Genomic DNA, 55267 nt, shown 5'->3' on the forward strand with positions numbered 1-55267 from the left:
CTAGCAGTAAATCGGAATGCACTGTTTTTTCATTTGTTGTTTTCAGTTTGGCAATGCAGAAACTGTCCTTAAAGTGATTGATTTTCAACATTTGCCCTGATCTTATATATTTCATCCCATTCTTTAGAACCTTGTCCTACTCCGGGATAGGCTCTGAGATTCTTTTCGGGATAAACATAAATCATTCTACCGCAGGAAGAAGTTGTACAAGGATTGTCACAACGACAGACACGCCGTTTGGACTTGTCTTGTCGGTTGTATTCCCATTTCATTTTTGGACAAACGAACTTCACTGGAGACAGCTTGCACCTTAAATGGGATTTACTTCCTTCATGTTTCATTGGAAGCGAAGAATCATGGGGGCAACAAGGAATACCATTTTAATTGAATGTATATTTAAGATTATCCATTGAGAGCTTAACTTTTAAAGGAATAAATGCTTTTTGGAAATTGAAATCTTTAAAAAGTGATTTGTAAATTTCAATGGTATCAAAGGCTGCATCACCAAGGAATATAGATGGTTTAATACCTGGATGTCTTGTTTTAAAGTCCTTTAAGGTAGGAAGTAAAGCTTTGGAATCAGCAAGCGATTTGTCTTCATCCGGGGACTTTGCTTTCTTTTCAACTACAATGTCAGGATGGGAAGCAAGATAATCCTTATTATAGAAATAAATGGAACGAACAATTCCAAGTCCATTGGTAATAATACCGAACTTGTAAGCGTAGCAGAAATGTCCGCTAATGTACTGCTGTTTAACCTCATGGTTTGATAAAGTTGATGTGGGCATAGAAGCGTATGCTACCTTATAAGGGTCATAAGAACTATCAAAATTCATAGATTTTGCATAGGATTTGAGTTGCTTGATAATGCGGTTGGCATATTTAGGATTATTTTCGGTTACATAAGCTTCAATTCCTGAAGTGTCAAACAAAAGCATAGAAGCAAGGTTGCTATCAATAGCTTGGCATATCGGTTCAATTATATCAACAAGCTTATTAAAAACAGATTGTAAGTCTAATAAAAAAAACTGTTTAAAACGAGTTATTTTAGAGGCATCAGGAACTTTGGTAAAACCGCAGAATTCTCTAAGATGTCCGGAATAATGACGGAAGACCGGTAAAAGAGAATCAGTAGGAATAGAAAACAGGCGTTGAATGATCAAAGCCCAAAGCATAGCAGTCAAAGGATATTTTCGATTTCTACCTGTGGCTGCATAATAATGATTGTAAAAAGAAAACGGAATAATTTCATCAAGGTCAATGTGATTTTTGAGCAGAGTAAGAAACTGAGGTTTGTCAGATTCAAAAATATTTTTACAATCTTCAAAAATATCTGCCAAAGAGAGTTGTTTTTGTGATATCATGGTAATGTCTTCTTTAGGGATGTGATTTATGTTTGTTGTAACTCCATTATATCACAAGTCTAGAGGAGATTTTTATATTCAGTAACAAAAAAGTGTCGTATTTATAAGGCTTTTGGTGTTTCACAATCACCTAATAAAATTATCAAATAGACAGGAGGTTCTATTAATGAACGTGAATACTGAGAATTCAGTTTCCATCAGGGAAGCAAACCGGAACTTTTCTCGTGTAGCTCGAATGGTCGATGAGAAAGGCTCAATTGTGATTCTAAAAAACAATTCTCCGCGGTACCTTTTGATTGAGTATAATCAGGTACTGAGAGAACAGACTGCATCTGATGAAGATATTCTTGCGCTGTCAAGGCGTCTCATTGAAAAGAACCGCGAGGTGTATGAGGCGCTTGCCAAATGATCACTCTCTCCAAAAAACAGGTTATTCTTTTTTACGCTCATTTATCCTGCTTCTAACTTTTCCAAAGACCTTGGAAGCGGAATAACGGACGTCGGATTTATTTGCGACCTCATCTGCTTCATTCAGTTTATGCTCGATGTCGTCTATGATTGCAGAGTATTGTTCAATATTATTTCTGAGATTGGACACGGGGCGAATATTAATCATAATGCCACCTCCTTATATCGTTGTTTTATCATAATTTTATCATAAAAACAATGTGGAGCGGTCGAAATTGATATAACTTATTCGGGAGGTATCATGAAAGTAATTATTATGCGACATTCAAGAGTAAAATATATATGGAAAAAATGGTATACCTCAGACGAATTTGATAAAGCCTGCAAAGAATACGATAGCTCTTTTGTCGAATACACTGAGCAAGATTTCCCGTATTTTAATCATAAAAATATTTATATAAGTACATTATCAAGAAGTAGAGAGACTGCTATAAGTATATTCGGACAAACCCACCTTAGACAAACTGAGTTGATAGATGAAGTGACTTTAAGGTCCGCTTTTGATTCAAAAATTAAATTACCTCTGTGGTTTTGGAACTTTGCAGGACGGATTCAGTGGCTTTTTAATATTAAAAGGCAGAGTGAAGGCATATTTAATACTAAAAAACGTGCAAAAAATTTTGTAAATATACTTTGTAGGGATGGAGAGGATGCTATAGTCATAACACATGGATTTTTTATGCATACTCTATTGAATGCTTTTAAGGATGAGGGTTTTAGATATGATAAATCAAATGTACATTATAAAACCGGAAGTTATGTTGTGGTGGAGAAATAATTATTATAATAGTATTATAAGAAAAAAGCTTTTGAACTAAAATTTATACCAACAAAAAGGAGACCACATGCCCCCGATAACTGTTTTAATTAAGCCTGCATCAGGTCTTTGCAATATGTCTTGTGAATATTGTTTTTACCATGATGAGGCAAGTAAGCGTTTGCAACATTCCTATGGATTTATGTCTGAGAAGACTTTGAAAAATACAATCAGAAAAACAATGCTTAGGGCGGAGGGGAGTATACATTATGCTTTCCAGGGAGGTGAGCCGACCTTATGTGGTATTGATTTTTTCAAAAAAGCATTGGCTTACCAAAAACAGTACAATAAAAATAATATAGAAGTAAGTAACGCCGTTCAAACCAATGGTTTTATACTGACGGATGAATGGTGTTCTTTTTTTAAGGAAAACAATTTTTTAATAGGATTGTCGGTAGACGGTACAAAAGAAATACACGATTCTTATAGACATTCAAAAAACGGAGACAATACTTTTGACAGAATAATAAATTCGGCAAAACTGCTTGATAAGCATAAGGTGGATTATAATATTCTTACCGTTGTTACATCTAAGGTGGCAAAGAATATTTCAGATATATACAGATTTTATAATAAGCAGGGATGGAAGTACCAACAGTACATAGCATGTCTTGATCCGATAAATGAAGTGCGTGGAGCTAAGCTTTATTCCTTAACACCAAAAGTTTATGGAAAGTTTTTAATTGATTTATTTGATCTGTGGTACAAAGATTATAAAAATGGAAAAGATCCATACAACAGGCAGTTTATAAATTATATAAATCTCGCAGGAGGATATATGGCGGAATCCTGTGAGCAACGTGGAGTATGTGGTATTCAGACAGTAGTGGAAGCTGACGGAAGTGTTTATCCATGTGATTTTTATGCTATGGATGAATATTGTCTTGGAAATTTCAATGAAAACAATATGGATGATATCAATAAAAAGAGGTCGGAAATCGGCTTTATAGAAAAGTCATTTAAGTTGGATAATGCTTGCAAAGATTGTAAATATTACAAGGTATGCAGAGGCGGATGTCAGCGCAATAGAGATTTAAATCCTGATACAGGATTATACAGTAATTATTTCTGTGAAGCATATAAGATATTTTTTGATGCCCATTATGATAAAATACTTGGAATATCCGATAGTTTAAGATAAATATGACTATATTCCGGATGCAAATTAGGCATATTTTAAAGTAAAAATCATTTTATACAATATAAATAAAAATATTGACAATAAAGCGATTTGGGTATATACTTACCACATAAGTAAACGGTTACGCAAACGATAATTTAACTTAGCATCCGGCTTTGATTTTAAAAGATTGGAGAAAGATTATTTATGAAAAAAGCTTCAGAAAAGGTAACCATAAAGGATATATCAAAAGAATTGGGTATATCGGCTGTTTCGGTTCACAGAGCACTTAGAGGAAAAGAAGGGATAAGCAACGAACTTCGTTCTAAGATTTTGGAAACAGCAGAAGAAATGGGGTATGTAGAAAATTATGCTGCAGCCTCAATAAAGAGAAAAACAAGTAAAGTTGCTGTAGTGCTTCCAAAGGACAAATGGGAGAAAAAGATTTATTTTGATTATTTATGGCTTGGCATTAACAAAGGTGCACAGGAGCTTAAAGGACTGAATATAGAAATAAGTCCTTTTGTATGTGATAACGAAGAAGAGCAACTTGCGCAGTTAAAAGAGATTGCCGATAAGGGACCAGATGAATATGGCGGCGTTATTACAATTTCTTTTACAAGAGCATCTGAGGTACTCATGCAGTTTCAAAGGATGTTGGCAAAGGATATGAGAGTGCTTGTTATAGACGATCACATCGAAATTCCTGAAGGTCTTATCAGCATTCCGCCAAGAGAAATACAGGTGGGTAAAGTGGCAGCCGAGCTTGCAGGGCTTATTACTCAAGGTAACGGAAGAATACTTGTTTCCTGTGGACGTAAAGATTCAAAGATTCATGAGGGACGTTTGGAAAGCTTTTGTAATTATATAAAAGAAAATAAACCGGAGTTGATAATAGAACTTGTAACAGGATATACAAGAAATATGGATCATAGAGGCGAACTTTATAAAAATGCCTGTGAGGCGCTTGATAAGTACAGTGATATATGTCTTATATATGCACTTACCTCTCATGATAACAGGGCGTTTGTTGAAGCACTTGAAAAACATGGTAAGAATAAAAAAGTACCTATAATCGGTACCGACTTAAATGAAGAAACTTTAGAATTTCTAAAGCAGAAGAGAATGTCGGCGGTTATAGACCAAAATCCTTATGATAAGGGCTATATGGCCTTTAAGATTATGGTAGATTGCTTAATAAAAAACATGTCTGTACCTGATGTTATACCATGCAGAATTGATATCGCTCTTGAAAATAATGCGGATCTCTGTACGGATTGATTTTTTTAGAACTATATTTGCTGTTTTCCGAAGGGGAATACAGTTTAATAAAATATGTGAATATACATACTCAAGGAGGATTATATGAAGAGAAAGTTTTTACAAAAGGTTGGAGTTGCAGTAATTTCCGGCGCAATGATTATGTCGGTACTGGCAGGTTGTGGTAACAATTCAGCCAAGGAAAGTACTACAGCAGCTCAAGCATCAAGCGAGGGCACAAGCGGTGAGTCAAAGGATGGTGAAGCTAAAGGACCTGATTACAGCGGAGTTAAGCTCGTATACTGGTCAAACTGGGAAGCTACAGAGCCGCAGGGAATTGTTATTGCCGAGGCCATAAAAGCTTATGAAAAAGAAACCGGTGTAGAAATTGAGGTAGAGTTTAAAGGACGTAAGGGAATTAAAGAAGGTTTGATTCCGGCACTTGATGCAAAACAGCAGGTTGACTTCTTTGACGGACAGGGAAATAAGAGCAATTATGGTGATCGTATTATAAGTCTTGAGGATCTGGTTAAAGAAAGTGATTATGAGTCACGTTCAAACCCTACAATGATGAAGCTTTTCAGAAGCTATAATGAAGGTGTGCTTAAAGAGATTCCATATCAGTTCAAGGCAAACGCTTATTTTTACAATAAAAAGCTGTTCAAAGAGGCAGGTATTGAGAAGGTACCTACAAACTGGGATGAGTTCCTTGCAGTATGTCAAAAGCTTAAAGATGCCGGAATAACTCCGATTACAACCGATGATGCATATGTACCACAGGCTTTCGGTATGCATCTTGGAAGACTTGTAGGAAGTGAAGGCTTAAAGGAAACAATTAACAACAATGAGTGGGACAGACCTGAAGTTTTACAAACAGCTAATGACTTGGCAGAGCTTGCCTCAAAGGGTTATTTCTCAGAACTTGTGGCTTCAAATGTATTCCCTACAGGACAGAATACTGAATTTGCTACAGGTAAGGTTGCAATGTATGCTGTAGGAACATATGTTGTGAATGAAGTTAAAAATATTACAGGACCTGATTTTGAATGGGGATTTTTCGGATATCCTGAAGTTAATAACGGAATTAACGGCACAGAAGCTATGATGATTGGTGGACAGAGCTTTGCTATTACTTCAGTATGTAAGAATAAAGAAGCTGCATTCGGATTTATTGAGAAGATGACAAGAGGCGAATATGACGAGAAGCTCGCTAAAGAGAGTATAAGCCTTCCGGCAGATTCACAGAATCCTTCATGGCCTGAGCAGTTGGCTGATGTAAAGCCATACTTTGATAACTGCACAGAGATCATGGGTGGTGCGGAAAGCAATCCGGAGATCACACCGGCATTAAAGGAGAACTTAATTAAGCTTTACTCAGGTAAGATTACAGGTGCTGAATTTGTTGAAAATATGAAAAAGGCGGCAGGAAAATAAATTCTAAATGAACGAAAGAGGGCAGGTGGGTAACGAGGTCGTTATTTGACCTGCCTTTTTAAACAGTTGATGAATTTAAGATAATAAGCTAAAAGCCGGGCTCTTGCCTGTTTCAGAAGGGAAAATATTTATGAAACGCAATAAAAGTATGATTTGGGCATTTACTATTCCCGGAACAATATTGTTTCTTGGAGTATTTATTTACCCGATAATAAGAACCGTAATTATGAGCTTTTTTAAGATAGTGGAAATTACGGATCCGATAAATAAATGGGAATTTAGAGGCTTAGGAAATTACGTAGATCTGTTTAATGCTCCACTGTTTATACAGTCGCTTATCAATATAGCAAAGATATGGACAATCGGAGGTATAGTTACACTTTCAATCTCTTTATTGATAGCTATCATTTTGACAAGCGGGATAAGAGGAAAGGGATTTTTTCAGGCGGCAATATATTTGCCGAATGTAATCAGTGCGGTAGCTATGGCTACAATGTGGATTCAATATGCTTTTAATTCCTCCTATGGATTTTTTACAACATTTTTTAGAATGATCGGTTTGGAGAGCTTGGCAAAAATACAGTGGCTGGATGCAGAGCATAAATTCTATGCACTTTTATTTTCTTACTGCTTCGGAATGATAGGACATCATATGCTTATATGGATTAGCGGTATTGAAAGAATAAGTAAGGAATACTATGAAGCATCAGGTATAGACGGTGCAAATAAGGTCCAACAGTTTTTTCATATAACACTGCCTCTTTTAAGAGGAATTTTAAGAACAAATATTATTATGTGGTCAATAAGTATTGCAGGCTTCTTTATATGGTCACAGCTTTTCTCACCTTTAACTGCAGATACATCAACAGTAGTTCCTATGGTTTATATGTATACAAAAGTATTCGGAGCTGAAACTGCCGATATGATTTCTCGTGATGCAGGTGCAGGTGCGGCAATAGGTATAATTCTTTGCGCTTTGGTAATAATTATATTTAGAGTTGCCAATAGAGTTCTTAAAGATGATGATTTGGAATTTTAATTAACATTTTATGAAAGGTTAGATTATGAAAATGCTGAAAAACAAAGAAAAATCCGCACCTTTTAACTTGTCAAAAGAGATTAAACTGTTACCCGGATATATAATACTGATACTTTGGGTTGCTTTTACTGCGGTGCTTTTAGGTTGGGTAGTGGCTGCAAGTTTGTCTACTACTGCAGATATATTTTCAGGAGATATTTTAGGATTTAAAACAGGACTTCATTTTGAGAACTATGTTAAAGCATGGGTATCATCAAATGTTTCCGTATTTTTTGTAAACTCGCTCATTTATGCGGTTTTATCCTGTGTATTTATTATTCTTGTATGTGCTCCATATGCCTATGTTTTGCAAAGATTTGAATTCAAGGGAAGAAAATTTCTTACCTCCGCACTGGCGGGAACTATGGGTGTTCCTCTTATAATGGTAATAATACCTTTGTATACATTGGTGGCAGGAGCAGGTTTACTTGGTAATGCTTTTTCAAACAGAATTGTACTTATAGTTTTGTTTGTAGCTATAAAGGTACCTTATACAACTACATTTCTTATGGCATACTTTGCCAATATTTCAAGTGCCTATGAAGAGGCGGCGGCTATAGACGGATGTCATCCTATAAAAGCTTTTTGGATGATTGTGTTCCCACTGGCTCAGGGTGGAGTTGTAACGGTAACAATTTTTAATTTCATAGCTATATGGAATGAATATTTCCTTTCACTTTTATTTGTAAATTCAGAGAAACTAAGACCGGTAGCACTTGGATTATTCTCAATGATAAACGGAATGAAATACAGCGGTGACTGGTCAGGCTTATTTGCTTCCGTAATAATTGTATTTATTCCGACATTTATACTCTACATCGGACTTTCAAAGAAGATTATCGGTGGAATAACCGGAGGCGTGAAGGGATAGGAAGGATAGCAATATGAATTTATTGTTTGTTTTTGCAGATCAATGGAGAGCCGGAGCGATGGGATATGCAAAGGAAGATCCGGTTAAAACTCCGAATATGGATAATTTTTGCAAAGAGTCAACCTATTGCGACCATACTTTCAGCACTTTTCCGGTTTGCTCTCCTCATAGAGCCAGTCTTATGACCGGAAAATATCCGCTGTCATCGGGATTTTTTACAAACTGTAAGAAGGGATTATCTTTAAGATTAAAAGATGAAGAGATTTGTGTAGGTCAGGTACTGAAAAAAGCCGGTTATGAAACCGCATATATAGGGAAATGGCATTTAGATGAACCTGAGCAAAATATCTGTGAATTTCCAAAGTCAGGTGCAAGAGATTGGGACGCATATACTCCTCCGGGAGTAAGAAGGCATGGGTTTGATTATTGGTATTCATACGGTACTTATGACATGCATTTATCACCACATTATTGGCATGACAGTGATGAGATGATTAAGGTAAACAAATGGTCACCTGAGCATGAAACTGATAAGGCGATAGAATATCTGTCAAAAATAAGAGACAAATCAAAACCTTTTGCCATGTATATATCTTGGAATCCTCCACATAGTGTATACAGTGAAGTTCCGGATGAATACTTAAAACTGTACGATGATGTGGAGTTAAAGGGAAATGTTATCTTTGAAAATATTCATCATCATACCGGTGAAAATGCCGCAATGAGTGAAGAAGAATTAAGGCTTACTACAAAGCAGTATTATGCTGCTATAAGCGGTCTTGACAAGCAGTTTGGAAGATTGATTGACTATCTGAAAGAAAATAATCTGTACGAAGATACTCTTGTAATCTTGTCGGCGGATCATGGGGATATGATGGGCTCACATGGACTGATGGGCAAGCATGTCTGGTACGAGGAATCAATAAAAATTCCTTTTGTAGTACATGTACCGGGAAACAATAATAAGAGATGTTCTACCTGTATGGGAAGTCAGGATATGATGCCTACGGTTTTGGGACTTTTAGGTTGCGATATACCGGAAACAGTTGAAGGCGAGGACTGTGCCAAATTTATTAAAGGTGATGAGAATGAGGATAGGGTAAGCTTTATTATGGCATGCCCCGGCAGAGCGGATTTTGTGGAAAAATTTAAAAAAGCGGGTAAGAATCCTGCCGAGTATGGATGGCGTGGAGTTAGAACAAGAAAATATACCTATGTTATGGAACTTGGTTATGATGTTATCTCTAATCCTAGAAGATATCTTTATGATATACAAAATGATCCGCTTCAAAAAACAACTATTGATTTAGAATTGGAAGAAAATAAACAGCCGGCAGGAAACCTGGAAGAAGAAGTTATTAAATGGCTGAAGCGTCAAAATGACGGTTTTTATAAAAACTGGAACAGTGAACTATGAATAATATAGATTTGTTGTGGGATGATTTTAAAGAACATTTTGCATTAAAAAAAGATGAGTATAAAAAAATTGCGGATTTTTGTAACAGTAACTGCAAAGATATGAGGGATATTGTTCTTCAAACCGCAGATGAACTTACAGAGAATACATTTCTTTTCAGATTACCTTGGGATATGGAAGCTACAAATGAACCGGTAAATTTTGGCGAAAAAATAAAGTGGAATTACTCCTTTAATGAAGATGAAGAATTTCTTTTTCAATTAAACAGACACAGGTATTGGATATGTCTGGGCCAGGCGTTTTGGATTAAACAAAATGATATATATGTAAAAACTTTTCTAAATCAGCTGCTTGATTGGATAAATGAAAATATCGATATTGAAAATACCGACCCAAAAGTTTGGAGAACTCTTGAAACAGGTCTTCGTGCAGATTACTGGGTAAGGGCAATGTCCTTTTTCACATCTCATCCTCTTATTACGGATGAAATAAAAGAAAAGTTTTTCTTTGCATTATCCATACATGCAAATCATTTGGCCACAAATCCTAAAGAGGGTTTTTCCATAAAAAGTAACTGGGGAGTTATGGAATATGCAGGTTTATATGTACTTTCTCATGTGCTCAAAAACGATGATTATAAAAAGAAAGCAATTTATTTTCTAAAGATGGCGCTTCATACACAGATACATGATGACGGAATGCAATGGGAAGCATCTCCAATGTATCATAATGAAGTATTGGATGCATATTTTGAAGTTTTAAGAGTGGCTAAGCTTTATAATGATGAATTTTTTTCAGAAGATGAAAAAAATATTATAAAAAATATGGCCTTTGCTACTTTACAACATACTTATCCAAATCATCATCAAATCTTGACCGGAGATTCAGATGATACCGATGTAAGAGATCTACTAAGTAGGGCGGCATTATTGTTTAAAGACAGTTCACTTAAATTTGCAGGCTATAAGGAGCTTGACTTTGAAAGTGTATGGCTTTTTGGTACTGAGGGAACATTATCCTATGAAAAATTAGAAACTAAAAGACTCTCCGGAGGGCTTATTACAGCCAAAGAAAGCGGTGAAGCAATATGGAGAGACTCCTATAATGAGAATTCGGACTTTATTTATTTTAGAAATACAAGCCTTGGTGGAGGGCATGGACATCAGGATAAACTTCATATGGAACTTTGGTTTGACGGTGAGGCAATCCTTAGGGACAGCGGACGTTTTACATATAAAGACGTAGAGGAAAGATACAGACTTAAGGGTAGTAAGGTTCACAACGTACCCATTATAAATAACAGTGAATATGCAGAGTGCAAGGATTCGTGGATTTATAAAAGTTTACCTCCTTCCATGGGAAATACTTTTGTTTTTAAGGAAAACCATCTGTTATTTGAAGGCTTTCACTGCGGATATATGGACTTGAATGTGCTTCTTAGAAGGCGTATTGTAGCACCGACATCCGATATCATTATTATAAGCGATGAAATTATAGGAAATAAAGAAAATGACTTATCACAGCATTTTGCATTCGGAAATAATATCAGTTTAAAAGCAGAAAATAATGTGATAATAGGGCAAGGGGAAAAGTGTGAATTTACATTAATGTGCTTTGATGAAAGAGGTGAAGTATTACCTGAAATTACTACTTCTCCACTTTCAAGACATTATAATCAAATAGAAGAAACCGCTGCTCTTAAAGTAAATACAAGAGGTTCATACTTTTTAACTACAGTGATTGTAAAAAGCGTGGAAAATAAAAAAATAGAGATCGTAAAAGAAGATGTATACAATTTTGCCTATGAACTTATGCTTTCAAATGATACAGCCCAAGGATATGTGATTACAAGAAATGAAGAAAAATACGGGGTAGTTCTTATTAAAAATGATGTCGGAAATCATAGTGACTTAAACGGTATAAGAGGAGTATATGGACTCGGACAAACTATGGTTGCCGAATTACATAAAAATCCCGAATATATGACAGTACTCAAATGGTAGTATTTAAAGGAGATTAATTAAGTGGATAAATGGATTGATATTAATTTATTGGAAAAATACCCGGAAGCCACAGACAGTATGATTAATGAGGCTCTGGATATGTGTATGGAACAGGTGAAGAACAATTTACCTGCATTTGAAGAGCATTTTCCGGCTGCAAACAGTGAGGGAAATTTTTATACACCGGGTATTAATACCGACTGGACAAGCGGATTTTGGACAGGTGAAGTATGGCTTTCATATGAAAATGCCAAAACTGAGAAGGATAAAAAAATTTTTGAAACAGCAGGGAAAAAACAGGTAGATTCTTTTTTGGAGAGAATAAATATAAGACATTATATAGACCATCATGATATGGGATTTCTTTATATACCGTCCTGTGTGGCGGCTTACAGCCTGATTTCCTATGAAAATGCAAAGGAGGCGGCAATAAAGGCGGCAGATCAGCTTTGCAGCAGGTATCGTCCTGAAGGTAAGTATATACAGGCGTGGGGAGAAATGTGGGCAAGAGATAATGCCAGACTTATCATAGACTGCATGTTAAATGTTCCGTTACTCTACTGGGCAAGTGAAGTGACAAGTGATGAGCATTATGCGAAGATAGCTAAAAACCATATCCTAACTACAATGAAGCATATAATAAGAGATGATGATTCTACCTGGCATACGATATTCTTTGATCCCGATACCGGAGAATTTTCTCATGGTGCTACCTGTCAGGGGTATAAGGATGCCAGCGCATGGGCCAGAGGACAGGCATGGGGAATTTATGGAACCGCCATTGCCTATAAGAATACGGGAGATAAGGAATATATAAAATATTTTGAAAGAGTATCAAAGTATTTTTTAAAGCATCTGCCGAAAGATCTTTGTCCGTATTGGGATTTAAGTTTCGGTGACGGTGATGAAAATGAACAGCCAAGAGACTCTTCTTCAGGAGCGATTGCAGTATGCGGATTTTTGGAAATGAGTAAATATCTGGATGAAGAAAGCAAAGCTTACTATACTTCAGTTGCAAAGAAAATTATGTATTCTCTTATAAATAACTATCAGGTTAAAGATAAGAGTATATCAAACGGACAGCTTTTACATGGAACATATGCAAAGAAAACACCTTATAATACCTGTAAAAACAGCGGAGTAGACGAGTGTGTAATTTGGGGAGATTATTTCTTTATGGAGGCTCTTACAAGACTTTCAAGACCTGATTGGAAAATGTATTGGTAGTAGCAGCAACTTTTGTACTTTAATAGGAGCAGATATGATTAAACTTAAAATAGTAGGTAGGGGAGAGATAGAAAGAGCCTGCGGCTTTGAGGGAGATAATAAAGCGGAGCTTGTGTATTGCGGTGAATACATGGATGGAGACAGAATAGTACTTGATACGGATAAAGCCGGAAGGTATTGTGTCGTACGTTTTGAGGACAGTATGAGAGAGGCGTTTATCTATATTCCCGGTAGAAGTATTGAATTTTTCATTCCTCCTGCAAATAACAGACCGAATTATTCACCGAAAAGCTTTACAGGAATGATACATTATATTGAGGCAAGATATGCCACCGATGAGGAGATAAGTAAAGTAAAAAACCTTGCATTAAATGTTTATGACCAGCATGAGAATAATACATTTTATCCTCATGCTTCTGCCAATGTGGAAACCAGAGGCGAGGCGGTATTTGCGGCAAGAAATGCTATAGACGGAATGTATGCAAACTCCTCTCATGGTAAATATCCTTATCAGAGTTGGGGTATTAACAGAGATCCAAAAGCAGCTCTTACCTTAGATTTTGGAAGAGAAGTACTTGTAAATGAAATAAGACTTACACTTAGAGCGGATTATCCTCATGATAATTACTGGGTAAGTGCAGATATTAATTTTGATGACGGCAGCAGTGAAACTCTAAAACTTGAGAAATCCGAAAAGCCACAGTGTTTTTTGATAAAGGAAAGAAAAATAAAAAGCCTTGTGCTTGAAAATCTTATAAAGGCGGAGGGAGAATCTCCGTTCCCGGCACTTACACAAATTGAAGTCCGGGGAGTTGAGGCTTGATTGTATAATTTTAAATCTTTTAAATGTAAGAGTGGGTTGATTTTAACCCACTCTTATTTGTAAATAATAACAATAAGTTGTATCATGGTATTATATAAAATAAAAGTTTAATCATATAATCAAAGAGGATAATATAAGTATGGAATTATTGGACTATTTAAAATGGAGAAATGATATAAGCTTATCGGTATCACCTTTTAATGATATAGATAATGTAATACTGTCATATATATCTTATATGGATTTTGATGAGTTGTTTCCGGATAATGAAGGTATATACGGTATTGAAGAAGTACTGAAGACATTTTGTGAGAAACATTCCTTGGATGAAATAAGAGAGAAAGGACAATTTACAGAGAGGGCACCTCTTTTACTTGAACAGATGGTAGAGGGGGAGCGATTTAGAGAAACACGGATTGGATATCACAGAGATATTTTTGATAAAGAAAAGGTCAAGCAATTTTCGGCTGTTACATTCTTTCTACCTAACGGAACAAATTATATAGCTTTTCGTGGAACTGACAGCACTATAACAGGCTGGAAAGAAGATTTTATGATGAGTTGTATGTCCGAAACAGAAGGAGCAAAGGAAGCACTTTATTATTTAAATGATATATCAAAGCTGATTAAAGGTGATTTTATGCTTGGCGGACATTCAAAAGGTGGAAATTTTGCAATGTATGCGGCAGCTTTTTGTAATGATGAAGTAAAGAAGCGCATTACTAAAATATATAATAATGACGGCCCGGGATTTAGGGAGGAGATCATTAATACAGAGGAATATAAGCAGATTGTTAATAAAATATACAGTATAGTTCCGCAAACCTCCATAATAGGACAATTACTTTCAAATAACGGCAAGCAAAGAGTTGTAAGAAGCAGCGCAAACGGTATTTTCCAGCATGATGCTATGACATGGGAGGTAATGAGAGATAAATTTGTCGAATCGGAACTTGACGGATTAAGCAATTTTGTAAGAATATCATTGGGATCATGGCTTGAAAAAACAGATGATGAAACAAGAGAGTCTTTGGTTACTACAGTGTTTGCCCTTATTGAAGAGACGGAAGCGAATACGTTTAAAGATTTTGGAGTAAACTTATTTAAGAATGCAGGAATAATTATAAAGAGCTTGGCAAAACTTCCAAAGGAAAAGAGGGATGAATTGATAAGTGCATTTAGCGGTGTATTGCAGGCAGGTGGGGAAACGGTTATTGATAATATATCTATAAGTAAAAACAAAGAATAAAACAAGTATTATAAATTTGAGCTCTTGTACTTGCATTAAAATATTGAATATTGTACACAGATAGAAACATTATATTTGATATTATTGTGATAATAAAGTATACTCATTTTTGTACGGAGTAAGGGATGCGTACCTGCATAAAATACTACGAAATATGTGTATAAAAAGGAGAATAAAATAATGTCAAAATACAATATAAATACAATCTGTGTACAGGGCGGTTATGAGCCTAAAAATGGAGAACCCAGAGTGGTTCCGATAGTTCAATCTACAACCTTTAAATATGAGTCTTCACAGCAGATGGGAGATCTGTTTGACTTAAAGGATACAGGATATTTTTATTCAAGACTTGCAAATCCTACAAATGATGCCGTGGCAAGAAAGATTTGTCAACTTGAGGGCGGTGTAGCGGCAATACTTACATCATCAGGACAGGCGGCAAACTTTTATGCGATACTTAATATAGCAGGTGCCGGGGATCATGTTATAGCTTCTTCAGCAATATACGGAGGAACATATAATCTTATAGCCAATACAATGAAAAATATGGGTATCGAGTCTACATTTGTGGATCCTGATATTTCAGCGGAGGAACTTGCTACAAAATTTAAGCCGAATACAAAACTTGTATTTGGTGAGACCATAGCAAATCCGGCACTAAGAATTTTAGATATTGAAAAGTTTGCAAAAGCTGCACATGAACATGGTGTACCGCTTATAGTTGACAATACATTCCCTACACCTATTTTTTGCAGACCTTTTGAATGGGGCGTTGATATCGTAACACATTCAACATCAAAGTATATGAACGGTACTGCCAATGCACTTGGCGGTGTTGTGGTGGACTCAGGAAACTTTGATTGGACTAAGTATAAAGATAAATATAAAGGGCTTACAACACCTGATGAAACTTACCATGGAATAGTGTATACAGAAAGCTTCGGTAAAGGGGCATACATTACAAAGATGACAACAAATCTTATGCGTGACCTCGGAGCGATTCCTTCACCTCAAAACTCATTCTATCTTGGAGTTGGACTTGAAACATTGCATTTAAGAATGCCGAGACATTTTGAGAATGCACTCGCTATTGCAAAGCACCTTGAAAAACATCCTAAGATATCATGGGTATCATTCTCAGGGCTTGAAAATGACAGTCAGCATGAGTTGGCTAGAAAATATCTTCCAAACGGATCATGTGGTGTTATATCATTCGGAATAGCAGGAGGCAGAGAAGCGGCAGTTAAGTTTATGGACTCTTTGGAGCTTATTGCAATCGTTACTCATGTGGCGGATGCAAGAACCTGTGTACTTCATCCTGCATCTACAACACATAGACAGATGAATGATGATGAATTGAAAGCTGCAGGAGTATCACCTGACCTTATCAGAATGTCTGTTGGTATAGAAGATGTCAGAGACTTAATAGCTGATATAGAGCAGGCTTTGGAAAAGTAAATTCAAGGGAGTAATCTTCCAAATGATGTATAAAAATTTTAGAATAATACTTCATATATGAATACTAGGAAAGGAGGAATGCTGTTTGATTATTTACATAGATGAATCGGGTTCAATTAATAATCATATATCGGAGAATGAATATTTTATTATTGCATTAGTTAGAGTTGTAGATAAAGATTCTATAAAAAAGTCATATAAACGTTTTGTTTCATCTAACTTTGATAGATTACTAATGCTTGATTGTGATAAAGTAAAGCCAAGTACGGGACAGGTAATCAAAGAGGGTGGAAAGATGTTTTGTAAAGGAAATTTCAGAGAACTGAAAGGATCGCAACTTGATAAGAAAATGAAACAAAAGTTTGTGGATTTTTTTGTACAAAAGCATTCTTTTGAACTGTATTATATTATTATAGATAATAAGAAACTTACTGATAGATTTTGTGAAAATACCGCGAGAGTATTTAATTATACATTAAGGCTTGGCTTGGAGTATTTTATTAATACGGGATATTTACAGAGTGAAGATTGTATTCTTCAACTGGATGAGAGAAATGAAAAAACAGAATCTAAGTATTTTTTAGAAAATTACTTAAACACAGAATTGTCAATGAACGGTACAACAAGTGGAAAGTTTGCTGTCCAATATTTTGATTCTGCAAATAATAATATAATTCAAATAGCAGATGTTTTTGCGAATTTATATTATTCTCATATGAAAACAGGTGGTTATAAAGAGGATATTCAAAAATTAAAAGATGCAAAAATATTAAAGTGTTTATTTAAATTCCCGGTATAAATACAGGTATTATATTGACATGGTTGATTGGATATGCTAACATGGTTATATCAACAGTAAGTCCTATTTAAGTGCCGTTTTCTAGGTAAGCGTCATGTGTTGGCGTCACTATTAGGCCATTGATTATTTTTAAGACTTAAGATCAGCTATATAGGCTGGTCTTTTTATTTTATAAATAGTGTAGCAATTGTAAAATTTGTAAATGTTTTTAAAGAAAGGAAACTATGACTACAAAAGAAAAACTAAAGAAGTATCAGGACTGGTTATTTAAATGTTCTGCATACCAAATGGCATTAAATATTATAGGAATTGATAAGCAGACAGTTGCACCAAGTGCAGGAGCTGCTTATAGAGATGAGAGATCCGCCTATTTGGCAGGAGAACTCTTTAGCTTGGAAACAGATCCTCAGATCATAGATATATTAAAGGACTTAAAAGATGATACTGAGGTAAGTGATGAAGACAGACGTGCGATAGAGCTTTATTATAAGAAGGCGTTGGATACCGTTTGCATACCTAAAGAAGAGTTTGTGGCTTTTAAAAAGCTTTGTGACGAGTCATTTGATGCGTGGATACTTGCAAAATCAAAGGCCGACTATTCTATATTCGAGCCTTATTTGAAGAAAGTAATAGAGAGCCAAAAAAAGTTATACGGTTACAGAAGCAGCGATAAGAGCATTTATAATCAGATGCTTGATGATTATGAGCCGGGTATGGATGAAGAAAAATATGATGCGTTCTTTAATGCTTTAAAAGATAGATTAGTTCCGCTTATCGGTAAGGTAACTAAGGCAAAGCAGATTAACGAGGATTTTCTACATCAAAGCTTTCCTATTGAAGATCAGAAAAAGTTTATGGATGATTTACTGAAGTATGTACATTTTGATTCTTCATGGGGCTATCAAAATGAGTCTGAGCACCCGTTTACTTCCTGGACTTGTGAGAATGATTGCCGTACAACTACAAAATATATAGAAAATAATGTAGCTTCCGCAATACTTTCAACAGTACATGAAGTCGGACATGCATACTACGAGCACAATATAGACCCGAAGTATGATGGAATGATTTTATCAGAGGGTGTATCTTCAGGAATGCATGAGTCACAGTCACGTCTATGCGAGAACTACCTTGGACGTACTATGGCTTTTTGGAAATATAATTATCCTAAGTTACAGGCATATTTTCCTAAGCAGCTTGGAGATGTAAGCCTTGAAGATTTTTATAAGGTAATCAATGTTTCAAAGCCGTCATTTGTTCGTACGGAAGCGGATGAACTTACATATCCTTTACATGTTTTGATTCGTTATGAGATAGAAAAGGGATTATTTAACGGTACTATTTCTACAGAAGGACTTGATAAGACATGGAATACAAAGTATAAAGAGTATCTTGGAGTAGATGTACCAAATGACAAGCTCGGTATCTTACAGGATGTACACTGGTCAGACGGAAGTTTCGGTTATTTCCCAACCTATGCACTTGGAACAGCATTTGCGGCACAGTATGTACATGCAATGAAAAAAGATCTGGATGTAGACAATTTACTGGAAAATAATAAATTTGATGTAGTAATGAATTGGTTAAAGGAAAATATTCATACATACGGTTTCCGTTATGAGGCGCCTGAGCTTATGAAGATGGTAACCGGTAAAGAATTTAATGTAAATTATTTCCTTGATTATATAGAAGAGAAGTATACAAAGTTATATCAGCTTTAATTTTTCGGGGTGTTAGAATGAATATGAAGAGCTTTCTAAGCATCTTAGTTATGGGAGTTGTATATGTAAGTATACTCTTAGTGTGCGAGATAGGACTTGGGCTGAACGGCAGGCAAACTTTTGGAATTTTTATAGTATCGGCTGTAATAATTTTTGCAGGATCTGAACTGTATAAGCGAATCTACAGTGCAGTATATATAAAGAAAATATGTAAGCTTTTATTGCTGTTTGATGAACGTAAGTTTGATGAGTGTATTGATAAATTGAATGCTATAGAGAAGACTACAAAATCACGACATGTCAAAAATATGGCAAAACTGAACATAGCTTTCGCATTTATGTGGAAAACGGATTATGTTGAGGCAAAATATATTTTGGAGTGTTTTGGAAGGTCACTTGAAAGTATGACTGAAGTGGAGATGGCAAGAAGGTTAAACCTGTGTCTTTGCTATTTTCATCTCAAAAAATATGAGAGAGCACAAGAATTGTTTACAGACAGCAAGCCTTTTTTTGACAAGTACAGAGATCATGATTTTTACTATGATTATTTTATGGTACTGGATTTGTTCATGTATATAGTTTTTAATAAGAATATTATAGAGGCAAGGAAACGTTTACGTGAAGCAAGGCTTCTATGTCAAGATGAGGAGTTTAAAGCCGATTTTGATTGTATGGAGTCGATTATAAATTTTTCCAATTCAGTTTGATGCTATAGCTGACATAACTATGTCAAGTGTTTTAGTGGGTTGAGATTTCAACCCACTTTTTATATTTTTACGTTTTATACATTTTTATCTTTCTGTTATAAAAAGTCTTAAAGACATATCAGTTTAAACGGGTATGTCTTTTTTGGTGGGCTCATATAAAATAATCTCACAAAAGATGAAGCTTTTATAAAAATATAAATAAAAAATGATTTAAATTAATGTTTAAAAGTGATATTATCGTCTATAATATGATAAAATTTATAGACAGATAGCTTTAATAAAGAAAAATTTATATAAAGTACAAGGAGAAAGATAATGAGCTATATCGGAATAGAAGAAGATATAAGACTGATCAAGGCAGTTCCAAGTGAGAGACAGCTTACATATGAAAAAATGGAGTTTTTTTGTTTTATTCATTTTACAGTAAATACTTTTACAGGAAGTGAATGGGGTGACGGTAAAGAAGATGTATCCATTTTTAATCCTACAGAGCTTGATGCAAGGCAATGGGTAAAGTCTGCTAAAGATGCCGGTATGAAGGGATTGATTCTTACCTGCAAACATCATGACGGTTTCTGCCTTTGGCCGTCAAAATATACGGAACATAGCGTAAAGAATTCACCATACAAGAACGGAAACGGTGATATAGTTAAAGAAGTGTCGGAAGCATGTAAAGAGTTTGGACTAAAATTCGGTATTTATCTTTCACCATGGGACAGAAATAACAGTAGCTATGGAAAAGGTAAGGAGTATGATGATTATTACGTAAATCAGCTTACAGAACTGTTGACAGATTATGGTGAACTATACACTATCTGGCTGGACGGTGCCTGTGGTGAAGGGGCTAACGGTAAGATTCAAAAGTATGATTGGAACAGATATTACAAAGTAATGCGTGAACTACAGCCTAATGCAGTTATTTCTATTTCCGGACCTGATGTAAGATGGTGTGGAAATGAGGCCGGTGAAGTCAGAGAAAGTGAATGGAGTGTTGTTGCAAAAGATATGACAGATCCGTCAATTACAGCCGAATTAAGCCAGCATGAAGACAATGAAGAATTCAGAGACAGACCTTTGGATGAGACTCAGTCAGATCTTGGAAGCAGAGAGCGTCTCAAAAATGAAAAAGAGCTTGTGTGGTATCCGGCGGAAACAGATGTATCCATTCGTCCGGGCTGGTTTTATCATGAAGAAGAGGATGATAAAGTTCGTTCATTTGAGAATCTGAAAGACATATATTTAAAATCAGTTGGTGGAAATACAACTCTTTTATTGAATATTCCACCTATGAAGAACGGAAAAATTCATGAAAAAGATATGGCCATCTTAAAGAGATTGGGTGAGTTTATAAATGATATATTTAAAAATAACCTTTTAAAAAGTTCATTGATTACGACTGTTCCGGAGCATGATTGCAGAGGTAATTCGCCTGACATGATGCGAACAGATGATTATAATACATATTTTATGAATAAAGAAGGTGATAATAAATTACTGATTGAAATAAAATTTGATGAGTGTAAGAAACTGAATTATTTAGTTTTAAAAGAAGCAATAACCTTCAGTCAAAGAGTTGAAAAATTCAATGTGTATTTTAACGATGAGTCAGGAAATAAAATAAAAATTTTCGGAGGAACCACTATAGGATATAAGAGAATTATTGATTTAAAAGGTACTAAGACTGATAATCTTACTATAGAAATTGAAGATTCCAGGGTGGCACCGGTAATGTCTTTTGTTGGAGTATACTGATAAAATAAATGAGGAGTATGAGTAATGAAAATTATATGTAAAAATTCCGGACTTTCAGAAGAAAAATTAAAGACCGGTACAAGAATACTTATAGATGAATATAAACAAAGTACCGAGCAGTTGGATATTAATGTAGAATTTTGTGAAAGCGATGAACTTTCGGTAAAAAAAGAAGGAAATGCTATAAGTATTACCTGTAAAGAACTGTCTCATTATTACAGAGGACTGACAAAGATATTTTGTAATTTAGATAAAAACACATATGAAAATACGGAGAAGGCGTATTTTGAAAAAAACGGTGTTATGCTTGACTGTTCAAGAAATGCTGTATTTAGAGTAGAAAAAGTGAAAAGTATTATTCGAGTTCTGGCAAAACTTGGAATGAATGTGCTTATGCTCTATACTGAGGACACTTACGAGGTAGCTGATGAGCCTTATTTTGGAATATATCGAGGAAGATACACAAAAGAGGAAATTAAAGAGATAGATTCATATGCTTCTGTATTCGGGATTGAACTTGTGCCATGTATTCAGACATTGGCACATTTACATAATGCCCTAAAATGGCCGGGGAAAGAGAACATCAAGGATTCAGCGGATATCCTGGAGGTAGGAAAAGAAGAAACATATATTTTTATTGAAAAATTGCTTCGTTCTGTAAAGGAGAGTTTTTCTACAAAGCGTGTACATCTTGGAATGGATGAGGCTGTTTCTCTGGGGCTTGGAAATTATCTTAAAAATAACGGATATGAAAAGAGTTCCATGTTAATAAAGAGACATTGTAAAAAGGTCCTTGATATATGCAAAAAGTTGGACTTAAACCCTATGATGTGGAGCGATATGTATATAACAGCAAACACAGGTAAGGGATATTATGACATTGAGGACAATGTTGATTGTAGCCTTTGGGAAAAGCCTGAAAAAGAAGTTGGACTTGTATATTGGGATTATTATCACAATGACGAAAAGATATATGAAAAGATGTTGAAAGTTCATATGCAAATCTCAAATAATGTGATTTTTGCGGGAGGATCATGGGTATGGAACGGAATAGCTCCAAACTACTCAAAAACTTTTGAATGTACAATATCGGCACTCCAAACATGTAAGGAGTTTAAACTGGATGAAGTACTATGTACTGCCTGGCTTGATAACGGTGCAGAGACACCTATAGATGCTGTATTACCGGGAGTTGCTTTATTCGGTTATTTAGGCTTTCATAAAAACTATGACAGTGAAGAATTTAAAGAAGAATTCCAAAATTGTTGTAGCGGATATTTAGATGACTTTATGGTGCTTGACAGATTTGATTCGCTTTTCCAAAAAGAAGAGTCAAATCAAGCTGCAGAAAATCCTTCTAAGTATCTACTTTATCAAGATCCTCTGACAGGGATATTTGATTATCATGTAAAGGAATCCGCTGTAGATACCAAGGTTTATTATGACAGCTTAAGATTAAATGTTATGGAAAGTGAAAAGCACTCTAAAAAATACTTGGAACTGTTTTTATATTATGAAAAACTGGCAGAGGTTTTGAGCATAAAAGCGGATTTAGGAGTACGCCTAAAAACTTCATATGAGGCAAGTGATTTGTATACATTAAAAACTATCTGTGAAAAAGAAATTCCGGATACAATAGAAAATCTTAAAGTTATGAAAACTCTCAGAGAAGATTTATGGATGAGCGATGCAAAGCCATGGGGATATGAGCTTATGGATGTAAAGCTTGGCGGAGTCATCACAAGATTAGAAAGTACAAAAAGAAGAGTTTTAAATTATGTGGATGGGAAAATACCTTGCCTTGAAGAATTTGAAGAGAAAAGATTACCGTATTTTGGGGATAAAGCAGATAAACGAGAAAATCGCTGGAGCCAAATAATCAGCGGATCGGATTTAGTTGATACAATATAAAATACGATAACAAGTTAGAGAGCAAATAAAGGGGGTAGAAATGTATAAGGTTTTATTTGCTGAGGATGAATTATTAGTAAGATTGGGTTTACAAAATTCAATTCCATGGAGTAAATATGAAATGGAAGTTGCAGCATTGGCAGACAACGGTATGGAAGCATACAGGCTCTTTGAAGAGATACGTCCTGACATATTGATAACGGACCTTAGAATGGAAGGAATGGACGGTCTTGAACTTGTTAAAAGAGTCAGGGAAATAGATAAGGAATGTGCGATTGTAGTAATTTCCTGCCTGAATGATTTTGAAACCCTAAGGAAATTGATACCATATAATATCAATGCATATGTACTGAAGGCAAGTATAAGTATAGATGAAGTATGTAATGTACTGGAACAGACAAAAGAATATCTTATAAGTATCGGAAGGACAGCTAAAAAGGTGATACCTGATTTAGAAAAACCTGAGGATATTATATCAAAATATCTTTTGGGAGATGCCGTAACCAGTTTGGAGGATGATTTTGAAATATTCGAACATTTATTGCTGTTTAGTCTGGAGGAGGAAAATAAAGATAAGATAAATAAGCTTGCAATGGATTTTATATATGAACTGGTTAACCGTCAGATACCGGGAGAAATGTTGGTTCCTCTAAAGGACAAGGAATTCTGTGTTTTTTACAGAAGTACAGAAAAAAAGATGGATGAGAGAATAAAGAGAATCAATAATTCCATAGGTGATTTTTTGGGAGTTCGTTTTAAAATCACGCACAGCAGTCGTAGAAAAGCTGAGAATTTAAAAGACTGGTTTGATAGAGCCTATGTACAGCAGTATGAGATAAATATTGATGAAAACAGCGGTAAGGCATTGATACAAAAGTCAATTGAGTATATGCAGGAACATTTCAGAGAAAGTTTGACCTTAACAGATATTTCACGTACTATAGGACTTTCTGTAAGCTATTTTTCGTATCTGTTTAAACAGGAAACCGGAAAAAATTATATTGAGTATCTAAATGAAATAAGGCTACTTGCAACCATGAAAGACTTGATGAATACTGATGAGAAGGTAGTTGTGGTTGCACAAAAGAACGGGTTTCAGAACTTGGAGTATTTCTCAAGATACTTTAAAAAACAGACAGGAGAGTCACCGGCAAGATGGAGAAAATTAAACCGTTAAATCGTATGAATTGGAGACAAAAGGTTTTATTATCTATTCTCGGAAGCTTTATAATTATAATCAGCTTTATGTTCTACATCACATACCACTACTTTGTGGAAAAGGTGGAAGCCGGAAATGAAAGGATTGTTTTATTAAACTTTGAACAGGCTGAAAAGGATCTGGAAAATATTTTAAAAAATGCGGAACTGTGTTTGAATAAATATGTAATATCGGATCTTGTCTGGGAGTTCGGATATGAATATCCAAACAGCAATATAGACGAAAGCAGATTGAAAATGAAGATTTCCGAGAGTTTTCATTCGGAAATGCTTGTAAACAGAGAAATTTCAGCTTTGGGAATATTAAAAGGAGACGGAGTTGGAATTGTTTCTTCCGCACTGGGTAAAAACCGTACCGGTGATACTGAAATATCAGGAGAAATTTTAAATGTTTTACAAAAGGTAAAAGAAAATTATCCCTATACTACTTGGGTACCAAGCTGGGAGCTGGATATAAATGACACAAGCCCTTTTAAAATAATGTCACAGACACCTTCTTTGGTAGGTATAAAGGCGGTAGGTGTAAATATAAATCTTGAAGAAGAGAGCTTTATTTTTGTTGCAATAAATGAAATAGATATTCAAAGTACATATAGGGCGGTTGCCTTTAATGACAGCAGGGCTATATTGGTAGATAAAAAAGGTCAAATAATTTCAGATGTCGATAAGAGTATGCTGGGTAAGGAATATTATACAAGTACGGATACACAAAATATTGAATATCCGCTTGATTTTTACGGATGGAAATTATGTGATATGATTCCCAAAGAAGAATATTTAAAAGATGCCAATGAAATCAGAGATTTCGGTATTATTGTAATTATACCGGCTATAGTAGCGACAGTCACTGTTGCTGTCATTTGGAGCAGAAAATATACTCAGCCGATAGAACTGCTTATGAAAAATATGCATCATATTAAAAATCAGGAGTTTAATATTGATAAACCGAAAAAACTTGGCTGGGAAGAGCTGGATAGGTTAAATGAGGAATTATATTCCACAGCACAAAGTATAAAAGCGTATATTGAAAGATTAAAACAGGTAGAAGATGAAAAAAGAAGAGAAGAGCTTATGGCTCTTCAATATCAGATGAACCCTCACTTTTTATTAAATTCACTTAACTCCATACGTTGGATGGCAATGATGACCAATAATACAATAGTTGCGGATACTTTGGTAAGGCTTGGAAAAATAATTACACCTGTACTAAGGAATCCAAGCCTAACATGGAAAGTTAAAAATGAAGTGGAATTCTTGGAGAATTATGCAGCTATGATGCAACTTAGATATGGCCATGATATGGAATATAAAATGAGTTGTAAAAAAGAATTATATGAGTTGGAATTTCCAAGATTCATATTACAGCCATTGATTGAAAATTGCTTTGTACACGGAAGCAGTCAGGAAGAGATACGTACAATAGAAGTTGTGATAGAATGTAATGATTATATGGATGTAAAGGTGATAAACAGCGGGATATTCTTAAATGAAGAAGAACTTAGTCAAATAAGAAACAAGATAAAATCACCTCTAAAAACATTAGATCATATAGGACTTGCAAATGTATCAAAACGCTTAGGGTTGCTGTATGGAGATAAGGGCAGCATGTCTGTTGAAACAGATCCTAAATTAGGCTTGATCGTACATATACGATTTAATCAATATGTTGAAATGACAAATAAAGAAAGAGTTTAGTCATATAAAATTATTAAAAATAATAATGAAGTCTAAGACTTGACATATTTTATGGTACAAAGTGCAAAAATCATAAAATATGTCAAGTTTTGTTTTTTAGAATAAAAAAACGATAAAATAGTCAATCGACAAATAATATAAAACATTTTAAGAAACTGTCTAAAATGATAATATAATTCTATCTTAGATAGAGAAAATATTTTGCTCAATAAGAAATATTTTTAACGGCCGGTACAAAATAATAATCGAAATCAAAACGAACAAATTGAACGTGAATTGATGTAGATTCAACATTGAATGCTTCATAGAAGCTACAAGGAGGGAAAAGTACATGAAAACAAGGAAATTGACAGCAATTTTAGGTGCTGTTGCATTAACAGCGTCATGTTTGGCAGGATGTGGCGGAGGAAAAGCCGATTCCGCATCGGGAAGTAAAACTGCAGCAAGCAGTCCTGAGGAAGTAAGCACAGCAGATCATGTGGATATTACTATAGGTGGATTATCTTTATCGGATTCTTCTACAGGAGCCTGGCCTACAGAAGTAATCAAGGCGGTTGAGGAAAAGTTTAACTGTACAATTACAACAAAGGCCTATGATCAGGAAAGCTTAAACCTTGATTTATCAGGTGGAAATACTTGTGATATAGTGCAGATATCGGATGGAAATATCGAAGGTGTGTTAAAAGGAAAACATGCGGTAAACCTTGTGGATTATAAGAATATCGCACCAAATATATTCTCCGACGGAATGGATTACAGAAATAAAATCATGCAGAAATTTAAAGGTGACAATGGTGAGGCTCAGTACTTTGTTACACCTAGAGTTGTTTCTAAAGATTATGCAAAAAGCTACGGTTCTGTAGTTCAGTACGGTTATGTTGTACGATGGGATTTATACAAGCAGATTGGAGCACCGACAATCACTAATGATGATGAATATATCGAAGCATTGAAAAAAATGAAGGAGATTTATCCTAAGACAGAAGACGGTGCAGAAACGTATGCAATGAGTGCATATAATGATGCGGACCTTCATACTTATTTCTTTAAAGGATGTCTTGGAGAGGGATATTTAAACCTTGAAGACGGACTTTATGTTCAGGATGCACAGACAAATGCACTTGTAGTTGATGTGTATGATAAGGATGAGAATGTTAAAACACCTTTCTGGTCAGGTGTAGAATTCTATAATAAGCTTTACAAAGCCGGATTATTAGATCCTGATAACTTTATTACAAAGGGTGAGGACCTTACAGAAAAGTATACTAAGGGTCAGTATATCGGAGGTACTGTAAACTGGTACTTCGGAACATATAACAGCAACAATAAGGGAACTGATAAAGAGTATGTTGTTTTACCTTCAAAATTAGGATGGGTAAATGAGCAAAACAGAGCAGGATGGACAGGAAAGTACTTATTTGTATCTTCTCATTCACCAAATGTTGAGCGTGCTGTTATGGTGCTTGATTATTTACAGAGCGGAGAATTTGCAAGAAGCTCAGATTCAGGTGTTGAAGGACGTTGGGAGAAGGGCTCAGACGGAAAGCCACATTTAACAGAAGATACTATAAATATGAAGGTTGACGGAAGTCGTGCCGAAGAGTGGAAGATGAGCGGAATCAGCGACTCAAGAGTAGATAATCTTATCGGATGGGATTACAACAATGTTTTAGCGGACGGTGGAAGAGTTAGTCTTTGGAACGATGAAGATGTAATGAAAGACAGCCTTACAACAGCTGAGCTGGAACTTTGTGAACATTTCGGTATTTCATTACCAAGTGATCTTTTAAAGAACGGAGTTGAAAAGGGTGACAACATGGATCTTAGCAAATCGGATTCAACAATTCGTATGTGCCTTGAAACAATTCCAAAGAATATAGTACGTATTGACAGCAACTGTATTGAAATCACAAAGAATGCACTTCCCGGACTTATACAGGCAGATTCAGATGAGGCATTTGCTGCAGCTAAGGAAGCATTATTACAGCAGCTTTCCGATGCAAGCGTAAAAGAGTCTATTGATTGGTGGCAGAAGGCATGGGAGGATTCCAAGAGCGCAATCGAGAGTTTAGAGAGCAAATAAATACGAAAGGAGCATGTGTATGAACAGAAAAAGGGGATTTGTGAAAAGCGGATCAAAAGATTATAAATTGCTTTGGATGGCAATACCTTTTATCACAATAGTCTTTTTGTTTAGTTATGTTCCGATATTTGGCTGGATATATTCATTCTTTGATTATGTACCCGGAGTCAGTATTTTTGATTGTGACTTTGTAGGACTTGAGTACTTCAAACTGATTTTAAAAGATGACAATGTTTTAAGAGCTTTAAAGAACACATTTGTTTTTGCAATTATAAATATATGTTTAACACCGCTACCTATGCTCTTGGCGATTTTATTAAATGAGCTCAGAAACGGTCCTGTAAAGAAATTTGTACAGACATTTACAACACTTCCAAACTTTATAAGCTGGGTAATTATTTTCTCTCTTGCAACGGCACTTTTTGCATCAGACGGAATTATAACTATGCTTGCAGTAAAACTTGGACTTGGAGATGCTTCAAATTCATTACTGGGATCAAATGAAGCAGTATATTGGTTTCAGTCATTCCTTGTACAGTGGAAGACTTTGGGATGGAATTCAATCATTTATATGGCGGCTATTGCAGGAATTGACCAGGAGCAATATGAAGCGGCGAGAGTTGACGGTGCAGGACATTTTAAATGTGCAATTCATGTTACATTGCCTGCGATGATGGAGACTTTTGTAGTGTTGTTTATATTAAATATCGGTAATTTTCTAAATACCGGTTATGAGCAATACCTTCTTTTTAAGAACTCATTAACAGCACCTAATATTGAAGTACTTGATTTATATACATATAGAATCGGTCTTCAAAATATGGACTACTCCTATGGTGTTGCAATCAGCGTTGTGAAATCAATTGTAAGTATAACATTGGTTTTAGTGGCAAATATGGTTGCAAAGAAAATAAGAGGCAAGGCAGTTATCTAAGGGGGCATTATGAATAAGAGTAAAATGAAAGTTTCAACATCAAGAAAAGTATTTTTAGTGTTTGACTATTGTCTGATGATATTGCTTGCACTTATATGTATTTACCCATTCTGGTATGTACTTTGCTACTCATTAAGCGATACAACGGCAGCATCGGTGAATACACCGGTATTATTACCAAGCGGTTTTACACTTAGTAACTACAAAGAAATTCTAACATTAAAAGGATTCTTTCCGGCACTTTTAATGTCTTTGTTAAGAACTGTGGTCGGAACGATAACATCCGTATTTTGTTGCTCTTTTCTGGCATACCTTTTTACTAAGGACAAGATGCCGGGGAGAAAGATTCTGTATCGCTTTGTAGTATTTACCATGTATATCAGTGGCGGTATGATTGCCACATATATTGTAATGAAGTCATATGGATTATTGAACTCATTTTGGGTATATATATTACCTTCAATGATTTCTGCCTACAATATGATTTTGATAAAAACATATATAGAGCAGCTGCCGCCTGAACTTGAAGAATCTGCAAGTTTGGACGGAGCAGGGTATATTACATGTTTTTTTAAGATTATATTTCCGCTTTGCAAACCTATAATAGCGACTGTTGTAGTGTTTGTAGCAGTTGGACAGTGGAATTCATGGTTTGATAATCATATCTATACAAGAGCAAATGAATCCCTGACAACATTACAGTATTTATTATATAATTATCTGAACGAGGCACAGAGACTTGCAGAGCAATTAAAAACAGCTTCAAGTGGAGCTGATATGACAAAGGCAATGGCAAGTATCTCACCAAAGGGAATAAGAATGACAATTACAGTATTGGCATCACTACCGATTTTTGCACTATATCCGTTTATGCAAAAATACTTCTCAAAAGGAATTATGGTAGGAGCGGTTAAAGGATAAAGAAAGGCGGGTTGATTTTTCAACCCGTTTTTTATACCTTTTTTACCTGCCTGTTATCAATCTTATATATAGTAAGTAAATCAAAGAGCAGATTACTGTCTTTCGGGTAGGATAAATATCTTGCCTCCCAAGCAGGAGCGAACTTTTCCTTATATTTTCTCAGGCCGCCGAAGGAATAGAAACGACTTGTGAAGCTGTAAACTAAAAATGCAAGCTTCTCATTAAAAAAACTGTGGTCATACTGACCGACATTTGAAAGAGGAGCCATTCCAAGGTCAAAGTATCTTACATTATTTTCCTTCATATAAAGAAAAATTCGTACAAAGAGATAGTCCATAATACCGTTTCTTTCCGTTTTAGGATCGTAGCGCATAAGGTCTATACTTGACTCATTATCATTATTGCATACCAAAAAGTTTGCAAATGCCTGAATATTTCCGGAACCATCAAGCACACAGGCTATTGGGGCAAGTGAAAGATAATCTCTGTCAAAATACCCTAAAGAAAAGCCCTTTTCCTGCCTTCCCGAAAGCCAATCATCTGAAATATTTTTTAATTCATCCAAAAAATCATTTGAAAAAGGCGGAAACTCTACTTTAAAGGAATATCCGCTGTTTTCTCCACGATTTGTAATAGCACGAAACTTTCTTCCGGCTTTTCCGGTCAGATCGAATTCATCCAGATTAACTTTTGCAGTTTCACCAAATTTCATAAAATCATAGCCGAAATTGTGCAGGAGTAAAGTGATATCCTGACTTATTTCATAAAAAAGAGGTATAAGATTTTTGTCTTCGGCATCTTTTATAAATGAAGATACAGCTTTATTAAAATATTCACTTCTACCTATAGGATCCCCCATAACAACAGCCTTACCGTCTTCTAAGGCAAATTGAAAAGCTACGAGATCTTTTTCATCTTCAGTGTAATAATAGATAAGTTTATCTCCCAAAAATGCAAGCGAAGCATTTAAGTCGGTATTATCAAAACTTTCTAAAAACGCTTTATAACGAGATTTTTCAAATTTTTCCCCAAATGAAAAATGTTTATCCTTTGCCATAGATTCCACTGCAATATAAAAGAATGCAATAATCAGTAAGTATACAAAAAGATGTAAAAAGTGAATGAAAAATCCGTTAAAAAAATGTGTTCCCATAGAAGTCTTTGAGAGAAAACCGTTATGGTGGAAGAGAAGAAAGCCCAAACTGTTTCCTCCTGTATTTCCCCTTGATACATACAAAAGAAATACAGTGATTACAAAGCTGGAAACTATATATCCTATATCTTTTATTCTGTCCTCTAAAGGATAGAAAAATGACTTTCTGTTTAAGCCGTTTCTCTCAATGTATAAAAGCATTAAAAATACAAGTATATAAAGACTGCCAAAAACAGAGTAACCGCCCAGATTGATATAAATAAGGCTTATGAGGCATAGTACAACACAAAAAGGTTTTGCAAATGCAGAATGTCTTTTTATCAATCTTCCAAGCAGGAAGAAAAGGCTTCCAAGAAGAAAACTTGGAAATTGAAAGAGCAGTTGACCTCGGATTGGATCCATTTTCCCTATAAAAGGTATGTTATGAATTTCATCGGGAAGTATTGCACTTGCCATAAGGAAAAAGCCGAAGAAATTTGCCATGAAATGAAGTATTCCACGGCGTACTATGTTTGAGAGTTTCCCGGGTAAACCAAGAAACTTGTCATTTATTTGGCCTGCCATACTTTTTATAAATAAAATCAGTCCTATAAAGAACGGAATAAAATAATAAAAAATACGGAAAAGCAAAAGCCAACTTGCAGCTTCATTATGGTTTAATGAAAGATGGAGCAGGCCTCCTATCATTATCAGATCAAAACTTCCAAGACTTCCCGGTATCATTGAAACAATACCTATACAAATGGAAATACAATATAAAGGAAGTATATTTACAAATGAAATATTGTAACCAAGTACTCTTCCTACATAGAAGAAAAATCCGGATACAAACAGCCAATCCAAAAGTGAGGTGCATATGAGAGCAAGTATTTTCTTTTTGCTCAAATTTCCGAAGTAGTCAAGCCTTTTTCTTGTAGAGAGGAAAAGTAGTGCCAGAAGTATAAGCGAGGCAAGTACAAGTACAAAACTATATGTCTTTAAAGTACTATTCTTATCATGAGAAAACAGCAATAACAACGATACAAACGACAATAAAGAAAGCCCCGACATAAAGTACGGCATTACCTTTGATATGCCTTTCATTGTTTTGCCTTCCTGTTCTTCGTCGGAAAAATAGCTGTATCTAAGTCCGACATCCACAAGTCCCGCAAAGCCTATAAGATTATTTAAACTGTTTATAGTCCAACTGTTTTCAATAAGCTTAAATATAGATATTTTCTTTCCAAGTTCTTTTGTAAGTATATAGTCATACAGCATCATAGGAGAAACTGCAAGAATACCGAAAATAAAAAGGCTAAAAATCTGTAAAACGGACAAATGACGAAGTATATCCTTTACGGCACTGAAAGAAACAGTCTTTCTCATATGAGAAAATTCTATCAGAACCAAGATAAGTATACTTACAAACAAAATGCCTTTTAAAACATTTTTATATTTTTTAAAAAAAGAAATTATCTTTTGCATGTTTACCTCCGTAAAGAATTAAAAATTACTGAGTACAACTTTGTATATAGCTTACCATTTTGGAAATAGTAAGGTTAAAGTAGTTACTGTCCTTTTTTGGAATATTGTGGCCTTGGTTTTTCCTCTCTATAAACTTACCCCTAGGGAAAATTTCGGCAATAGATATGCTGTGCTCCCTTTTGATCATATCATGGTCTCCAACCAAAACTATGACAGGATAGTTTGATTTGGAGAAAGTTTTTTTGGGAATATTCAGATCTTCACGCAAGAGTGGAGAAACCTTTGATTTCCTTTTAAAACAGGGTAAGATTATACCCAGAGTTTTATATAAGACTTCTTCAAGATAACAAGCGTATCCGGGGAGAAATTTCAGACCCTTAAAGCTGATATTACCGCTGTTTGCCAAGATACCTGCGACTCTTTCTTGGTGAAGTGCAGCATACTTTATGGCAAGATTTGCACCGTCACTATGTCCTACCAGCAGACATTTTTCTATATTAAGATATGAGAGCAGCTCATCAAGACTGTCAGCCAAATAAGAAAAGCTTATTTTCCCCAAAATATCTCCTGATTTACCATGTCCTAAGCTGTCTACAAAAATAAGCTTATAGTACTTGCTCAAAACCCTTTGCTTTTTAAAATAACCGCTTTCCAGATTGTTTCCGTGTAAGAAGACAACCGGAAAGCCTTTTCCTATGATTTCATAATGGATTCTTTCTCCGTTACTACGATAAAATTCCATTTCATCACACTTTCTATGCTTTATTTCGTATCATGTTCTAGCACAATGAAAGTGGAATGTCAAATTAAGTTTGGATGAAGTATGGGAATTTCAAATTGAGATTTAATTATATGTGAGAAAATGCTATTATTATAGACAGAGAGGTGAAAGTATAAATTGTAAAACAGATAATGTATAATTAGTAATATTATTAATTGAGTTTATGGAGTTTAGAATGCTTTTATGGACTATTCAACATAAGGCTGCTTATGATATTTTACTTGAGACAGGTAGACTTATAGCAAATGAAAAATATTTATTGTTTGATGGTGGATTACGTTGTTAGGGAGTTAAAAAAGGAATGGGTTTTGAAGGCGGAGCATTTTGTCTTGGCCGGATAAACTATATTTAGAGAGGTATCATATGGGGATATTTGATTCATTTAAAAAGAACAAGAAATCAGTTTGGGAAAAGTTTGTAGAAAAGTATAAGCCGGATAAGGAGCTTGTAAAGCCTTCAGAGCATATAATAGGTGCCTGCAGGAGTGCCGGAGTGGCTGAGAGTATCCTTTGGTTTATGGAAAATTATGGTTTCGGTAACTACGGGGACGGCATTATAAAGCTTATAGATCCTGAAGACTATATGGATATCTTTTATAAATGGCTCGGAAAAGAGGACTATTCGCGAATTCCGTTTATGATGACAGGATTTGGAGATTTGTTTTATTTCAGGAATCTCGGTGACGGCGAATATGACATATCTTTTTTGGATATACACTACAGAAATATTTCTGTGGCGGCATATACCGTGGAGGAGTTTGTAGAATATCTTATTGACAGTGAGGTTGAAGAAAAGATATTAAGGCGTAAACTTTTTGATGAGGCGAAAGATAAATTTGGAGTTTTGCCTTTAAATGAGATATATTTCTTTGCCCCTGCACTTGTGACAGGAGGTGGGGAAGAAATAAAGTATGTCAATAAAGGTGATGCAGCTGTACATCAGAGTATATTGTTTGATTGGGGTTGAGGATTTTATATAGTGTACTCATGTCGACGCTTACATAAGATGCAGATATATGTAAAAAATTTATCTGATATCTTTGACAAGGGAAATTAGTAATTTAAATGTTTAAAATGCTTTATTGAATAAAATTATAGGTGTGGAAGGGTTAAGATGAGTAATAATACTGATAACGGATACAGATCAAACATTGTATATTCAATGCTTGATGCAGATAAAACGGTAGAATTTGATACAATTGTCGAAATACTTAACAAATGCTTTGGGAAAAATTACAAGGGATTTCAAAGGGCTTTTATTGTATTAGACAATAAAGGAACTGCTTTTTGGGCACCAAAATTTGGATATAATAAGAAAGAAACACGATGGAAAAATACGTTAGTAGATGGTGAAAATACTATAATTGAAGAGGACTCTGACGGAAAGATAGGGTTAAGTGATATTGTTAACAGTAACATCAGAGTTACATTTAAATGTTTAAATGGTAAATATAGATTCCTTGGAGTATATAAGTTTGATGAAAAGAAGTCTGAGCCAAACTTCAGAGTATTTAGAAGAATATATAAGGTAATAGACTTGGCACCTTATTCTTTAGAAAAGGAGAGGAACAATTTAACAATAGAAATTCAAGAGGCAAAAAAGATTCCTGTGGAAGTCTTGAGGCGACAAGCTGAGGAAGAGTCACATAGTCAAGCAGATAGACGTAGTTATGAGGGAATGATTTATATCAGAAATTCTAAGGTTGCCGCTTATACAAAGATAAGAGCGGCAGGAATATGTCAGTTATGTGGACAGCCTGCTCCATTTAAGGATAAGGACGGAGAACCGTTTTTAGAAAATCATCATCTTGTGTGGCTCAGTAGAGGTGGAACTGACACAATTGATAATACCTGTGCATTGTGTCCGAATTGTCATCGTAAAATGCATATTCTGGATCTTCAGGAAGATGTGGATAAATTGATTAGGATAGCAAAAGGGTTGGATTAAATATTGTTTGATGGGGGATTATGTTTTTATTATGATTGACTTGAATAAAGAAAAATTTAATATGCACAATAAAGAAATCACCCTATACAAGTCATCTGATACAAATGCTCCTTTGATTGTTTTTAATACTTTTGAAGGTGATGGCGAAGATGTATATCAAGCATTGCAGAATATGGACTGCACTTCTTTAAATTTACTTGTGATTGGAAATATTGATTGGAATCATGATATGTCACCATGGTATATGCCTTCAATCTATTCTAAAGAAAAATCTTTTAGCGGCGGTGCAGATGAGTATCTTATATTGCTTATAGATGACATTTTGCCAAAGGCAAAGGAGATGATAGATGGAGAACCGGGATTTACAGGAATAACAGGATATTCACTTGCAGGTCTTTTTGCTGTTTATGCTATGTATAAAACTGATGCATTTGACAGAGTGGCAAGTATGTCGGGCTCACTTTGGTTTCATGACTTTATTGAATACTGTAAAAGAAATGATAGTAGGAAGTTACCTGATAAAATCTATTTTTCTCTGGGGGATAAAGAGGCAAATACACGCAATCCTGTATTAAAAACTGTAGAGGATAATACAAGAGAGCTTTCAGAGTATTTTAAGAACCTTGGGAGCGAGGTGATATTTGAATTAAATCCGGGTAATCATTTCACAGATACAATTCTTCGCAGTGCAAAGGGTATAAAGGCAATTTTATAGTTTTTATTAAAAGTTTAAAAGGGAATACAAAATGGGAGAATATAAACCACCGTTTCATATGACGGACAGAATTACAAATCTTGTAGCTGCAATTAGTGAACAGGTTGGAAGAATTACAGTACTTTCACATGGAAAGCTAAATCCACATTTAAGAAAAGAAAATAGAATAAGAACAATCCATTCTTCACTTGCTATTGAACAAAATTCACTTTCTTTAGAACAGGTGACTGCTATACTTGATGGAAAGAGAATTTTGGGAAATCCTAATGAAATACGTGAAGTTAAGAATGCTTATGAAACATATGAGTTAATGCTTTCACTGGATCCTAATTCAGTAAGAGATTTACTCAAAGCACATCGGGTTATGATGGAAGGGTTGATTCCTGAGAATGGAACATTTAGAAGTGGTGGAGTAGGAATTTTTGATGGTGATGTTGTTGTACATATGGCTCCACCTGCTAAATTTGTACCTATGCAAATTCAAGAACTGTTTGAATGGTATAAAAATTCAGAAATGCACCCGCTGATTAAAAGTGCTATTTTTCATTATGAATTTGAGTTTATTCATCCTTTTGCGGATGGAAATGGGCGTATTGGAAGGATGTGGCATAGCTTATTACTTGGTAAATGGAATGAACTGTTTTATTGGCTGCCAATTGAAGAGTTGATAAGAAGCAGACAACAAGATTATTATGATTCACTTGGAAAGTCGGACAAAGAAGCTGACAGTTATGCTTTTGTAGAATTAATACTTGAGATTATACTTACAACTCTTGAAGAGACAGTTGTGGTTGGAGATATGTAAGGTGGGGTATGGGATTATTAGATTCATTTAAAAAGAACAAAAAATCGGTTTGGAATAAGTTTATAGAAAAATGAATGGTAATATATTAAAATGACTTTCACATATACAAGCTTAGCCTTGTGAAATGAGAAAGTCATTTGTATTTTTACTTGAACTGTATAGGAGTACTGTTTTTCGGTCTTAAAGAAATTGCGGCTCCTATAGCACCGGCATATCTTCCTAGATGATGTGTATGAATCTTTTTCCCAAGTTTTTGTGACATCAATTCTATAAAATATGGTGTGTAGCTAAGTCCGCCTGTGAGCATGATTTCACCTAGGAGACCATGCTTTTGAGCGAGGTTTATAACCTTATTGGCTACTGAATCTATTACTCCGGCAGCTATATTTTCTCTTTTTTCACCGGACCCTATATAGCTGATAACCTCCGATTCTGCAAATACTGTACACATAGAGCTTATAGAAAGTGAATCACCAATAGAGGCGAGAGCGTAAAGCTCTTCAAAGTCTGTGCCCAGTCTGTTTGCCATGACTTCTATAAATTTACCTGTACCTGCCGCACATTTATCATTCATTAGGAAGTCTCGTACCATACCGTTTTCAAGGCTGATTATCTTTGTATCCTGACCGCCTATATCTATGACGGTTCCGTCAACTCCAAACAGAGCATAGGCTCCTTTGGCATGGCAGGTTATTTCTGTTATAACCTTATCCGCATAATCTACGCAGATTCTTCCGTATCCGGTTGCGGCACAGCTCATATTTTCAGAAAGTCCGTCATATTGTAGCCTTTGTAAAATATTTTTTGCAGTTTCCTTACTGTTCCAGCCTGTAGGTATACAAAAAGATTTGACAAGTTTTTCATCATCAAGTACTACCACCTTTGAGGCGGTGGATCCTATATCTATACCTACATAATATCTTTTATCCATTTGTTAAGTTAATCCTCTCATTATACAGCTACAGTTTCAAGGAATGCCTCAAGTCTTGTGTTTATCTGTCCGACATCGGCCTTTGAATAATCTGTTTCTATCTTCAGATAAGGTACACCCTTGGCAACTACAGCCTTTTTAACATTAAATGATTCTATAGAGAAGGTATGGCATGCCTGAAGTATTATTTCAACCACTCCATCTACCTGATATTCATCTACCATATCTGTAATAAAGCCAAGTCTGCTGTCATTCGGACTCATTACGGAGCAATTGATATTGAGATATTTTTTTGCAAGAGCTCTTGCTACAGGTAGAGTGGTATCTACCTTTTCAATCTTTTCTCTGTTTGTACTGCAATTATCAAATGCAACTACATCCGCACCAAGCTCCTCCAAAACTTTAATGGTTTTATCTCGTACGCCGCCGTTTGGACATCCTGTTATCAATATTCTCGGTTTTCTTGCTACCTTACCCTTATAATTTGCCTCCCAATCGGCCTTTACTTCATCAATTCTTTGTCGTATCTGCTTACAACATTCTTCCATACTTGGTATAAAACTAAGTGTATCAAGTTTGGTTCCGATTTCATAACCTGAGATGGGAGATGGATTGAGTTTTCCAAGTTCAAGATATTCAAGTACCAGATCTCTTTCAGCATTTTTTAATAATATTGCTTTTTTAACATCTTCCTCGGTAATGGTTACACCATAGAAATCTTCGAGTTTTTTCCAAAACTTATGTATTTCCGCCTCCCACATATTTAGAGCAATTTCATCTCTTGAAGACGGAAGTTGCATAACATAGGTTTCTTTCAAATCATTCATAAGCTCAAACATTTTCTTTTTTCCATCACAGGTGGTTTCACCTACTATAAAGTCGGAAAAATAAAAATATGGGCAGGTATCGGTAAGAGCAAAACCGTAACTTGCCTTTATCAACGGACAAAGATTTGAGGGTAGATGCGCTTCTGCAGCACTTATAGGCTCTTCGCTGGTTGCACAAAGAGATACGGGTATGGCACCTGCCGCTATAATCAGCTCTGTAGGAACAAATGAGCAATAAGTTCCCACAATTTTTCCGCCATTGTCCTTGTGCTCCTTCATTTTCATAAAGCCGGCTTTTCTTGCATCTGTAAAAGACTCGAAGTTATCAGGAAGTCGTAACATAATGAAATTCTCCTTATTTATAAAATATCACTATTTCAATAAAAAATGTATAGATAAATTATATAAAAAATAAGGTAAATCCTCAATATATTTAGTGATTTAATTTTTCAATATGTGAATGGCATTATTCGATATAATGAATAAATGAGAATATATTTATAGCATATATAAAAAAGCCGGGTTTAAATACCGGCTTGAATTAAGAACAAAAATTACTTATGGCTTATAATTTCTTTTACCCATTCTGAAAGATTTTCTTCCTGCTCTTTTGTATCTGTTGTTATAACAAACTCCTGTCCACGTGATGCGGTTTTTAATATGGATGAGTCACCTTTAATAATAGGGTGGGTATGTCCCTGCCAGGAAATAGCTATTCCTTTTTCTGCAAAGAATGAAGGCAATTTCCACACACTTCTGCTTGGCTGCTCTTTTTGTGTAAGTACCAGTGCATCATTATAATGAAAGGTAGAGCATTTCTTTGAAAGATATATACGATTGTTGGTATAAAAAGGTGCTATACTGTGCGGATGCCAATTGTATTTTTCGGCAATTTTCATATCATCCTTTATAACTTCACCGATTTCCAAGTATCCGTATATAATATGACGAATAGGAGATCCCTTCACATAGGAAAGCTTTCCGTTTTTTATCTCGGTTTCTCTAAACATTCCATAAAAAAGAAAGAGATCACCTACATCCACACCGGATTTGTCAAGATGTGTAGCGGGTACTCCCCACTGTCCGAATGCAGGTATCCAGTCACTTGGTCTATTATCAATACCTTCATATATATCAGGATCCAGGTGACAGGTAGGATAACTTTCAAAATCAAAATCCGGATGCAGTTCAGTTATAATATCTCTATAGTTTTGTCCTTTGTACTGTATATCTTCGTATTTTTTCTTGCTTTTTCGATCGGGTATAGGGAGTGATAGTAAAGTACCGTCAGGAAGTATTGGACTTGCCACTCTTCCGGATTCGCTATCCATTCCCTTTCTGCTCAATATTACTTTCATGTCGTCCCTCCTTGTGATATAATTTTAACATATACTATAAATAAAAACAAAGCATTTATAGACTTTAGAAAGATATATAATGAATCGAGGACAATAATTTGAAGAAGTACTTACTGCCTATACTGATGTTTTCTATATTTGAAACAATTGCTGTCGTGCTTTGGTTGGCATTGGATAATTTATTTTATTTTTTTAATTTCAGTTATATAGGAATATCAATATCATTTGGTATTTTTTTGTTTATAAAAGAATATAAGTATGCAAGAAGAGTGGTACAATTGCTTGTAGGGCTTTATATACTTATATATTTAGGAATCATAAAGAATGAAAATATGCAAATAGAAGGTTTTTGGTACTATCTTTTTACAGGAGTTTTTGAGGCTGCAACTATTCACTATGTGGTGGCAAAGATATTTGGGCCGATCATATTTGGAAGAGGATGGTGTGGATATGCATGTTGGACGGCAATGATACTGGATTTTTTGCCATATAAGATTCATAAGCATGAAAGAAAAAATATTGAGTGGATAAGATATATAGTGTTTTTACTTTCATTAGGTTTTGTTGCAACACTCTTTATTGCAAAGGTAAAGAATCTTGATAGAATTATGTTTGTATCATTTATAATAGGTAATTTAGTCTATTATATAGTAGGTATAGCACTTGCCTATATATTTGAAGATAACAGAGCATTTTGCAAATATATCTGCCCGATAACAGTTTTTCTAAAGCCTATGAGTTATTTCTCTTTGGTCAGAATAAAATGTGATACAGATAAATGCATTTCCTGTAATAAATGTAAAAAGGTATGTCCTATGGATGTTGATATGACGGACAATTCAAGAAAAAGAAAAAATGGCACAGAGTGTATTCTATGTATGGAATGTGTCAGGAGTTGTCCTAAGGATGCATTGTAAGTACAAATGAGGTATGATATGAGAAAGGGTATAAAATTTCACAGCATATATTATAGATGGATATTGTTTATATTTATCTTTGTCACTATGGTGATTTATTTCATAGGTGAAGGCAAAGATATGTATTTTGAAGGGCATTTATTTAATTCAAAAAAACTTTGTACAATACTGAACATTGTATGGCTTGTAATGTTTGTTGTTTTTTCATTTGTTGTGACAAAATGTGTTATCTCAAAGGACGGGATATATTTAAAAAAGATAGATTTGACGGTTCCATGGGAGGATATATCAAATATTACATATACATGGATAAACGAATTCAGCTTATATCAACATGAATGCTCATTTTATAATGTAAAAACTATGGTAGTATATAGACATAATTATAAGCCTATTTGTATTACGAATATTTCAGTACTGTCATTATTTGTCGTAAAGTTTTTTTCACCACGTACTAAAGTGGATATAGTATTCCCGGTACTTACTACATTATTAAATGTGGTCATGAATGTAAGTGTATTGTATATAGGATATACAACAAAAATACTTACTATAAGGATAAAACCTGAGATGTTTTTTACTCTTTTAGTATTGTACTGTGTAAAGTCTGTTATATTCCCTATTGTGATGTTAAAAATAACAAATATGAAATATGGAAATTACTTAAGGCATGAAAATTTGAGTAAGGGTAGAAACCCTAATGTAATACATGTATAAAAACACAAAAACTCTCAAACCGGTTTTGCCGGAATGAGAGTTTTTCTTTACAATACTTTTCTTTATATTACTTCTTTGGATAGAATCCGCTTGGATTTTCATCAAGCTTGATAAGTATATTCTTCATCTGTGTATAGTGATCAAGGATTACCTTATGTGTTTCTCTACCGATACCTGATGTCTTATATCCTCCAAACGGAGCACCTGCAGGGATTGCATTATAGGTATTTACCCAAACTCTACCTGTTTCAATACTTCTTGAAACACGGAATGCACGGTTAAGATCCTTGGTCCAAACACCGCCGCCAAGACCGTATACGCTTTCATTGGCATATTTGATTACTTCATCTTCAGTCTTAAACTTTATGATAACTGCTACAGGTCCGAATATTTCTTCCTGTGCAGCATAAGAATCATTGGTTACATTTGTTATAAGTGTAGGCTTGTAGAATGATCCGTTTGCAAGCTCACCTTCTGTATAGCGTGAACCACCACATGCAATAGTAGCACCGTCAGCTACAGCTCTGTCTACACATGCCTGAATCTTTGCTACCTGACCTTCATTTATCTGTGAACCCATCTGAGTATTAATATCAAGAGGATTTCCTACAACAATCTTGTTAAACTGATCTACAGCTCTCTTTACAAACTCATCATAGATACCTTCCTGTACAAAAACTCTTGATCCTGCACAGCAAACCTGGCCCTGGTTAAAGAGGATACCAAGCTGAACACCGTCAATGGCAAGGTCAAGATCACAGTCGTCAAAGAATATATTTGCTGATTTTCCACCAAGCTCAAGTGTTGCCGGTATAAGTTTTTCAGCTGCTGCCTTTGCTACTGAATAGCCTATCTCAGTAGAACCTGTGAAGGCAAGCTTTCTAAATCCGTTGTGATCGAGGATATACTGTCCCGACTTGCTTCCTGCGCCTGAGATAACATTAAATACACCCTTAGGAATAATATCCTTTACAAGTTTTGCAAGCTCAAGTATTGAAAGAGGAGTAGAAGAGCTGCTCTTTAATACTGTACAGCATCCTGATGCAAGTACAGGTGCAAGCTTCCATGCCGCCATAAGGAACGGGAAGTTCCATGGAACTATCTGTCCAACTACACCGATAGGCTCTCTGAATACAAGAGATAGTGTCTTTGAATCAAGGAAGTTTGAAGTATCTTCTTCTGTACGAATAGCGGAAGCAAAATATCTGAAATGGTCTGCTGCAAACGGAATATCAACATTTAATGTCTCACGAAGAGGCTTACCGTTGTCAAGACTCTCGATATAAGCAAGATCCTCTTTGTTTGCGTCTATAACATCGGCAATCTTTAAAAGAATCTCAGCTCTCTTTATCTTATCAAGGTTCTTCCATGAATCAAAAGCTGCCCATGCCGCATTTACCGCATCATCTACATCTTCCTTTGTAGCCTCTGCCACACTTGCGATCTTTTCCTTGGTTGCAGGAGAATATGTATCAAAAAACTTACCGTCTTTTGAATCTCTGAATTCTCCGTTAATAAAAAGCCCATACTTTTCGTCCGGTCTCTTTGCCATATTTAAAATACTCCTTTCGAGTTATTAATCTTTAGTAAATTACTATAGATTGATTCTAGCATAAAAGAAAATAAAATGCTATATTTTTCTAAAAAGTAGATAATTTAACAATAAGAATACAGATTTTAACTGCCTTTGGTTACAATTATTACATCTAAAACGATTATAATACCGATTTATTCGTCTTGTTTTTATTTAGAAACATAGTGGATTGATAAATTTTATTCACAAGACATTGTAAAAAATAATTATAATATGGTACTTATGAATGGATAATCTTCAAAACTACGACAAATTTTCTATATCTGTTCAATCTTTTGTAACTATTAATTTATTTCAAAATATTGTATAGTTGTGAAAGAGTTTTTCAACGGAGGAAGATATGCAAAAGAGATATGTTTTAGGAGCAATGACACTGTCAGCATGTATTTTACTGACACAGGTAATGCCTGCCTTTGCAGGAATAATAGGACACAGTTCGGCAAGTTATAAGGCTGCACAGACACAGAGTGTGGCGCAGAGTACAGATTTTACATTTTTGAGTACAGATATGTATACATATCAAAAGATGGAAGGTGATATAAATCTGTTTAAGCAAAAGTACGAGGGGGTTACATCGGATTCAATAGGTACAACACCTGACGGAAGAAATATATACAGAATAATAATAGGAAACAGAGAGGCTTCAAAAAAGATTCTTGCAATAGGCGCTATTCATGCAAGAGAATATATTACAGCTTCAGTTGTAATGCGTCAGGTTAAAGAGATGCTTGATAAGAGAGCGGAGGGAGATAAGAGTCTGGATGAAGTTTGTATACAGTACGTTCCGATGTTAAATCCGGACGGAGTTGCGATTTCACAAAGCGGTATGGCAGGACTTAATAAGGAAGAGTCAAAGAAGAAGTTACAGGAGATTATTGACAATTGGTCCGAGTGGGGACTTAAAGAAAATCAGGACAAGTACAACTGGTTTTTAAATAAATGGAAGAATAATTTAAACGGTGTAGACATTAACCACAATTTCCCGACAGGGGGCTGGGATCAAAGAGCCGACAGTAGGAAAAAGCCTTCAAACGAGCATTATAAGGGAGCAAGTGCAGGTTCTGAAAGTGAGACACAGGACCTTATAAAACTTGTAAATAATGAGAACTTTTCAGCCGTGCTTAACTATCATACACAGGGACAGATTATTTATTGGTCAAATCAACATGCATCTGCAGAAGTTTTGGCAAAGGATAAAGCGATGGCTGATATAGTGGCGTCTCATACAGGATACAGACTTGTGACACCGGAAGCTGACGGTTCAAAGTTCGGTACAGGCTTTAAGGACTGGCTTGATTGGGAGAATGGTATTCCAAGTGTTACTGTTGAGGTAGGAATAGGAACTTCACCTGTACCTGAAGCACAGATAGATACTATTTGGCAACAAAACGTCGGAGTTTTACCTGATATTGTAAAATATATTATTGGAAAATAAAGAAAAAGCCTTTAGGTAGATAGTATACCTAAGGGCTTTTGTTATTAATTATTCCAGTTTATAAGCAAATATATCAGTGATGAACCGAACATATCGGCCATTGCATGCATCAAAAAGAATGGTAAAAGATTCTTTATTACTTTCTTGTACATAAAATAGTAGAAGAGTCCATATACAACACCTATTACCAATGACCAAAGAAGTCCTTGATAGGTGTGGAATGATACTCTGACCAAGGTTGAAAAAGCCAGTACATACCATTTATGTTCATCTTTTACAGAGGTCAAAAGACCGAGAAAGAAAAATTCTTCATAAAATCCGTTTAAAAAAGCATATCCGATTGCAAGCGGTGAAAGTGCCAGGAATTTATTTAATGCTTCCATCGGATTTATGTCTTGAAGCAATGAAGGATCAAAATAGTTGTAGTCGCCACTCACTGTAGTAACAAGGTCGCCGAAGAGACCCATTATTGAGAAAAGAACAGGCACCCAAATAATTACCGACCAATGTAATTTTATCTTCAACTGTTTAAAATCAAAGTTTCTGATAAGTAAGTACAATATCGCAATTATCAAAAGTATCGCCTGCAATTTAAAATTGCCGGTATAGGCCGCACCGTCCGAGGCAATATCCATAGATTCAGCTGAATCTTGTATAGCCTGTGGATCGGACTGAAGTAAGCCGATAAAAAGTTGTGTTGAAGTTACTATAAAAATACCGAACATAATACCGGTAACAATAAGGATATCAAACCATCTTAAATATTTAAGTTTTTCTTTAGGTCTGATTTTTTCTAAAAAATTCATTTTTATATCTCTCTTTCTTCTATATAATATATTATTAAAGCAAAATACTTGCTTGAATATTTTGTGCCAAAAATAATATAAACTATATATGTGAAAAATCAATGTATAAATTAAATGAAATTTTTGAAATTTTGGGATACAATATAAAAAAGGAGGATGATAATACATGAAATTAAAAAGACTTAGAGATATCTTTCTTATGTTTATGGCATGTGCATTCCTTGGATGGATTTATGAAGTGCTGGTTGGACTTTTGGAAACGCATGTCGGATATGTAAATCGTGGATTTTTATTCGGTCCGTATTTGCCGATTTACGGTTTCGGGGGAATCATATTGATTGCGCTTTTAATGCCGATAAGAAATAAGAAAATACATTTAGGAAGATTAAATATATCTTTTGTATTGGTATTTCTTTCAACTATGCTTATCACTACAATACTTGAACTTGTCGGTAGCTATTTTATGGAGCTGATAATGGGCGACTGGCTTTGGGACTACAGTAATTATTTCTGTAATTTTGAAGGAAGGATTGCTCTGTGGAGCAGTGTGAAATTCGGACTTGGAGGACTGATAATAATATACCTGATAGAACCTGCAATAAGATTTTGTATTGAAAAATCAAATCAAAAAGCTGTAAATATATTTACCGTATTTCTTGGTATTATATTCATTGTGGATTTGGGGCTTAGACCGTTTTTGGGTAGTAACTTTATAGGAAAATAATTTATTGGAGGTAAACAATGGATAGAGTTCCTTTTTTAAGTATGGTATTTATGGTTATATCCTGTATAGTAGGATTTGCAATTCCGGTTATACTTTTTATTTATTTCAGGAAGAAAAAGCGTGCGGATATTGCTCCATTTTTTATAGGTGTAATAGTATTTATTTTCTTTGTAACGGTTCTTGAAAGTTCCGTTCACAGAATCGTTTTCGGATTACCGTTCGGTGATATTATAAAAAATAATGTAATACTTTACGCATTGTATGGTGGACTGATGGCTGCGATATTTGAAGAAACGGGAAGACTGATTGCATTCGGACTTATTCTAAGAAAGAATAATGATAAAAGCATAAATGCATGTATGTATGGTGCAGGTCATGGCGGAATTGAGGCCGCATCTGTTTTGGGATTGACTATGATAGGCAGTTTGGCTCTTTCAGTTTCAATAAACAGCGGACTCATATCAACTATTTTAGACAATGTAGGAGGGAATGATCTTACACAGCTTAAAGATACGGTAAACACCTTGACTATGTCACCGCCATATATATTTTTACTTGGTATAGTTGAGCGAATATTTGCTGTTATTTTACAGATATCACTGTCTGTTCTTGTATGGTCAAGTGTTAAAGGGAAAAGATATTTGTTTGCTTTAGCACTTTTAATTCATTTTGTGGCGGATACTTTGATAGTTATATTAAACGGATTTCATTTACCTTTAATTTATGTAGAGCTTATATTTGGTGTGGTTTCAATAATAGTTGCGTTATTTTCACGAAAGATATATGTAGAAGAAAGTTAAGATGCGTTTTTAAAAATGTTATGATATAATTTTAGAGTTACAATAAATAATAGAGATCGAAAGGAGAATAACTATGAGGAATACAATGAATAATACAATAAGTGGAACTATAAACTACAGAGGCATAGTTGTTCGCTGTCTATTATTCTAAATTTTTTATTAGAGAATGAACGATAAAGCCTTTGAAACAGAAGAAGACAGAGGTTTTTATTTTGATACAATTAAATGGAAAATACGCACAGGCGTATATTATGTGTGATGAAACTGTGGAAAAATCCATGGTAGAAGAAGTGGCAAAGTCTCAGGTGAGAATGATTTGTGATAATGAAGTATCACAGGGCGCAAAGATTAGGGTAATGCCCGATGTTCATCCCGGAAAGGTAGGACCTATAGGCCTTACAATGACTGTGGGAAAAAAGATTTTACCTTCTTTAGTGGGAATAGATATCGGTTGCGGTATGCTTGCGGTAAAACTCGGAAAAATAAGAAATGATTTTATGAAGCTTGATACCGTAATCAGAGATAATGTTCCGGTCGGATTTGCTGTAAGAAAAGATGTACATGCATATGCCGACAGAATTGATTTAAGTAATCTTAAATGTTTTTCACATATAAGATCTGAAAAAGCATTGCTTAGTCTTGGTACTTTAGGTGGTGGAAATCATTTTATTGAGCTGGATACAGCAAAGAACGGTGAAGTTTTTCTTATAGTGCATACAGGTAGCAGACATCTTGGAAAAGAAGTGGCTGAGTACTATATGAAAGCGGGTCAGGATGAACTGAAAGACAAAGGTATAAATGATATTCCTTTTGAAATGACCTACCTTAGCGGTAATTTGATGGAAGATTACTTACATGATTTAAAAATCGTGGAAGAGTATGCGATATTAAACAGAAAAATAATTGCTGCTGAGATTATAAAAAAGATGAAGTGGAAGGCAATAGAAGAAATTTCATGTTCTCACAATTATGTGGATTTTTCAGGAAATCAGCCTATATTAAGAAAGGGTGCCATTTCAGCGAAGTTGGATGAAAAGGTAATAATTCCTGTAAATATGAAGGAAGGTGTTTTACTTGGCAGGGGACTTGGAAACGAAGAATGGAATAATTCGGCACCGCATGGAAGCGGAAGAGTACTTTCAAGAGGAGAAGTAAATTCTTCGCATACGGTTTCCGAGTTCAAAAAAGAGATGAAGGGTATCTATACAAGCTGCATAAGTAAGGATACTTTGGACGAAGCACCTTTTGCATATAGAGGAATTGACTATATAAAAGAAGTTATAAAAGATACCGTAGAGGTGGAAAATGTTCTTACTCCTATATATAACTATAAGGGAGGGGACAGAAAATGATTCTACAAATAAGTGCCGGTATGGGCCCGGTGGAATGTCAAAGAGCTGTGTTCGGTATATGTAAAGCTTTAATGAAGGAAATTCCGTCTTTAGAGATTTTAAGTTATGTGGACGGAGAGGAAAAAGAAACTTTTTATTCAGTGATGCTTTCATCCGATGAGGATTTGTCATATCTTGAAGGTACCATGCTTTGGATTTGTAAAAGTCGCTATAGGCCTGAGCATAAAAGAAAGAACTGGTTTGTGGATGTAAGTCTTATTCCTGAAACAGTTAATGTAGATGATAATTTCTCTGAAGCGGATATAATAGTAGAGAAATTTCATGCAAGCGGACCGGGAGGTCAAAATGTAAACAAGGTGGAAACAGGAGTAAGAGTTATACATGTGCCTACAGGAATAAGGATAAGTTCAACAAGAGAACGAAGTCAGCTTATGAATAAAAAGGATGCTCTTAGAAAACTTGCAATTGTTTTGAAAAATAAGAATACTTCGCAAATTGAACAAAGTAAGAACAATGCATGGAGTAAGCATACCGAGATAGTAAGAGGCAATCCGATAAGAGTATATGAGGGTGAAAAATTTAGACTAAAAAAATAAACTTGAGGTAATATTATGGGTGATAGAGAAAATTACAATGTAGAAGAAGATATCAGTATAAGCAAAGAGACTGTAGATAGTGAGAATAAAAGTATGGAAAAATATCCGTGGCTAATATCAATACTTTATATTTTGGTATTGTATGGGTGGATCGGTTTTGTTGTTTACGGAATGAAGTACTTTAATTTAAATAAATGGCTATCTCTAGGGTTTAATATAGTATTTCTTATTGCGTTTATAACACTTCTGACAGTTCAGATCAGCAGAGCGTTGCCTGAGATAAGAAGTGGGAATATAGACTATTGTATAAACGGGTTTTTATTTTATAAATATACCCTTTTGCCTTCTACATTGTATTTTATTTTTCTGGCACTTATTATATTTGTGGGTGGAATAAGTGTTTCATTAGTGGTTTTTTTTATTCCTGTAATGTTTTTGATGGCGCCTTTTATACTTATGGTGGCTTTTATACTCTCACCGATAATGTTGGCAATCTCTTTTATAGCCGCTTTACCGGGATTTGTTTTGGCAGTAGGTACTGTAATTATCAGTAGAAAACAAAAAGAGATGAAGCTTGGTAGATGCGTTTTACATATACTCCTGCAGTTTGTTCCGGTGGCTGATTTGATAGATGCATTATATATTTCGATACATTATTGGAGCAGGGCAAAGAAGTTGGCTATAATTACAGCCGTTTTTGCCGGCATATTTATAGCCGCAAGTATTATTTTATATATAATATGTTAAGAAATAAAAATTCTTAAAAGGAGATATAGTGATATGGAAAAAGATTTTATCTTAGAAAAAGACCGTATTATAAATGAGGAATCTACACAAAAGCATTTTCCTTGGATTTTGGGTATAATATATAATATAGTGGTTTACAGATGGGCGTATGTTATTATATCTCAGTTAAATACTACAGTAAAAAAAGAATTTGAAATTTTACCTCATATAGTATATCTTTTCTTACTTTTAATACCGCTTATATTGCAAATCATAAGCGTGAATAGAGCCATAAAAAGGGAGGATATAAATTATTGTATTGACGGAGCTCTTTTTTACGGATATGCAATGTTTCCGATTTCATTATTGTGTGCAATATGTATTTTTGGTGTAGCTGTGTGCGAATTTTTTTTGTTTATTGCATGTATGGTGGTGCCGGCAACAATTATTATGGCACCATTTATTGGAATAATATTTATTATATTTTTGATGATATTAGTATTGCTGTACTATGCTTTATTGTCACCGGGAATGTTGGCGGCCGGTTATCTGGTCCGCTGTTATAAAGATGAATATGGTTTAAGTAACAACAAATATAACAGACATAAGGTTTTTCGATTCATACCCGGGGTAAATTTAATCGATATTTTGTATATTTCAAATAAATACAGAGACAGAGGAAAATTACAAGCCGTAATTATATCAGTTTCCATAATACTGATGCTTCTGGTAATTGTTGCAGCCATAATAATTAGAATAGTATAGGTATATAAATGAAATCAAAGAAAATTTTTAAAATCATTGCTGCAGGTATATTGCTTGCAGCAATGATTTTACTGATATTTATAAGACATTATCATAGAAGCACTTCTGTAAAGAGACCTAAGGATGCTTATAAAAGGCATATAGAACAGTTTAAGAGCAGTGTTGATATGGATAAAGACGGAATTGATGATCAGAGTGATATATTAAACAGTGCTCTTTTGTATATACAGACAAAACCGAAGTATGAGAGCAGATACTATATAGGTGGGACACCAAATGACGGTTATGGTGTTTGTACGGATGTCGTAGCTGCGGCACTTTTCGGTGCAGGATATGATTTACAAAAACTTGTGGATAAGGATATACATGAACATCCGGAAAATTATGACATACAATCACCTGATGAAAATATTGATTATCGCAGAGTAAGAAATCTTCAGGTGTATTTTAAAAACAATACAAAAAGTCTTACTACAGATCTTTCCGAGATAGAAGAGTGGCAGGGTGGAGATATTGTTATTTTCAAAAAGCATATCGGAATAGTATCCGACAGAAGAGATAAAAATGGAATTCCATATATTATTCATCACGGCAGTAAATATCAAAGAGCATATGAACAAAAATATCTGAAAAGTAAGGCTGATGAAATAGTCGGTCACTACAGATGGGAATTGAAAAGAGAAAATTAAGTTGACACTATGGATGAGATAAGAGAGGTCGATAATAAAATTATCGGATTGAAAGATAGCGAAGTGCAACAAAGAATTGCATTGGGTCTTACAAATAAATTAAATATGGGAACCGATAAAACAACTATGGAAATAGTATTGTCAAATGTATGTACATACTTTAACCTGATATTTTTAATAATTTCCATAGTACTGATTATGGTAGGTTCGTTTAGGAATCTTACATTCCTACCTGTTATTATCGGAAATACACTTATAGGTATAGTACAAGAGTTGCGTGCAAAAAAGACACTTGATACGATGAAATTTTTAAGTGCTCCTCACAGTGACGTGATAAGAGACGGAGAACTTCAAAATATATTGTCTGAGGAGTTGGTAAAAGATGATATTATTCTTCTGAAAGCTGGCAAGCAAATCTGTGCGGACGCCATTGTTATATCCGGAAGTATTCAGGTTAATGAATCTTTGCTTACAGGTGAGTCTGATGAAATTGAAAAAGCTGTAGGCAGTAAGCTTTTATCGGGAAGTTTTGTAGTATCCGGAGAATGCTATGCAAAACTTGAGAAAGTGGGAGATGAGTCATATATTTCAAAACTCAGTACACAAGCAAAAACTATGAAAAGTAAAGAACAATCGGAGATGATAAGGCATATCAATTTGATTGTTAAGGCTGTAGGTATTGTAATCATACCTATAGGTGCGGTTTTATTTTTACAAAGCTTTTATGTAAACGGGGATACTCTTAGAAAAAGTGTAACTTCAACAGTTGCCGCCGTACTGGGGATGATTCCTGAGGGATTGTATTTGCTGACCACAGTTGCGCTTGCCCTAAGTACTATGAAACTTGCAACAAAAAAAGTACTGCTTCATGATATGAAAAGTATTGAGACTTTGGCAAGAGTTGATGTGCTCTGTGTTGATAAAACAGGTACGATTACAGAACCTGATATGAAAGTGGAAGATGTGTTCTTATGTAAAGGTGCAAACAGTTCTATAGATTATTCGGATTTTGAAAAATTATTGTTTTCATATGCTCTTGCTTCAAAAGATAATAATGCAACTATGCAGGCTTTAAAAGAATATGCAAATAAGAAAGGAATTAAAGGGGCTGTAGGTGCTCCTGTAAAGGTACTACCTTTTTCTTCATCTCTTAAATACGGAAGTATTACATTTGAAGAAGGATGCTACATTCTTGGTGCTCCGGAAATTATTTTAAAAGATAATTTTATATCTTTTGAAAATGAGATTTTGGCCTATACCGAAAATGGAAGTAGGGTTTTACTTTTTGCAAAGTATGACGGAAGTGATATTGAAGACGGTATCAAAGGAAAAGTAACTCCTATAGGTTTTATAGCTTTTGCAAATCCTGTTCGAAAGAATGCTGTAGATACATTTAATTATTTTAAGTCTCAAGGTGTAAGTATAAAGGTTATCTCAGGGGATAATCCTTTAACCGTTTCACAAATTGCCTCTCGGGCAGGAATTGAAAATGCCGAAAATTATATTGATGCAACTTTGCTTGATACAGATAAAAAGATACAGGAGGCAATATCTTTTTATACGATCTTCGGTCGTGTTACACCTAAACAAAAGCAAAAGCTTGTAAAAGCCTTACAGGCAGACGGTCATACTGTTGCCATGACAGGCGACGGTGTAAATGATATTTTGGCGATGAAGGATGCGGACTGCAGTGTGGCAATGGCATCAGGAAGTGAAGCCGCCACTCATGCCGCACAGGTTGTGCTACTTGATTCGGACTTTGCACATATGCCGGATCTGGTATATGAGGGTAGAAGAGTTGTCAATAATATAGAGCGCTCTGCAAGCCTGTTTTTGGTAAAAAATATTTTCTCGTTGCTTTTAGCGGTATTATCTGCAGTTTTTATGTTTACATATCCGCTGGAGCCTGCTCAGATTTCCTTTGTAAGCATGTTTACAATAGGGATACCGGGATTTTTATTGGCTCTTGAGCCGAATAAGAATAGGATAAAGGGGAGTTTTATTAAAAACGTGCTGATAAAAGCATTGCCTGGAGGTTTGACAGATGTTATAGCGGTATTTGCACTTGTAGTATTTGGAGAGGTTTTTGAAATATCCACAGACAGTATCGGAACTGTTGCGACCATGGTTATGTCGGTAGTCGGATTTATGATTTTGATCAAGATAAGTTATCCGCTTGATCTGAGAAAATATATAATAATATTTTTAAATGTTGCAGGTCTCATATTTACAGGTATATTCCTTAGAAAGTTGTTTGCACTTACAGACCTTTCAGGTATAAGTATTCTTCTTATGCTCACTTTTGGTTTTGTTGCGGAATCTTTATTTAGAAATATGACGGTTTTGGTAGAAAAAATTCAAATATTACTTGAAAAAATAAGAATAAAACTTGAACAAAAGCAAAAATAAGATATAGTATAAGTAGTAAGTGAAAACTTTGTTTTATGGAGTTGGTTATGAGAGAGTATAGTCCGCTTTTTAACATGAGCGATAGAATGATAAATTTATTGACTGAGATAAGTGAAGAAGTCGGAAGGGTCGGAGTTGTCTTTTCCGGTAAGATGAATCCGCTTATTCGTAAAGAAAACATAATTAAAAAAGTATATGCCTCCTTGGCAATGGAAGAAAGTGATATTTCATTTGAACAGATAAGAGGCTTTATATATGGAGAAAATTTTATTGATAATCATAAGGATATGAGAGTTGTAAAAAATCTCTATGAAGCGTATGATATGTCATTTAAATTAAATCCATATTCGATAAATGATTTGTTCTTTGCGCAAAAGATGATACTGAGCGGTTTTGCTATAGAGTCAACTGAGTTTAGAGAAGATAAGGCGGAAAACAACGACAGCGGAATATTTGAAAGTAATACAATTCCTTCAAGATTTATTCCGGGAGCTGTAAGGGATATATTTGAATGGTACAAAAGAGCGGAGCTGCATCCTGTAATAAAATGTGCAATAGTATATCATGAATTTGAACTTTTACAGCCTTTTGCGGCAGGGAACGGACCTCTTTCAAGGTTATGGCTGGATCTTTTGCTTTGTAAGTGGAAGGATATTTTCTTTTGTATGTCTGTTGAGAATGAACTTTATAACAGGATACAGGAATATAAGGAGCTTACATACAGTATAGGAAGACCGGGAGAAAGTAATAAATTTATAGAATTTATTCTTGAGACAATCCTTTTTGCATTAAAGAAAGCGCAGATTGAAGAGAAGATACCGGTTTGGGGTATGGAATCCGATGCTTCATTTACAAATGGAGATAGTATAAAGCGGGAAAAGCCTTTAGGTAGCAGTATGACAGGTAATGCCAAAATGACGGTTGGCAGAGAAGTATCAGGAGGCAGTAAAAATACCGTTGTTAGTACAAACAACCCTGCAAGTGAGAATACATTTGCAAAAAAGCTTGTAAATGTACTTGGTAATGAAGTGCTTACAACAAATGAGATAATGCTTAGGCTTGGCATGACACATAAGCCTACTTTCAGAAAAAATTATCTCAATCCGGCAATAGAGATGGGCTTGGTAGAAATGACCGTACCGGGTAAGCCCAGAAGCAGATATCAGAAATACAGAAAGATATCATAGTCGCAATACACAGAACAAGATGATTGAATACAGACCAAGATAATAAAACGCGGACTATGATAAAAATAAAAATGTCGAGATATACGATTAGCGACTAAGATATCAAAAGAACAGACTATGACAAAGTCGGGATTAAAATCGGTGTTTTATAAATATAGTTTTATTTGTGGTATACCGAGACTTTTATATATGGCTTATAAGCTTGTAATTTATTTGAAATACATATGTCAAGCATAAAT

48 protein-coding genes and 1 pseudogene are annotated in these 55267 nt (G+C 35.0%); 40 read left to right on the forward strand and 9 right to left on the reverse strand.

Annotation, left to right across the window (positions count from 1 at the left end; translation table 11 throughout):
* A pseudogene (locus tag HMPREF1495_RS02190) lies at positions 1-1364 on the reverse strand (transposase); the annotation flags it as partial.
* A gap of 166 nt (positions 1365-1530) precedes the next feature.
* Here HMPREF1495_RS02190 and HMPREF1495_RS02195 point away from each other — a divergent pair.
* Complete coding sequence (locus tag HMPREF1495_RS02195; RefSeq protein ID WP_034211672.1) at positions 1531-1773, forward strand: type II toxin-antitoxin system Phd/YefM family antitoxin; 243 nt, start codon at positions 1531-1533, stop codon at positions 1771-1773.
* Between the two features lie 21 nt (positions 1774-1794).
* On the opposite strand, the gene HMPREF1495_RS02200 is transcribed toward HMPREF1495_RS02195, so the two are convergent.
* Positions 1795-1980 (reverse strand): hypothetical protein, encoded by a 186-nt coding sequence (locus tag HMPREF1495_RS02200; RefSeq protein WP_051402797.1) that lies wholly within the window; start codon positions 1978-1980, stop codon positions 1795-1797.
* A 93-nt stretch (positions 1981-2073) separates the two neighbouring features.
* Here HMPREF1495_RS02200 and HMPREF1495_RS02205 point away from each other — a divergent pair, with 93 nt between their 5' ends.
* The 22 genes from HMPREF1495_RS02205 to HMPREF1495_RS02310 all read left to right on the forward strand — a co-directional run bounded on the left by HMPREF1495_RS02205 (position 2074) and on the right by HMPREF1495_RS02310 (position 30330).
* Positions 2074-2610: a histidine phosphatase family protein gene (locus tag HMPREF1495_RS02205; protein WP_034211673.1), complete on the forward strand. Its 537-nt coding sequence runs from the start codon at positions 2074-2076 to the stop codon at positions 2608-2610.
* Between the two features lie 67 nt (positions 2611-2677).
* Positions 2678-3790: an anaerobic sulfatase maturase gene (locus tag HMPREF1495_RS02210; RefSeq protein ID WP_034211674.1), complete on the forward strand. Its 1113-nt coding sequence runs from the start codon at positions 2678-2680 to the stop codon at positions 3788-3790.
* 186 nt (positions 3791-3976) lie between these two features.
* Positions 3977-5050 carry a LacI family DNA-binding transcriptional regulator gene (locus HMPREF1495_RS02215; protein WP_034211675.1) on the forward strand — a complete coding sequence of 358 codons (1074 nt, stop codon included), beginning with the start codon at positions 3977-3979 and terminating at the stop codon, positions 5048-5050.
* 84 nt (positions 5051-5134) lie between these two features.
* Positions 5135-6463 (forward strand): ABC transporter substrate-binding protein, encoded by a 1329-nt coding sequence (locus tag HMPREF1495_RS02220; RefSeq protein ID WP_034211677.1) that lies wholly within the window; start codon positions 5135-5137, stop codon positions 6461-6463.
* 130 nt (positions 6464-6593) lie between these two features.
* Complete coding sequence (locus HMPREF1495_RS02225) at positions 6594-7502, forward strand: carbohydrate ABC transporter permease (RefSeq protein ID WP_009662680.1); 909 nt, start codon at positions 6594-6596, stop codon at positions 7500-7502.
* A 25-nt stretch (positions 7503-7527) separates the two neighbouring features.
* Positions 7528-8412: a carbohydrate ABC transporter permease gene (locus tag HMPREF1495_RS02230; protein ID WP_007591442.1), complete on the forward strand. Its 885-nt coding sequence runs from the start codon at positions 7528-7530 to the stop codon at positions 8410-8412.
* Positions 8413-8425: 13 nt separating this feature from the next.
* Positions 8426-9829, forward strand: coding sequence for a sulfatase family protein (locus HMPREF1495_RS02235; protein ID WP_034211682.1), 1404 nt, complete (start codon positions 8426-8428; stop codon positions 9827-9829).
* A complete protein-coding gene (locus tag HMPREF1495_RS02240) occupies positions 9826-11832 on the forward strand; it encodes a heparinase II/III family protein (RefSeq protein WP_034211684.1) in 2007 nt (668 codons plus the stop codon). Before HMPREF1495_RS02235 ends, HMPREF1495_RS02240 begins: the two co-directional genes overlap by 4 nt.
* A gap of 21 nt (positions 11833-11853) precedes the next feature.
* Complete coding sequence (locus HMPREF1495_RS02245) at positions 11854-13059, forward strand: glycoside hydrolase family 88 protein (protein ID WP_034211686.1); 1206 nt, start codon at positions 11854-11856, stop codon at positions 13057-13059.
* Between the two features lie 34 nt (positions 13060-13093).
* Positions 13094-13882, forward strand: a complete 789-nt coding sequence (locus tag HMPREF1495_RS02250; RefSeq protein ID WP_034211688.1) for a carbohydrate-binding protein — start codon at positions 13094-13096, stop codon at positions 13880-13882.
* 139 nt (positions 13883-14021) lie between these two features.
* On the forward strand, positions 14022-15131 hold the full coding sequence (locus HMPREF1495_RS02255) for an Mbeg1-like protein (RefSeq protein ID WP_034211690.1): 1110 nt from the start codon (positions 14022-14024) through the stop codon (positions 15129-15131).
* A 180-nt stretch (positions 15132-15311) separates the two neighbouring features.
* Positions 15312-16589, forward strand: a complete 1278-nt coding sequence (locus HMPREF1495_RS02260; RefSeq protein WP_034211692.1) for an O-acetylhomoserine aminocarboxypropyltransferase/cysteine synthase family protein — start codon at positions 15312-15314, stop codon at positions 16587-16589.
* Between the two features lie 85 nt (positions 16590-16674).
* A complete protein-coding gene (locus tag HMPREF1495_RS02265; RefSeq protein ID WP_034211694.1) occupies positions 16675-17388 on the forward strand; it encodes a DUF3800 domain-containing protein in 714 nt (237 codons plus the stop codon).
* A gap of 224 nt (positions 17389-17612) precedes the next feature.
* Positions 17613-19109: a carboxypeptidase M32 gene (locus HMPREF1495_RS02270; protein WP_034211696.1), complete on the forward strand. Its 1497-nt coding sequence runs from the start codon at positions 17613-17615 to the stop codon at positions 19107-19109.
* 17 nt (positions 19110-19126) lie between these two features.
* A complete protein-coding gene (locus HMPREF1495_RS02275) occupies positions 19127-19816 on the forward strand; it encodes a tetratricopeptide repeat protein (RefSeq protein WP_242832833.1) in 690 nt (229 codons plus the stop codon).
* Between the two features lie 315 nt (positions 19817-20131).
* Positions 20132-21568, forward strand: coding sequence for an alpha-L-fucosidase (locus HMPREF1495_RS02280; protein ID WP_034211698.1), 1437 nt, complete (start codon positions 20132-20134; stop codon positions 21566-21568).
* Positions 21569-21592: 24 nt separating this feature from the next.
* On the forward strand, positions 21593-23479 hold the full coding sequence (locus HMPREF1495_RS02285; protein ID WP_034211700.1) for a beta-N-acetylhexosaminidase: 1887 nt from the start codon (positions 21593-21595) through the stop codon (positions 23477-23479).
* Positions 23480-23519: 40 nt separating this feature from the next.
* Positions 23520-24656: a response regulator transcription factor gene (locus HMPREF1495_RS02290; RefSeq protein ID WP_034211744.1), complete on the forward strand. Its 1137-nt coding sequence runs from the start codon at positions 23520-23522 to the stop codon at positions 24654-24656.
* Positions 24635-26392, forward strand: coding sequence for a sensor histidine kinase (locus tag HMPREF1495_RS02295; RefSeq protein WP_034211702.1), 1758 nt, complete (start codon positions 24635-24637; stop codon positions 26390-26392). The genes HMPREF1495_RS02290 and HMPREF1495_RS02295 overlap by 22 nt, the downstream gene beginning before the upstream one ends.
* A 331-nt stretch (positions 26393-26723) precedes the next feature.
* On the forward strand, positions 26724-28475 hold the full coding sequence (locus tag HMPREF1495_RS02300) for a hypothetical protein (protein WP_007591464.1): 1752 nt from the start codon (positions 26724-26726) through the stop codon (positions 28473-28475).
* Positions 28476-28494: 19 nt separating this feature from the next.
* On the forward strand, positions 28495-29409 hold the full coding sequence (locus HMPREF1495_RS02305; RefSeq protein ID WP_034211704.1) for an ABC transporter permease: 915 nt from the start codon (positions 28495-28497) through the stop codon (positions 29407-29409).
* Between the two features lie 9 nt (positions 29410-29418).
* The gene (locus tag HMPREF1495_RS02310; protein ID WP_034211706.1) at positions 29419-30330 is read left to right on the forward strand and encodes a carbohydrate ABC transporter permease; all 912 of its coding nucleotides are present in this window, start codon (positions 29419-29421) and stop codon (positions 30328-30330) included.
* 31 nt (positions 30331-30361) lie between these two features.
* On the opposite strand, the gene mprF is transcribed toward HMPREF1495_RS02310, so the two are convergent.
* Together mprF and HMPREF1495_RS02320 are read right to left on the reverse strand one after the other, a co-directional pair.
* Positions 30362-32947, reverse strand: a complete 2586-nt coding sequence (gene mprF / locus HMPREF1495_RS02315) for a bifunctional lysylphosphatidylglycerol flippase/synthetase MprF (protein ID WP_034211708.1) — start codon at positions 32945-32947, stop codon at positions 30362-30364.
* 25 nt (positions 32948-32972) lie between these two features.
* Positions 32973-33689: an alpha/beta fold hydrolase gene (locus HMPREF1495_RS02320; RefSeq protein ID WP_034211710.1), complete on the reverse strand. Its 717-nt coding sequence runs from the start codon at positions 33687-33689 to the stop codon at positions 32973-32975.
* A 214-nt stretch (positions 33690-33903) separates the two neighbouring features.
* Between HMPREF1495_RS02320 and HMPREF1495_RS13970 the strand changes: the two genes are divergently transcribed.
* From HMPREF1495_RS13970 to HMPREF1495_RS02340, 5 genes are all read left to right on the forward strand, one after another.
* Positions 33904-34014, forward strand: a complete 111-nt coding sequence (locus HMPREF1495_RS13970) for a DUF3841 domain-containing protein (protein ID WP_242832834.1) — start codon at positions 33904-33906, stop codon at positions 34012-34014.
* Positions 34015-34091: 77 nt separating this feature from the next.
* A complete protein-coding gene (locus tag HMPREF1495_RS02325) occupies positions 34092-34694 on the forward strand; it encodes a T6SS immunity protein Tdi1 domain-containing protein (protein ID WP_034211712.1) in 603 nt (200 codons plus the stop codon).
* Between the two features lie 147 nt (positions 34695-34841).
* Positions 34842-35675: an HNH endonuclease gene (locus HMPREF1495_RS02330; protein ID WP_034211713.1), complete on the forward strand. Its 834-nt coding sequence runs from the start codon at positions 34842-34844 to the stop codon at positions 35673-35675.
* A 31-nt stretch (positions 35676-35706) separates the two neighbouring features.
* The gene (locus tag HMPREF1495_RS02335) at positions 35707-36390 is read left to right on the forward strand and encodes an alpha/beta hydrolase (protein WP_242832835.1); all 684 of its coding nucleotides are present in this window, start codon (positions 35707-35709) and stop codon (positions 36388-36390) included.
* Positions 36391-36421: 31 nt separating this feature from the next.
* Complete coding sequence (locus HMPREF1495_RS02340) at positions 36422-37195, forward strand: Fic family protein (RefSeq protein ID WP_034211720.1); 774 nt, start codon at positions 36422-36424, stop codon at positions 37193-37195.
* A 145-nt stretch (positions 37196-37340) separates the two neighbouring features.
* Here HMPREF1495_RS02340 and HMPREF1495_RS02345 read toward each other — a convergent pair whose 3' ends face one another.
* From HMPREF1495_RS02345 to HMPREF1495_RS02355, 3 genes are all read right to left on the reverse strand, one after another.
* A complete protein-coding gene (locus HMPREF1495_RS02345; protein ID WP_034211721.1) occupies positions 37341-38126 on the reverse strand; it encodes an acyl-CoA dehydratase activase in 786 nt (261 codons plus the stop codon).
* Between the two features lie 20 nt (positions 38127-38146).
* Positions 38147-39295: a double-cubane-cluster-containing anaerobic reductase gene (locus HMPREF1495_RS02350; RefSeq protein ID WP_034211722.1), complete on the reverse strand. Its 1149-nt coding sequence runs from the start codon at positions 39293-39295 to the stop codon at positions 38147-38149.
* A gap of 212 nt (positions 39296-39507) precedes the next feature.
* Entirely contained in the window at positions 39508-40311 is an 804-nt protein-coding gene (locus tag HMPREF1495_RS02355; RefSeq protein ID WP_034211723.1) for a hypothetical protein, read from the reverse strand.
* 125 nt (positions 40312-40436) lie between these two features.
* Between HMPREF1495_RS02355 and HMPREF1495_RS02360 the strand changes: the two genes are divergently transcribed.
* Together HMPREF1495_RS02360 and HMPREF1495_RS02365 are read left to right on the forward strand one after the other, a co-directional pair.
* Positions 40437-41228, forward strand: a complete 792-nt coding sequence (locus HMPREF1495_RS02360; RefSeq protein ID WP_051402798.1) for a 4Fe-4S binding protein — start codon at positions 40437-40439, stop codon at positions 41226-41228.
* 18 nt (positions 41229-41246) lie between these two features.
* On the forward strand, positions 41247-41945 hold the full coding sequence (locus HMPREF1495_RS02365; RefSeq protein WP_034211747.1) for a hypothetical protein: 699 nt from the start codon (positions 41247-41249) through the stop codon (positions 41943-41945).
* A 67-nt stretch (positions 41946-42012) separates the two neighbouring features.
* On the opposite strand, the gene HMPREF1495_RS02370 is transcribed toward HMPREF1495_RS02365, so the two are convergent.
* Complete coding sequence (locus HMPREF1495_RS02370; RefSeq protein ID WP_034211726.1) at positions 42013-43497, reverse strand: aldehyde dehydrogenase family protein; 1485 nt, start codon at positions 43495-43497, stop codon at positions 42013-42015.
* Between the two features lie 382 nt (positions 43498-43879).
* Here HMPREF1495_RS02370 and HMPREF1495_RS02375 point away from each other — a divergent pair, with 382 nt between their 5' ends.
* Entirely contained in the window at positions 43880-44974 is a 1095-nt protein-coding gene (locus HMPREF1495_RS02375) for a M14 family zinc carboxypeptidase (RefSeq protein WP_034211727.1), read from the forward strand.
* Between the two features lie 44 nt (positions 44975-45018).
* On the opposite strand, the gene HMPREF1495_RS02380 is transcribed toward HMPREF1495_RS02375, so the two are convergent.
* Positions 45019-45780 (reverse strand): CPBP family intramembrane glutamic endopeptidase, encoded by a 762-nt coding sequence (locus HMPREF1495_RS02380; RefSeq protein ID WP_034211728.1) that lies wholly within the window; start codon positions 45778-45780, stop codon positions 45019-45021.
* Positions 45781-45946: 166 nt separating this feature from the next.
* On the opposite strand from HMPREF1495_RS02380, the gene HMPREF1495_RS02385 reads away from it, so the two are divergent.
* The 9 genes from HMPREF1495_RS02385 to HMPREF1495_RS02425 all read left to right on the forward strand — a co-directional run bounded on the left by HMPREF1495_RS02385 (position 45947) and on the right by HMPREF1495_RS02425 (position 55028).
* Complete coding sequence (locus tag HMPREF1495_RS02385; protein WP_034211729.1) at positions 45947-46504, forward strand: putative ABC transporter permease; 558 nt, start codon at positions 45947-45949, stop codon at positions 46502-46504.
* 17 nt (positions 46505-46521) lie between these two features.
* Positions 46522-47304 carry a YhfC family intramembrane metalloprotease gene (locus tag HMPREF1495_RS02390; RefSeq protein ID WP_034211730.1) on the forward strand — a complete coding sequence of 261 codons (783 nt, stop codon included), beginning with the start codon at positions 46522-46524 and terminating at the stop codon, positions 47302-47304.
* A gap of 251 nt (positions 47305-47555) precedes the next feature.
* Positions 47556-48656: an RtcB family protein gene (locus HMPREF1495_RS02395; RefSeq protein WP_198013539.1), complete on the forward strand. Its 1101-nt coding sequence runs from the start codon at positions 47556-47558 to the stop codon at positions 48654-48656.
* Positions 48653-49252, forward strand: a complete 600-nt coding sequence (prfH, locus tag HMPREF1495_RS02400) for a peptide chain release factor H (RefSeq protein WP_034211733.1) — start codon at positions 48653-48655, stop codon at positions 49250-49252. The genes HMPREF1495_RS02395 and prfH overlap by 4 nt, the downstream gene beginning before the upstream one ends.
* 15 nt (positions 49253-49267) lie before the next feature.
* Positions 49268-49999 carry a hypothetical protein gene (locus HMPREF1495_RS02405; RefSeq protein WP_034211734.1) on the forward strand — a complete coding sequence of 244 codons (732 nt, stop codon included), beginning with the start codon at positions 49268-49270 and terminating at the stop codon, positions 49997-49999.
* A 33-nt stretch (positions 50000-50032) separates the two neighbouring features.
* Positions 50033-50743 carry a hypothetical protein gene (locus tag HMPREF1495_RS02410; protein ID WP_034211736.1) on the forward strand — a complete coding sequence of 237 codons (711 nt, stop codon included), beginning with the start codon at positions 50033-50035 and terminating at the stop codon, positions 50741-50743.
* An 8-nt stretch (positions 50744-50751) separates the two neighbouring features.
* Complete coding sequence (locus HMPREF1495_RS02415; RefSeq protein ID WP_034211737.1) at positions 50752-51432, forward strand: DUF1287 domain-containing protein; 681 nt, start codon at positions 50752-50754, stop codon at positions 51430-51432.
* Between the two features lie 9 nt (positions 51433-51441).
* Positions 51442-53841: a cation-translocating P-type ATPase gene (locus HMPREF1495_RS02420; protein ID WP_034211739.1), complete on the forward strand. Its 2400-nt coding sequence runs from the start codon at positions 51442-51444 to the stop codon at positions 53839-53841.
* Between the two features lie 47 nt (positions 53842-53888).
* Positions 53889-55028: a Fic family protein gene (locus HMPREF1495_RS02425; protein WP_034211740.1), complete on the forward strand. Its 1140-nt coding sequence runs from the start codon at positions 53889-53891 to the stop codon at positions 55026-55028.
* The last annotated feature ends 239 nt before the right edge of the window (positions 55029-55267 follow it).

The sequence above is a fragment of the Lachnoanaerobaculum sp. MSX33 genome, assembly GCF_000512995.1.
Taxonomy (GTDB): Bacteria; Bacillota; Clostridia; order Lachnospirales; family Lachnospiraceae; genus Lachnoanaerobaculum.

Bases quoted from the DNA above. Each gene is read 5' to 3' on its own strand.
- HMPREF1495_RS02235 (WP_034211682.1), top strand. From the start codon at position 8,426: ATGAATTTATTGTTTGTTTTTGCAGATCAATGGAGAGCCGGAGCGATG.
- HMPREF1495_RS02280 (WP_034211698.1), top strand. From the start codon at position 20,132: ATGAGCTATATCGGAATAGAAGAAGATATAAGACTGATCAAGGCAGTT.
- HMPREF1495_RS02200 (WP_051402797.1), bottom strand. From the start codon at position 1,980: ATGATTAATATTCGCCCCGTGTCCAATCTCAGAAATAATATTGAACAA.
- HMPREF1495_RS02230 (WP_007591442.1), top strand. From the start codon at position 7,528: ATGAAAATGCTGAAAAACAAAGAAAAATCCGCACCTTTTAACTTGTCA.
- HMPREF1495_RS02355 (WP_034211723.1), bottom strand. From the start codon at position 40,311: ATGAAAGTAATATTGAGCAGAAAGGGAATGGATAGCGAATCCGGAAGA.
- HMPREF1495_RS02250 (WP_034211688.1), top strand. From the start codon at position 13,094: ATGATTAAACTTAAAATAGTAGGTAGGGGAGAGATAGAAAGAGCCTGC.
- HMPREF1495_RS02290 (WP_034211744.1), top strand. From the start codon at position 23,520: ATGTATAAGGTTTTATTTGCTGAGGATGAATTATTAGTAAGATTGGGT.
- HMPREF1495_RS02335 (WP_242832835.1), top strand. From the start codon at position 35,707: ATGATTGACTTGAATAAAGAAAAATTTAATATGCACAATAAAGAAATC.
- HMPREF1495_RS02305 (WP_034211704.1), top strand. From the start codon at position 28,495: ATGAACAGAAAAAGGGGATTTGTGAAAAGCGGATCAAAAGATTATAAA.
- HMPREF1495_RS02350 (WP_034211722.1), bottom strand. From the start codon at position 39,295: ATGTTACGACTTCCTGATAACTTCGAGTCTTTTACAGATGCAAGAAAA.
- HMPREF1495_RS02220 (WP_034211677.1), top strand. From the start codon at position 5,135: ATGAAGAGAAAGTTTTTACAAAAGGTTGGAGTTGCAGTAATTTCCGGC.
- HMPREF1495_RS02395 (WP_198013539.1), top strand. From the start codon at position 47,556: ATGTGTGATGAAACTGTGGAAAAATCCATGGTAGAAGAAGTGGCAAAG.
- HMPREF1495_RS02320 (WP_034211710.1), bottom strand. From the start codon at position 33,689: ATGGAATTTTATCGTAGTAACGGAGAAAGAATCCATTATGAAATCATA.
- HMPREF1495_RS02325 (WP_034211712.1), top strand. From the start codon at position 34,092: ATGGGGATATTTGATTCATTTAAAAAGAACAAGAAATCAGTTTGGGAA.
- HMPREF1495_RS02330 (WP_034211713.1), top strand. From the start codon at position 34,842: ATGAGTAATAATACTGATAACGGATACAGATCAAACATTGTATATTCA.
- HMPREF1495_RS02425 (WP_034211740.1), top strand. From the start codon at position 53,889: ATGAGAGAGTATAGTCCGCTTTTTAACATGAGCGATAGAATGATAAAT.
- HMPREF1495_RS02390 (WP_034211730.1), top strand. From the start codon at position 46,522: ATGGATAGAGTTCCTTTTTTAAGTATGGTATTTATGGTTATATCCTGT.
- prfH (WP_034211733.1), top strand. From the start codon at position 48,653: ATGATTCTACAAATAAGTGCCGGTATGGGCCCGGTGGAATGTCAAAGA.
- HMPREF1495_RS02285 (WP_034211700.1), top strand. From the start codon at position 21,593: ATGAAAATTATATGTAAAAATTCCGGACTTTCAGAAGAAAAATTAAAG.
- HMPREF1495_RS02225 (WP_009662680.1), top strand. From the start codon at position 6,594: ATGAAACGCAATAAAAGTATGATTTGGGCATTTACTATTCCCGGAACA.
- HMPREF1495_RS02260 (WP_034211692.1), top strand. From the start codon at position 15,312: ATGTCAAAATACAATATAAATACAATCTGTGTACAGGGCGGTTATGAG.
- mprF (WP_034211708.1), bottom strand. From the start codon at position 32,947: ATGCAAAAGATAATTTCTTTTTTTAAAAAATATAAAAATGTTTTAAAA.
- HMPREF1495_RS02360 (WP_051402798.1), top strand. From the start codon at position 40,437: ATGTTTTCTATATTTGAAACAATTGCTGTCGTGCTTTGGTTGGCATTG.
- HMPREF1495_RS02340 (WP_034211720.1), top strand. From the start codon at position 36,422: ATGGGAGAATATAAACCACCGTTTCATATGACGGACAGAATTACAAAT.
- HMPREF1495_RS02345 (WP_034211721.1), bottom strand. From the start codon at position 38,126: ATGGATAAAAGATATTATGTAGGTATAGATATAGGATCCACCGCCTCA.
- HMPREF1495_RS02215 (WP_034211675.1), top strand. From the start codon at position 3,977: ATGAAAAAAGCTTCAGAAAAGGTAACCATAAAGGATATATCAAAAGAA.
- HMPREF1495_RS02375 (WP_034211727.1), top strand. From the start codon at position 43,880: ATGCAAAAGAGATATGTTTTAGGAGCAATGACACTGTCAGCATGTATT.
- HMPREF1495_RS02195 (WP_034211672.1), top strand. From the start codon at position 1,531: ATGAACGTGAATACTGAGAATTCAGTTTCCATCAGGGAAGCAAACCGG.
- HMPREF1495_RS02270 (WP_034211696.1), top strand. From the start codon at position 17,613: ATGACTACAAAAGAAAAACTAAAGAAGTATCAGGACTGGTTATTTAAA.
- HMPREF1495_RS02240 (WP_034211684.1), top strand. From the start codon at position 9,826: ATGAATAATATAGATTTGTTGTGGGATGATTTTAAAGAACATTTTGCA.
- HMPREF1495_RS02415 (WP_034211737.1), top strand. From the start codon at position 50,752: ATGAAATCAAAGAAAATTTTTAAAATCATTGCTGCAGGTATATTGCTT.
- HMPREF1495_RS13970 (WP_242832834.1), top strand. From the start codon at position 33,904: ATGCTTTTATGGACTATTCAACATAAGGCTGCTTATGATATTTTACTT.
- HMPREF1495_RS02300 (WP_007591464.1), top strand. From the start codon at position 26,724: ATGAAAACAAGGAAATTGACAGCAATTTTAGGTGCTGTTGCATTAACA.
- HMPREF1495_RS02385 (WP_034211729.1), top strand. From the start codon at position 45,947: ATGAAATTAAAAAGACTTAGAGATATCTTTCTTATGTTTATGGCATGT.
- HMPREF1495_RS02275 (WP_242832833.1), top strand. From the start codon at position 19,127: ATGAATATGAAGAGCTTTCTAAGCATCTTAGTTATGGGAGTTGTATAT.
- HMPREF1495_RS02370 (WP_034211726.1), bottom strand. From the start codon at position 43,497: ATGGCAAAGAGACCGGACGAAAAGTATGGGCTTTTTATTAACGGAGAA.
- HMPREF1495_RS02210 (WP_034211674.1), top strand. From the start codon at position 2,678: ATGCCCCCGATAACTGTTTTAATTAAGCCTGCATCAGGTCTTTGCAAT.
- HMPREF1495_RS02420 (WP_034211739.1), top strand. From the start codon at position 51,442: ATGGATGAGATAAGAGAGGTCGATAATAAAATTATCGGATTGAAAGAT.
- HMPREF1495_RS02205 (WP_034211673.1), top strand. From the start codon at position 2,074: ATGAAAGTAATTATTATGCGACATTCAAGAGTAAAATATATATGGAAA.
- HMPREF1495_RS02295 (WP_034211702.1), top strand. From the start codon at position 24,635: ATGGAGAAAATTAAACCGTTAAATCGTATGAATTGGAGACAAAAGGTT.
- HMPREF1495_RS02405 (WP_034211734.1), top strand. From the start codon at position 49,268: ATGGGTGATAGAGAAAATTACAATGTAGAAGAAGATATCAGTATAAGC.
- HMPREF1495_RS02410 (WP_034211736.1), top strand. From the start codon at position 50,033: ATGGAAAAAGATTTTATCTTAGAAAAAGACCGTATTATAAATGAGGAA.
- HMPREF1495_RS02365 (WP_034211747.1), top strand. From the start codon at position 41,247: ATGAGAAAGGGTATAAAATTTCACAGCATATATTATAGATGGATATTG.
- HMPREF1495_RS02380 (WP_034211728.1), bottom strand. From the start codon at position 45,780: ATGAATTTTTTAGAAAAAATCAGACCTAAAGAAAAACTTAAATATTTA.
- HMPREF1495_RS02310 (WP_034211706.1), top strand. From the start codon at position 29,419: ATGAATAAGAGTAAAATGAAAGTTTCAACATCAAGAAAAGTATTTTTA.
- HMPREF1495_RS02255 (WP_034211690.1), top strand. From the start codon at position 14,022: ATGGAATTATTGGACTATTTAAAATGGAGAAATGATATAAGCTTATCG.